At 67.4% G+C, this 57,671-nt stretch carries 51 protein-coding genes (1 of these 51 running past the window's edge); 32 read left to right on the forward strand and 19 right to left on the reverse strand.

Going from position 1 to position 57,671, the window contains the following annotated elements:
- Positions 1–795 precede the first annotated feature (795 nt).
- Positions 796–2,760 carry a gamma-glutamyltransferase family protein gene (locus NA11_RS28645; RefSeq protein ID WP_069165139.1) on the reverse strand — a complete coding sequence of 655 codons (1,965 nt, stop codon included), beginning with the start codon at positions 2,758–2,760 and terminating at the stop codon, positions 796–798.
- A 207-nt stretch (positions 2,761–2,967) separates the two neighbouring features.
- Between NA11_RS28645 and NA11_RS28650 the strand changes: the two genes are divergently transcribed.
- From NA11_RS28650 to tpiA, 9 genes are all read left to right on the forward strand, one after another.
- Positions 2,968–3,663 (forward strand): HAD family hydrolase, encoded by a 696-nt coding sequence (locus NA11_RS28650; RefSeq protein ID WP_069165140.1) that lies wholly within the window; start codon positions 2,968–2,970, stop codon positions 3,661–3,663.
- A gap of 204 nt (positions 3,664–3,867) precedes the next feature.
- A complete protein-coding gene (locus NA11_RS28655) occupies positions 3,868–4,305 on the forward strand; it encodes a hypothetical protein (RefSeq protein ID WP_141717896.1) in 438 nt (145 codons plus the stop codon).
- A gap of 140 nt (positions 4,306–4,445) precedes the next feature.
- Positions 4,446–6,539 carry an excinuclease ABC subunit UvrC gene (uvrC, locus tag NA11_RS28660; RefSeq protein WP_069165142.1) on the forward strand — a complete coding sequence of 698 codons (2,094 nt, stop codon included), beginning with the start codon at positions 4,446–4,448 and terminating at the stop codon, positions 6,537–6,539.
- A 115-nt stretch (positions 6,540–6,654) separates the two neighbouring features.
- The gene (rapZ, locus tag NA11_RS28665; RefSeq protein WP_084655150.1) at positions 6,655–7,635 is read left to right on the forward strand and encodes an RNase adapter RapZ; all 981 of its coding nucleotides are present in this window, start codon (positions 6,655–6,657) and stop codon (positions 7,633–7,635) included.
- The gene (locus NA11_RS28670) at positions 7,632–8,678 is read left to right on the forward strand and encodes a gluconeogenesis factor YvcK family protein (RefSeq protein WP_069165143.1); all 1,047 of its coding nucleotides are present in this window, start codon (positions 7,632–7,634) and stop codon (positions 8,676–8,678) included. The genes rapZ and NA11_RS28670 overlap by 4 nt, the downstream gene beginning before the upstream one ends.
- Positions 8,669–9,652, forward strand: coding sequence for a DNA-binding protein WhiA (whiA, locus tag NA11_RS28675; protein ID WP_069165144.1), 984 nt, complete (start codon positions 8,669–8,671; stop codon positions 9,650–9,652). Before NA11_RS28670 ends, whiA begins: the two co-directional genes overlap by 10 nt.
- Positions 9,653–10,401: 749 nt before the next feature.
- Positions 10,402–11,421 carry a type I glyceraldehyde-3-phosphate dehydrogenase gene (gap, locus tag NA11_RS28680; RefSeq protein WP_069165145.1) on the forward strand — a complete coding sequence of 340 codons (1,020 nt, stop codon included), beginning with the start codon at positions 10,402–10,404 and terminating at the stop codon, positions 11,419–11,421.
- Between the two features lie 4 nt (positions 11,422–11,425).
- Positions 11,426–12,640, forward strand: a complete 1,215-nt coding sequence (locus NA11_RS28685; RefSeq protein ID WP_069165146.1) for a phosphoglycerate kinase — start codon at positions 11,426–11,428, stop codon at positions 12,638–12,640.
- 14 nt (positions 12,641–12,654) lie between these two features.
- Complete coding sequence (gene tpiA, locus NA11_RS28690) at positions 12,655–13,440, forward strand: triose-phosphate isomerase (protein WP_069165147.1); 786 nt, start codon at positions 12,655–12,657, stop codon at positions 13,438–13,440.
- Between the two features lie 512 nt (positions 13,441–13,952).
- Here tpiA and NA11_RS28695 read toward each other — a convergent pair.
- Positions 13,953–14,777: an META domain-containing protein gene (locus NA11_RS28695; protein ID WP_069165148.1), complete on the reverse strand. Its 825-nt coding sequence runs from the start codon at positions 14,775–14,777 to the stop codon at positions 13,953–13,955.
- Between the two features lie 48 nt (positions 14,778–14,825).
- A complete protein-coding gene (locus NA11_RS28700) occupies positions 14,826–16,247 on the reverse strand; it encodes a lipase family protein (RefSeq protein WP_084655151.1) in 1,422 nt (473 codons plus the stop codon).
- Between the two features lie 191 nt (positions 16,248–16,438).
- Here NA11_RS28700 and NA11_RS28705 point away from each other — a divergent pair, with 191 nt between their 5' ends.
- The 5 genes from NA11_RS28705 to secG all read left to right on the forward strand — a co-directional run bounded on the left by NA11_RS28705 (position 16,439) and on the right by secG (position 21,456).
- Positions 16,439–17,068: a TetR/AcrR family transcriptional regulator gene (locus NA11_RS28705; protein WP_069165150.1), complete on the forward strand. Its 630-nt coding sequence runs from the start codon at positions 16,439–16,441 to the stop codon at positions 17,066–17,068.
- 9 nt (positions 17,069–17,077) lie between these two features.
- Positions 17,078–17,626: a DUF3841 domain-containing protein gene (locus tag NA11_RS28710; protein ID WP_141717897.1), complete on the forward strand. Its 549-nt coding sequence runs from the start codon at positions 17,078–17,080 to the stop codon at positions 17,624–17,626.
- A gap of 253 nt (positions 17,627–17,879) precedes the next feature.
- The gene (locus NA11_RS28715) at positions 17,880–18,788 is read left to right on the forward strand and encodes a DMT family transporter (protein ID WP_069165199.1); all 909 of its coding nucleotides are present in this window, start codon (positions 17,880–17,882) and stop codon (positions 18,786–18,788) included.
- 452 nt (positions 18,789–19,240) lie between these two features.
- Positions 19,241–20,836: an MFS transporter gene (locus tag NA11_RS28720; protein WP_069165151.1), complete on the forward strand. Its 1,596-nt coding sequence runs from the start codon at positions 19,241–19,243 to the stop codon at positions 20,834–20,836.
- 386 nt (positions 20,837–21,222) lie between these two features.
- Positions 21,223–21,456: a preprotein translocase subunit SecG gene (gene secG / locus NA11_RS28725; RefSeq protein ID WP_069165152.1), complete on the forward strand. Its 234-nt coding sequence runs from the start codon at positions 21,223–21,225 to the stop codon at positions 21,454–21,456.
- Here secG and NA11_RS28730 read toward each other — a convergent pair.
- Positions 21,443–22,576 (reverse strand): YbfB/YjiJ family MFS transporter, encoded by a 1,134-nt coding sequence (locus NA11_RS28730; RefSeq protein ID WP_069165153.1) that lies wholly within the window; start codon positions 22,574–22,576, stop codon positions 21,443–21,445. The genes secG and NA11_RS28730 overlap by 14 nt on opposite strands.
- Positions 22,577–22,644: 68 nt before the next feature.
- On the opposite strand from NA11_RS28730, the gene NA11_RS28735 reads away from it, so the two are divergent.
- A complete protein-coding gene (locus NA11_RS28735; protein WP_069165154.1) occupies positions 22,645–23,478 on the forward strand; it encodes a LysR family transcriptional regulator in 834 nt (277 codons plus the stop codon).
- 103 nt (positions 23,479–23,581) lie between these two features.
- Here the strand turns inward: NA11_RS28735 and NA11_RS28740 are convergent, their stop codons facing one another.
- Positions 23,582–24,430: an SDR family NAD(P)-dependent oxidoreductase gene (locus NA11_RS28740; RefSeq protein ID WP_069165155.1), complete on the reverse strand. Its 849-nt coding sequence runs from the start codon at positions 24,428–24,430 to the stop codon at positions 23,582–23,584.
- 120 nt (positions 24,431–24,550) lie between these two features.
- On the opposite strand from NA11_RS28740, the gene NA11_RS28745 reads away from it, so the two are divergent.
- Positions 24,551–25,519: an alpha/beta hydrolase gene (locus NA11_RS28745; RefSeq protein ID WP_439957106.1), complete on the forward strand. Its 969-nt coding sequence runs from the start codon at positions 24,551–24,553 to the stop codon at positions 25,517–25,519.
- Positions 25,520–25,579: 60 nt separating this feature from the next.
- Positions 25,580–26,182, forward strand: a complete 603-nt coding sequence (locus NA11_RS28750; protein ID WP_069165157.1) for a DUF7691 family protein — start codon at positions 25,580–25,582, stop codon at positions 26,180–26,182.
- 126 nt (positions 26,183–26,308) lie between these two features.
- Here NA11_RS28750 and NA11_RS28755 read toward each other — a convergent pair whose 3' ends face one another.
- Complete coding sequence (locus NA11_RS28755; protein WP_069165158.1) at positions 26,309–26,779, reverse strand: SRPBCC family protein; 471 nt, start codon at positions 26,777–26,779, stop codon at positions 26,309–26,311.
- A 399-nt stretch (positions 26,780–27,178) separates the two neighbouring features.
- Between NA11_RS28755 and NA11_RS28760 the strand changes: the two genes are divergently transcribed.
- The 6 genes from NA11_RS28760 to NA11_RS28785 are packed head-to-tail and all read left to right on the forward strand — an operon-like array spanning position 27,179 to position 32,377.
- Positions 27,179–28,507, forward strand: coding sequence for a sensor histidine kinase (locus tag NA11_RS28760; RefSeq protein ID WP_069165159.1), 1,329 nt, complete (start codon positions 27,179–27,181; stop codon positions 28,505–28,507).
- Positions 28,504–28,920 (forward strand): roadblock/LC7 domain-containing protein, encoded by a 417-nt coding sequence (locus NA11_RS28765; protein WP_069165160.1) that lies wholly within the window; start codon positions 28,504–28,506, stop codon positions 28,918–28,920. The genes NA11_RS28760 and NA11_RS28765 overlap by 4 nt, the downstream gene beginning before the upstream one ends.
- The gene (locus NA11_RS28770; RefSeq protein WP_069165161.1) at positions 28,917–29,288 is read left to right on the forward strand and encodes a DUF742 domain-containing protein; all 372 of its coding nucleotides are present in this window, start codon (positions 28,917–28,919) and stop codon (positions 29,286–29,288) included. The genes NA11_RS28765 and NA11_RS28770 overlap by 4 nt, the downstream gene beginning before the upstream one ends.
- A complete protein-coding gene (locus tag NA11_RS28775; RefSeq protein ID WP_069165162.1) occupies positions 29,269–29,880 on the forward strand; it encodes a GTP-binding protein in 612 nt (203 codons plus the stop codon). Before NA11_RS28770 ends, NA11_RS28775 begins: the two co-directional genes overlap by 20 nt.
- The gene (locus NA11_RS28780) at positions 29,877–31,160 is read left to right on the forward strand and encodes a cytochrome P450 family protein (RefSeq protein WP_069165163.1); all 1,284 of its coding nucleotides are present in this window, start codon (positions 29,877–29,879) and stop codon (positions 31,158–31,160) included. Before NA11_RS28775 ends, NA11_RS28780 begins: the two co-directional genes overlap by 4 nt.
- Complete coding sequence (locus tag NA11_RS28785) at positions 31,157–32,377, forward strand: cytochrome P450 family protein (protein WP_069165164.1); 1,221 nt, start codon at positions 31,157–31,159, stop codon at positions 32,375–32,377. The genes NA11_RS28780 and NA11_RS28785 overlap by 4 nt, the downstream gene beginning before the upstream one ends.
- Positions 32,378–32,436: 59 nt before the next feature.
- On the opposite strand, the gene NA11_RS28790 is transcribed toward NA11_RS28785, so the two are convergent.
- The 6 genes from NA11_RS28790 to tkt form a co-directional block, all read right to left on the reverse strand.
- The gene (locus NA11_RS28790) at positions 32,437–34,761 is read right to left on the reverse strand and encodes a transketolase C-terminal domain-containing protein (RefSeq protein ID WP_069165200.1); all 2,325 of its coding nucleotides are present in this window, start codon (positions 34,759–34,761) and stop codon (positions 32,437–32,439) included.
- 292 nt (positions 34,762–35,053) lie between these two features.
- On the reverse strand, positions 35,054–35,803 hold the full coding sequence (pgl, locus tag NA11_RS28795) for a 6-phosphogluconolactonase (protein ID WP_069165165.1): 750 nt from the start codon (positions 35,801–35,803) through the stop codon (positions 35,054–35,056).
- Positions 35,796–36,704, reverse strand: a complete 909-nt coding sequence (gene opcA, locus NA11_RS28800) for a glucose-6-phosphate dehydrogenase assembly protein OpcA (protein WP_084655159.1) — start codon at positions 36,702–36,704, stop codon at positions 35,796–35,798. Before opcA ends, pgl begins: the two co-directional genes overlap by 8 nt.
- The gene (gene zwf, locus NA11_RS28805) at positions 36,701–38,260 is read right to left on the reverse strand and encodes a glucose-6-phosphate dehydrogenase (RefSeq protein ID WP_069165167.1); all 1,560 of its coding nucleotides are present in this window, start codon (positions 38,258–38,260) and stop codon (positions 36,701–36,703) included. The genes opcA and zwf overlap by 4 nt, the downstream gene beginning before the upstream one ends.
- Positions 38,261–38,264: 4 nt before the next feature.
- Positions 38,265–39,467 (reverse strand): transaldolase, encoded by a 1,203-nt coding sequence (gene tal, locus NA11_RS28810; RefSeq protein ID WP_084655152.1) that lies wholly within the window; start codon positions 39,465–39,467, stop codon positions 38,265–38,267.
- Positions 39,468–39,472: 5 nt separating this feature from the next.
- Positions 39,473–41,614: a transketolase gene (tkt, locus tag NA11_RS28815; protein ID WP_069165201.1), complete on the reverse strand. Its 2,142-nt coding sequence runs from the start codon at positions 41,612–41,614 to the stop codon at positions 39,473–39,475.
- A gap of 395 nt (positions 41,615–42,009) precedes the next feature.
- Between tkt and NA11_RS28820 the strand changes: the two genes are divergently transcribed.
- On the forward strand, positions 42,010–42,996 hold the full coding sequence (locus tag NA11_RS28820; protein ID WP_069165202.1) for a heme o synthase: 987 nt from the start codon (positions 42,010–42,012) through the stop codon (positions 42,994–42,996).
- Here the strand turns inward: NA11_RS28820 and NA11_RS28825 are convergent.
- The gene (locus NA11_RS28825) at positions 42,987–44,423 is read right to left on the reverse strand and encodes an FAD-dependent monooxygenase (RefSeq protein ID WP_069165168.1); all 1,437 of its coding nucleotides are present in this window, start codon (positions 44,421–44,423) and stop codon (positions 42,987–42,989) included. The two genes, NA11_RS28820 and NA11_RS28825, sit on opposite strands and share 10 nt — an antisense overlap.
- A 90-nt stretch (positions 44,424–44,513) precedes the next feature.
- Here NA11_RS28825 and NA11_RS28830 point away from each other — a divergent pair, with 90 nt between their 5' ends.
- The gene (locus tag NA11_RS28830; protein WP_069165203.1) at positions 44,514–45,110 is read left to right on the forward strand and encodes a TetR/AcrR family transcriptional regulator; all 597 of its coding nucleotides are present in this window, start codon (positions 44,514–44,516) and stop codon (positions 45,108–45,110) included.
- A gap of 96 nt (positions 45,111–45,206) precedes the next feature.
- Here the strand turns inward: NA11_RS28830 and NA11_RS28835 are convergent, their stop codons facing one another.
- On the reverse strand, positions 45,207–46,169 hold the full coding sequence (locus tag NA11_RS28835; protein WP_069165169.1) for a quinone oxidoreductase family protein: 963 nt from the start codon (positions 46,167–46,169) through the stop codon (positions 45,207–45,209).
- A gap of 60 nt (positions 46,170–46,229) precedes the next feature.
- Here NA11_RS28835 and NA11_RS28840 point away from each other — a divergent pair, with 60 nt between their 5' ends.
- Positions 46,230–46,580: a hypothetical protein gene (locus NA11_RS28840; protein WP_069165170.1), complete on the forward strand. Its 351-nt coding sequence runs from the start codon at positions 46,230–46,232 to the stop codon at positions 46,578–46,580.
- Position 46,581: 1 nt separating this feature from the next.
- Positions 46,582–47,391, forward strand: coding sequence for a transporter substrate-binding domain-containing protein (locus NA11_RS28845; protein ID WP_069165171.1), 810 nt, complete (start codon positions 46,582–46,584; stop codon positions 47,389–47,391).
- A 6-nt stretch (positions 47,392–47,397) separates the two neighbouring features.
- Here NA11_RS28845 and NA11_RS28850 read toward each other — a convergent pair whose 3' ends face one another.
- The 5 genes from NA11_RS28850 to NA11_RS28865 all read right to left on the reverse strand — a co-directional run bounded on the left by NA11_RS28850 (position 47,398) and on the right by NA11_RS28865 (position 52,854).
- Complete coding sequence (locus NA11_RS28850; RefSeq protein ID WP_069165172.1) at positions 47,398–48,471, reverse strand: PLP-dependent cysteine synthase family protein; 1,074 nt, start codon at positions 48,469–48,471, stop codon at positions 47,398–47,400.
- Positions 48,468–49,748 carry an MFS transporter gene (locus tag NA11_RS28855; RefSeq protein WP_218023394.1) on the reverse strand — a complete coding sequence of 427 codons (1,281 nt, stop codon included), beginning with the start codon at positions 49,746–49,748 and terminating at the stop codon, positions 48,468–48,470. The genes NA11_RS28850 and NA11_RS28855 overlap by 4 nt, the downstream gene beginning before the upstream one ends.
- The gene (locus NA11_RS28860; protein WP_084655154.1) at positions 49,742–50,878 is read right to left on the reverse strand and encodes a PLP-dependent cysteine synthase family protein; all 1,137 of its coding nucleotides are present in this window, start codon (positions 50,876–50,878) and stop codon (positions 49,742–49,744) included. Before NA11_RS28860 ends, NA11_RS28855 begins: the two co-directional genes overlap by 7 nt.
- 99 nt (positions 50,879–50,977) lie before the next feature.
- On the reverse strand, positions 50,978–51,400 hold the full coding sequence (locus NA11_RS45050) for a hypothetical protein (RefSeq protein WP_141717898.1): 423 nt from the start codon (positions 51,398–51,400) through the stop codon (positions 50,978–50,980).
- A gap of 542 nt (positions 51,401–51,942) precedes the next feature.
- A complete protein-coding gene (locus tag NA11_RS28865) occupies positions 51,943–52,854 on the reverse strand; it encodes a 2-hydroxyacid dehydrogenase (protein WP_069165173.1) in 912 nt (303 codons plus the stop codon).
- A gap of 208 nt (positions 52,855–53,062) precedes the next feature.
- Between NA11_RS28865 and NA11_RS28870 the strand changes: the two genes are divergently transcribed.
- The 5 genes in view from NA11_RS28870 to NA11_RS28890 are tightly spaced (at most 3 nt apart) and all read left to right on the forward strand, a layout consistent with a single transcriptional unit that may run on beyond the window.
- A complete protein-coding gene (locus tag NA11_RS28870) occupies positions 53,063–53,896 on the forward strand; it encodes an MlaE family ABC transporter permease (RefSeq protein ID WP_084655155.1) in 834 nt (277 codons plus the stop codon).
- A complete protein-coding gene (locus tag NA11_RS28875; protein WP_069165175.1) occupies positions 53,896–54,765 on the forward strand; it encodes an MlaE family ABC transporter permease in 870 nt (289 codons plus the stop codon). Before NA11_RS28870 ends, NA11_RS28875 begins: the two co-directional genes overlap by 1 nt.
- A 3-nt stretch (positions 54,766–54,768) precedes the next feature.
- Positions 54,769–55,809, forward strand: a complete 1,041-nt coding sequence (locus NA11_RS28880; protein ID WP_069165176.1) for an MlaD family protein — start codon at positions 54,769–54,771, stop codon at positions 55,807–55,809.
- Complete coding sequence (locus tag NA11_RS28885; protein ID WP_069165177.1) at positions 55,806–56,813, forward strand: MlaD family protein; 1,008 nt, start codon at positions 55,806–55,808, stop codon at positions 56,811–56,813. The genes NA11_RS28880 and NA11_RS28885 overlap by 4 nt, the downstream gene beginning before the upstream one ends.
- A protein-coding gene (locus NA11_RS28890; protein ID WP_069165178.1) for an MlaD family protein crosses the window boundary here: on the forward strand, positions 56,810–57,671 show its 5' portion. 185 nt of this gene lie beyond the right edge of the window; only the first 862 of its 1,047 coding nucleotides appear in the window; its start codon is at positions 56,810–56,812; its stop codon lies beyond the right edge, outside the window. Before NA11_RS28885 ends, NA11_RS28890 begins: the two co-directional genes overlap by 4 nt.

Genomic DNA, 57,671 nt, shown 5'->3' on the forward strand with positions numbered 1-57,671 from the left:
TCTGGTTCCAGCCGGGTTACTTGGCTGTGGTCCAGTCTCGAGAGCCTTCAAGAAGACCTCGAATATTCGTGCCCATCGGCGGTAGTCGCATGGTTGCCGTGCTTGATCGACGGGAGAGAAATGGTTGCTGATCCTCGTTGAGCGGAGTCATATGGTTGCAACACGCCGCGCGACACGCACCATTTCTCTCCCGTCAACATCCCCCGAGATCACTTCCCGAGGACCTTCGGCCCGGACCGCAGCCCGATGCAGCGGCTGGGTCGTGTCGAGGTGAGAATTGCGGTGGCTTCCCTCGTTGGCGTGAGAGAAGTGGTTGCCGACCATGTTGGCGTGAGAGAAGTAGTTGCTGAACCTGATTGGCGTGAGAGAAGTGGTTGCGACGCGTGTCGCGACACGCACCTTTTCTCCCACGCCAACGCTTCAAGATCGCTTTGGAGGTCTCTGAGTCGAACCCCCGGCCGATGACCGGGGACTGTTGCCGACCCCATCGACGGTAGTCAAACGGTTGGGCCTCGTTGACGGTAGTTGAATGGTTGCTGACCTCCGTTGACGGGAGTCAAATGGTGGCAAGACGAGTCGAGACGCCCACCATATGACTCCCGTCAACCTCCCTCAGGATCACTTCCCCGGAGGATCTTTGAACCGGACCACTCGACCCACGCCGCAGCGTGCGCCACAAGCACATTCGTACGTCAAGCGCTACTACGGCACATGCCTATGGCACATCGCCAACTCACGATTCCGACGGCAGGCAGTGTCTTCTGTTACCTACCTTCCCCTTCGGAACCCCAGCCCTTACCGAGTATCGCCGAGCACCGCTCCCTCGCGGCGAGGGTCGGCGCCGCCGGTCCAGCCGTCGGGTGCGCGTTGCAACGCGCTGAGGCCGCTGGACTGGGGAGCCACCGAGACCTGGTGGCCTAGTTCGCGGAGGCGGAGGACGAGGGCGTCGTGGTCGCCGTTGTCGGCGGCGTTGATGGACGGGTGTTCGCCGCCGAGGCCGGTGGTGGGGGTGTTGCCTGCGCCGAAGGAGAGGGCGGAGACGGCTTGCTGCGGGTCCAGGCCCCAATCCAGCATGCTGATCAGGGTTTTCACGACGAACTGGATGATCACCGAGCCGCCGGGGGAGCCTGCGACATGGGTGAGGGCGCCGCGGGTGCCGTCGGGGCCCTTGTCGAAGACGAGGGTGGGGGCCATCGAGCTGCGGGGGCGCTTGTTGGGTTGGATGCGGTTGGCGACGGGGGCGCCGTCGGTGCCGAGCGGGTCGGCGGAGAAGTCGGTGAGCTGGTTGTTCAGCACGAATCCGTCGACGAGGTGGAATGCCCCGAACTCGGATTCCACGGTGGTGGTCATCGCGGCCGCGTTGCCGTACTGGTCGACGACCGAGATGTGGCTGGTGCCGTGCTCCGGCGGCTGCGGGCCGACGCCGAGCGGAACCGGCCCGAAATCGCCGGGCTGGGCGGTGCCCATGCTGCGGTTGCGGTCGATCAGGCCGGACCGCTGCTTCAGGTAGTCCTTGTTCACCAGGGTCTGCGGCGAATTACCTGGCAGCGGAATGAAATCGGTGTCGGCCACGTACTTGTTGCGGTCGGCGTAGGCGAGGCGCTCGGCCTCCGAGATGAGGTGCACCGCCTCGGCTTTCGGTTTGCCGCCGTTGCGTGCGCTGTCGCCGCCGTCTGCGAGGTTGTCCGGTCGCAGCGCGGCCAAGTCGAAGTTCTCGAGGATGCCGAGGGTCGCCGCGACGGTGCTGCCGCCGGACGACGGATTCGGCATGCCGCAGATCTGGTGGTTGCGGTAGTCGGTGCACAGAGCGGTGCGCTTCTTCGCCTGGTAGTTGGCCAGGTCGGCGGTCGTGATGAGGCCGGGGGTGCGGCCGCCGGAGCCTGCGGTCACGGCGGCGACGATGTCCTGCGCGATGGCGCCGGTGTAGAAGGCCTGCGCACCATCGGTGGCGACGGCGCCGAGCACCTTCGCCATCGCGGGGTTGGTGAGCACGGTGTCGGTGGCTTTCGGGGTGCCATCGGGGTTGAGGAAGTACGCCTTCGCCGCGTCGTCGACGGCGAGATTCTTGGCCTGTTCCGCGATCTGCGCCGCGAGCCGCGGACCGATCGGGAACCCCTTGTCGGCGAGTCCGATGGCCGGGTCGAACAGTTCGCGCCAGCTCGTCTTGCCGTGATCGCGGTGCGCCATCTCCAGCATCCGCAGCACGCCTGGGACGCCGATGGACCGGCCGCTGGCCCGCGCGTTCGGCTTCGGCGCGGACTGATCGGTGTCGCTGACCCAGCGCAGATAGTTCTCGGTCGCCGCGGCGGGGGCAACTTCGCGCCCGTCGTAGGCCTCCACCGACTTGGTCGCTGCGTCGTAGTACATCAGGAACGCGCCGCCGCCGATGCCGGAGGACTGCGGCTCCACCAGCCCGAGCATGGTCTGCGCCGTGATGAGCGCGTCGGCTGCGGTGCCGCCGTCGCGCAGCACCTCGCACGCGGCCTTGCTGGCCACCGTGTTCGCGGTGGCGACCGCGAAGGTCTTGGTGCTGGCCTTCGTCATCCCGGACCGATAGCCGGTGGACAGCTCCGGATTGGTGCTGATGTCCTTGGTCTTGCCGCTCGCCTCGGACTGCGTGGCCGCCATCAGCGTCCCGTTCGGCGTCGCCTCGCAGACGCCGACTGCCTTGTCCGCCTCCGACGAACAGGCGGTTGCCATCCCCGCGGTGAGCAGCACGGCCGCCACAACGCTGGTCCAGGTTCCTCGCGAGCGCCTCATGCCAGGGACTCTAACGGTCGGTACCGACAACGGGGGACGGTTTAGCGGACGAGCCGTGCGGCGGGTTTTGTCCGGATCGGCGATGAACGCTCTTGCGCGCCACCGCTTGTCGTCGACCCGCCGGAAAACCCGGGCCGGACCTGGCCGGATGGGGTGCCTGCGCGGCGCGAATTCCGACCGGTGCGCATCCGTCGGTAGGCTGGTCCGGTGACGATCGAGGCGGTGCTGTTCGACTATTCCGGGACCTTGTTTCGACTGGGCGAGAGCCAGGCTTGGGGTGATGGGCTCGTCGCGGCCGACGGCCGCGCCTTCGACTTGGACGAGAAGACCGAGATCCTGCGCAGGATGACCGCGCCGGTCGGCCAGCTCGTCGAGTTCGACGCCGAGGGCCAGCATGCGTGGGAGAACCGTGATCTGGACCCGAAGCTGCATCGGCACGCCTATCTCGAGGTGCTGCGCAAATCCGGCGTGCCCACCGACGACCAGGCCGCCCTCCTCTATGACCACATGGTCGATCCCACCAGCTGGACGCCCTACCCCGACGTCGAAGCGGTGCTGACTTCCCTTGCGGCTCAGGGCTTGCAGATCGCGCTCGTGAGCAACATCGCCTTCGACGTGCGCGCGGCGTTCACCGCCCGCAACTGGGACAGGTACATCGATGCCTTCGCCCTCTCCTTCGAGATCGGCGCGATGAAACCCGACCAACGCATCTTCGCGGCCACCCTCGACAAGCTCGGCGTCGACCCGGAGTCGGCCCTCATGGTGGGCGACAGCGCGGAGGCGGACGGCGGCGCGACTGCCCTCGGCTGCCGATTCGCACTGGTCGACCCGCTACCCACTTGGGAACGCCCCACGGGTTTGATCGACGCGCTACAGGAGCACGGTTTCACGATCGACCGCTGAAACGCAGGGACGAAGTCGCCGCTGGCCGGCCGAACGATGCGGCGGATCCGCCTGATATCCAAGGTCATCCGGCGGCCGTCGGCAAACTCCAGCTCAGCCAGTGGACAGATTCGCTGAATCATCCGATGAGTGCGCCGGTTTCGCGGCACCATGGATTCGCGGCGCGGTGGCGCCATGGATCTGGCCGTGCGATCGGGAGACGTCGTGACAGCGGAGTTATCGGATTGGGATCGGGCACTGGTCACCGAGTTGCTCGGGCGAGCGGCGCTACCTGGACCGGTCCGCGATGCGCGGGATATGGGATTCGGGCTCGGCGCGGTCGGTCTCGCGTATCCGCTGATCATGTGGCTGACGATCGGCGACGCTGCAGGCCTCACCGCGGCGACGCAGTATCTGTTCGGTGTCCCGCTCGGCCTCATTGCGCTGCGTTTCACCCGCCACAGCAGCCGGGTACGCACTGCGGCGCTGGCCGCGGCGCTCGCCCAGGGCGCGATGGGCGTGCTCAGTGGCACGGGTCCGGTTCCGTTCCCACTGTGGGTTGTCGCCTCCCTCTATTCACTGGTCACCTCGTGCGCCATCCTCTACCAGCTGAACCGGTCCGAAGCCATGGCGTGGTTCGACCAACCACGCCTCGCCCACTGAGCAGGCGCACGGGCGGCGATCTTCCTGCGGTGCAGCGTGTTTCGTCGATCCGATGTCGGCCGGGCGCGCTGAACCGGCGAAATCCGACAGGCCCCCAACACCTCGGCGGACCTGTCGGACCTGCTCGTTAGGCTGGATGGGTGGCAGATCCAGCGACGTACCGGCCGAAGCCGGGCACGATTCCCGTAGAACCAGGGGTGTACAAGTTCCGGGACGCGCACCGGCAGGTCATCTATGTCGGGAAGGCGAAGAGCCTGCGCAGCAGGCTGAACTCGTACTTCGCCGACGTCGCTTCGCTGCATCCGCGGACGCGGCAGATGGTCACCACGGCGGCGAGCGTCGAGTGGACGGTGGTGTCCACCGAGGTCGAGGCGCTGCAGCTCGAATACAACTGGATCAAGGAATTCGATCCGCGGTTCAATGTCCGCTACCGCGACGACAAGTCGTACCCGGTGCTCGCGGTGACGTTGAACGAGGAGTTCCCCCGCCTGTTCGTCTACCGCGGCGCGCGCAAGAAGGGCGTGCGGTACTTCGGCCCGTACGCGCACGCCTGGGCGATCCGGGAAACCCTGGACCTGCTGCTGCGCGTGTTCCCCGCTCGCACTTGCTCGAACGGAGTGTTCAAGCGGCACAACCAGATCGGGCGCCCCTGCCTGCTCGGCTACATCGACAAGTGTTCGGCGCCGTGCATCGGCAGGGTCAGCGCCGCGGAGCACCGCAGGATCGTCGAGGACTTCTGCGACTTCCTGGCAGGCCGCACCGACCGCATGGTGCGGCAGCTGGAACGCAGGATGCAGGACGCCGCCGAGGACCTGGACTTCGAGAACGCCGCCAGGTTGCGCGACGACGTGCAGGCGTTGCGTCGCGCGCTGGAGAAGCAGGCGGTGGTGCTCGGTACCGGCACAGACGCCGACGTGATCGCCTTCGCCACCGACGAGCTGGAGGCCGCGGTGCAGATCTTCCACGTGCGCGACGGCCGGGTCCGCGGCCAGCGCGGCTGGGTGGTGGACAAGTCGGGTGACGCCCTCGACCTGGTTCGGTCGAGCCGGGAGGAGGCAGCTGGCGGCGCCTCGGAGGGCGCCGAGCCGGATCGCGACACGCCCGAGGCGGGCAGCGAACTGGCCGTACTCGTCGAGCAGTTCCTCACCCAGTTCTACGGCGAGCAGGTGGCCGCCGCCGAGTTGGGCGAGGGCGAACAGCCCGCCACCGTGGTGCCGAGGGAGGTGCTCGTTCCCGCGCTGCCCGCCAACGTCGAGCAGATCCAGGAGTGGCTGTCGAATCTGCGCGGTTCGACGGTGCACCTGCGAGTACCGCAGCGCGGCGACAAGAAGGCGCTGGCCGAAACCGTGCAACGCAACGCGATGGAGGCACTGCAGCAGCACAAACTCAAGCGCGCGGGCGACCTCACCTCCAGATCGGCTGCGCTGCAAGCCATTCAGGACGCACTCGACCTCGACTCGGCCCCGCTGCGGATCGAATGCGTCGACATCAGCCACGTGCAGGGCACCGACGTGGTCGCCTCGCTGGTTGTCTTCGAGGACGGTCTGCCGCGCAAATCCGAGTACCGCCACTACGCGATCAAGGAGGCCGCGGGCGACGGCCGCTCCGACGACGTCGGCAGCATTCGCGAGGTCACCCGGCGACGGTTCTACAAGCTGCAAAAAGAACGCGACCTCATGGCGAGCGCGGATCAAGCCGAGAACGACAGCGCCGATGTTGTCGAAATCGGCGATACCGCACTGGAACTCAACACCCGCCCCGGCATCGACCCGCAGACCGGTCGCCCGCGCAAGTTCTCCTACCCGCCGAACCTGTACGTCGTCGACGGCGGCGCACCTCAGGTCGCGGCCGCCGCCGAGGTGCTCGACGAGCTCGGCATCACCGATGTCGCGGTGATCGGCCTCGCCAAACGGCTCGAAGAGGTGTGGGTGCCGGGGGAGAGCGACCCGGTGATCATGCCCCGCAACAGCGAGGCGCTGTTCCTGCTGCAACGGGTGCGCGACGAGGCGCACCGATTCGCGATCACCTTCCATCGCAGCAAACGGTCGCGCCGGATGACCGCGTCCGCGCTGGACTCGGTGCCCGGCCTCGGGGCGGCGCGCCGGACCGCGTTGGTGACTCACTTCGGTTCGGTGGCCAAACTCAAGCAGGCAACGGTGGAGGAAATCACCGAGGTCCCCGGCATCGGGCTGGCGACCGCCAAGGCGGTGCTCGCCGCGCTGCAATCGGAATAGTCGCTCGACCACCACACCGGAAGTTTCGGTTTCGCGTACGTTGTGTGTCTGCGCCCGATACCGGAACCGGTGCGGGATGATTCGAGAGGTACCCAAGAGACGGATCCGGTAGGACATGACACGCGTCGAATCGAACAACACTGCGGGCACACCGCGACAGACCGCGGAGCAGGCCAGCCCCGCGAGCGCTGTCCCAGCGGTGAACCCGCAGGTAGAAGTCGTGATCGTGACCGGGCTATCCGGCGCGGGCCGCGGCACCGCCGCCCGCGTACTCGAAGATCTCGGCTGGTATGTCACCGACAACCTGCCGCCGGAGCTGATCGGCAGGATGGTCGAACTCGGCGCCTCCGCCGAACCGCCGATCCGCAGCCTCGCCCTGGTGATGGACGTGCGCAGCCGGTTCTTCACCGGCGATCTCTCGGTGGTCACCGAACAGTTGCGGAAGCTCGGCATCCAGACCAGGGTGCTGTTTCTCGAAGCATCCGACGAGGTACTGATCCGTCGGTTCGGCTTCGCCAGGCGCCGTCATCCGCTGCAGAGCGAGAGCAGGGACGGCACGCTCTCGGCGGGTATCGCCGCCGAACGGATTCGGCTCTCCGCTGTGAAGAGCGCCGCCGACCTGGTCATCGACACCACCGAACTGTCCATCCACCAGCTGCACCGCAAGCTGGAGGAGGCGTATGGTGGCGGCGCGCCGAGCGCGCTGCAGCTGACCGTGCAGTCTTTCGGCTTCAAGCACGGGGTTCCACTGGACGCCGACATGGTGTTGGATGTGCGTTTTCTACCTAATCCACATTGGATTCCAGAATTGCGGGACCACACTGGTCAGGAACCAGTGGTGAGCGAGTATGTGCTGTCGCGCCCCGGCGCAGGCGATTATCTACGTACCTGCCACCACCTGGTCGATCTGACGATGAACGGTTACCGCCAAGAGGGGAAGCGATACATGACGGTCGCAGTGGGCTGCACCGGAGGCAGGCACCGCAGCGTGGCGATAGCCGAGGCTCTTGGCGAGCTGATGAGCGAGATCACCGGCGGCGCCGAAGGATCCGCCGACGTGGTGCGGGTCGTCCATCGGGATCTGGGGCGCGAATGACGGGTTGGGAAACCGATCCCAGCATTGTCGCGCTGGGTGGCGGGCATGGTCTCTACGCGACGCTGACCGCGATCCGGCGACTGACCAGAAAGATCAGTGCGGTCGTCACCGTCGCCGACGACGGCGGATCGTCCGGTCGGCTACGTGCCGAACTCGGCGTGCTACCGCCCGGTGATCTACGCATGGCGCTGGCCGCACTGGCCGCCGACGCCGACGGCGTCTGGACGAAGACCGTGCAGCACCGCTTCGGCGGCACCGGCGCGCTGGCCGGTCATTCGGTCGGCAACCTCATCCTGGCCGGGCTCACCGAGGTCCTCGGCGATCCGGTGGCCGCGCTGGACGAGGTCGCGAAAATGCTGAACATCACCGGCCGGGTACTCCCGATGTCGCCCATCGCGCTCGATATCGAAGCGGATGTGGCTGGGCTGGAAGCAGATCCGCGAGTGAGCCGGTGCATTCGCGGACAGGTCGCCATTGCGACAACACCCGGCAAGGTGCGGCGCGTGCGGTTGATTCCGTCCGATCCGCCCGCGGGCCAGGAGGCCACCTCGGCCATCGAACACGCCGACGTCGTCGTGCTCGGTCCTGGTTCTTGGTTCACCAGCGTCATCCCCCATGTGCTCGTCCCCGAACTCCGAGAGGCGCTCGTGTACACCCGAGCCAGAAAAGTCCTGGTGCTGAACCTAGCCGCCGAACCTGGCGAAACGGCGGGTTTCTCCGCCGAACGGCACCTGCATGTATTGTCCCAGCACGCACCGGAATTCGTGGTCGACGAAGTACTTGTCGATTCCGGGTCCGTGCCCGAAGGTCGCGAGCGAGAACATGTGGCCAGAGCTGCGGAACAGTTGCGGGCGCGAGTAACCTTCTCCGATGTCGCCGAAGCGGGAACGGACCGGCATCACCCCGGAAAGCTTGCCGCCGCACTGGATCAATTGATCCGGCAACCTCGGTCGCAAATGGCAGGGCTTCGAGTCGAGGGACGGCACATGGGTCAGGATGTGCGTTCCGGGTTGGGTGGAAAGGAGCGCGTCTCGTGGCGATGACAGCCGATGTGAAGGACGAGCTGAGCAGGCTCACCGTGTCGCAAGTCAGTTCCCGCAAGGCGGAACTGTCGGCGTTGCTGCGGTTCGCCGGTGGCCTGCACATCGTCGGCGGGCGGGTGATCGTCGAGGCCGAGGTGGACATGGGTTCCATCGCGCGCAGGCTGCGCAGGGAGATCTTCGAGCTATACGGCTATGGCTCCGATGTGCACGTGCTCGGTGCCGGCGGTCTGCGCAAGACCTCCCGGTATGTGGTGCGCGTGTCCAAGGAGGGCGAGGCGCTGGCCCGGCAGACCGGGCTGCTCGATGTGCGTGGTCGTCCGGTGCGCGGGCTGCCTGCACAGGTGGTCGGCGGCAGCATCGCGGACGCCGAAGCCGCTTGGCGCGGAGCATTTCTCGCGCACGGGTCGCTCACCGAGCCGGGCCGTTCCTCCGCGCTCGAGGTGAGCTGCCCGGGTCCGGAGGCGGCGCTCGCGCTGGTCGGCGCGGCCCGCAGGCTCGGCATCACGGCGAAGGCACGTGAGGTGCGCGGCACCGACCGCGTCGTCGTCCGCGACGGCGAGGCGATCGGCGCGCTGCTCACCAGGATGGGCGCGCACGGCACCCGCATCGTCTGGGAGGAGCGCAGGCTGCGCCGCGAAGTGCGGGCCACCGCGAACCGGCTCGCCAACTTCGACGACGCCAACCTGCGCCGTTCGGCCAGGGCCGCAGTCGCCGCGGCCGCCAGGGTGGAGCGCGCGCTGGAGATCCTCAGCGACGATGTGCCCGACCATTTGGCCGCGGCAGGCAAGCTGCGCGTGCAGCATCGCCAGGCCTCGCTGGAGGAGCTCGGCCAGCTCGCCGATCCGCCGATGACGAAAGACGCTGTGGCGGGGCGGATTCGACGGCTGCTTTCGATGGCAGACCGTCGCGCCAAGGAACTCGGTGTCCCTGACACCGAATCCGCAGTCACCGCCGAACTCCTCGACGAGGCGTAGGTACGACCCACCCCCTTCCCGCCAACCGGAAGGGGGAACGATCGAAGTACCGGTAACCCATGCCGGTTGGCTGGATTCGCACTCTTTCCGTGGATCCGCGCTCACTCGGGGTGCCCCAAGGGGGTGCGGATCCACAGAACGGGTGCGGATCCAGACCGGTGCCGAGCGTGGCCTCGAGGTGCCACGCCTGGTCCTGAAGGATTCGTACCCCTTCCGCGGATCCGCACTCCTTCTGGGCCTCCAGAAGGAGTGCGAATCCACCAAAGAGTGCGGATTTCCAGAACCGTGCGAACTGTGCGGGCCGGTGTGGCCGTGGGGCCTGCTGTCGGAGGTGCGCCGCACGAGGGCGGTTGGCAGGATCCGCACCGTTCTGGAGTTGGTCGCCCGATCACTGGGTACTGGTGTAGGTATCGCCCGAGAAGCCACCTGCACCAGTACCCCCTCGACACCAAACCATCGGCGGATGGTGTTCGGCGGGTGGACGGTTCGGACAAATCGGATTGCCAGTAGGGTTGACGCCGGTTCTGTGCTGGTCGGCGGGCCGGGTTGTGAGGAAAGAGACCGGTCGGTGATCAACTTCCCTGGTTACGGTGGTGGAGTGTCACTCGGACGGTTCGCACCCTGGGAACCGGATAACCGCAGCGAGAGCATCAGTTCACAACGGACAGGTGCATGTCGGTGCGGTTACGGTCGGGCACTACTGTTACAAGACATCGGAATGATCCGCTTGAAAGCTGAGGAGCGATAACGTGACTGTCCGGGTTGGTATCAACGGCTTCGGTCGTATCGGACGTAACTTCTTCCGGGCGGTGGAGGCGCTGAAGGCGCAGGGCACCACCGACATCGAGATCGTCGCGGTCAACGACCTCACCGACAACGCGACTCTCGCGACCCTGCTGAAGTACGACTCGATCCTGGGCCGCCTGCCGCAGGATGTCTCGCTGGACGGCGACGACACCATCGTGGTCGGCGACCAGCGCATCAAGGCACTGGCCATCAAGGAGGGCCCGGCGGCCCTGCCGTGGGGTGACCTCGGTGTCGACGTGGTCGTCGAGTCCACCGGCATCTTCACCGACGCGACCAAGGCGAAGGGCCACCTCGCGGCCGGCGCCAAGAAGGTCATCATCTCCGCGCCCGCCAAGGGCGAGGACCTGACCGTCGTCATGGGCGTCAACGACGACAAGTACGACGGCAGCCAGAACATCATCTCCAACGCCTCGTGCACCACCAACTGCCTCGGCCCGCTGGCGAAGGTGCTGAACGACAGCTTCGGCATCGAGCGTGGTCTGATGACCACCATCCACGCCTACACCCAGGACCAGAACCTGCAGGATGCGCCGCACCCCGACCTGCGTCGTGCCCGCGCCGCCGCGCTGAACATCGTGCCGACCGGCACCGGTGCCGCGAAGGCGATCGGCCTCGTGCTCCCCGAACTGCAGGGCAAGCTGGACGGTTACGCGCTGCGCGTTCCGGTCCCGACGGGCTCGGTCACCGACCTCACCGCGACCCTGCGCACCTCGGCCTCGATCGACGAGATCAACGCCGCGTACAAGGCCGCCGCCGAGGGCCCGCTGAAGGGCATCCTCAAGTACAACGTCGACCCGATCGTGTCGAGCGACATCGTCACCGACCCGCACTCGTCGATCTACGACGCGCCGCTGACCAAGGTCATCGACAACCAGGTGAAGGTCGTGTCCTGGTACGACAACGAGTGGGGCTACTCCAACCGTCTCGCCGACCTCATCGGCCTCGTCGGCAAGTCGCTCTGAGGCCATGGCAGTCAAGACACTTCAAGATCTGCTGACCGAGGGTGTCGAAGGTCGGGGCGTGCTCGTGCGCTCCGACCTGAACGTCCCCCTCGACGACAGCGGCCAGATCACCGATCCCGGTCGGATCATCGCGTCGGTGCCTACCATCAAAGCGCTGGTCGAGGCCGGCGCGAAGGTGGTCGTCACGGCGCACCTCGGTCGCCCGAAAGGCGAGCCGGACCCCAAGCTTTCGCTGGCGCCGGTCGCCGCGAAGCTGGCCGAGGAGCTCGGCCGCAACGTGCAGCTCGCCGGTGACGTGGTCGGCCAGGACGCGCTCGCGCGCTCCGAGGGGCTGACCGACGGCGATGTGCTCCTGCTGGAGAACATCCGCTTCGACGCGCGCGAGACCAGCAAGGACGACGCGGACCGGGCCAAGCTCGCGGCCGCGCTGGTCGAGCTGGTCGGCGACGACGGCGCGTTCGTCTCCGACGGTTTCGGTGTAGTGCACCGCAAGCAGGCGTCGGTGTACGACGTGGCCAAGCTGCTGCCGCACTATGCGGGCACGCTGGTCGCCGCCGAGGTCGAGGTGCTCGCGACGTTGACGCAGGATCCCGAGCGGCCGTACGCGGTCGTGCTCGGTGGTTCCAAGGTCTCCGACAAGCTCGCGGTCATCGAGGCGCTCGCCCCGAAGGTCGACACGCTGGTCATCGGTGGCGGAATGTGCTTCACCTTCCTTGCCGCACAGGGCCTTTCGGTCGGCACCTCGCTGCTGCAGGAAGAGATGATCGACACCTGCAAGGACCTGCTCGACCGGTTCGCCGACGTCATCCACCTGCCGCGCGACATCGTGGTGGCCAGCGCCTTCGCCGCCGACGCGGATTCGAAGGTGGTGCCAGCACACGAGATCCCGGACGGCTGGATGGGTCTCGACATCGGCCCCGAGTCGGCCGCCCGCTTCGCGGCGCTGCTCACCGAGGCGAAGACGGTGTTCTGGAACGGCCCGATGGGTGTGTTCGAGTTCGAGAACTTCGCCGCAGGCACTCGAGCGGTGGCCGAGGCCATCGGCACCGCGACCGGTAAGGGCGCGTTCACCGTCGTCGGCGGCGGCGACTCGGCCGCGGCCGTGCGCGCGCTCGGGTTGCCCGAGGACGGTTTCTCGCATATCTCCACCGGCGGCGGCGCGTCGCTGGAATACCTGGAGGGCAAGGAACTTCCGGGCATCGCAGTGCTGGACGATTGAGGAGTGCTACGGCAGTGACTAGGAAGCCGCTCATCGCGGGCAACTGGAAGATGAACCTCAACCATCTCGAGGCCATCGCCCTGGTGCAGAAGATCGCGTTCGCGTTGCCGGAGAAGTACTTCGCCAGGGTCGACGTGTCGGTGTTGCCGCCGTTCACCGATCTGCGCAGTGTGCAGACGCTGGTGGAAGGCGACAAGCTGCTGCTCACCTATGGGGCGCAGGATGTTTCGATGTACGACTCGGGTGCCTACACGGGCGAGATCAGCGGCGCCATGCTGGCCAAGCTCGGTGTCACCTTCGTGACGGTCGGGCATTCGGAGCGGCGCCAGTACCACCACGAGGACGACGCCACCGTGCTCGGCAAGGCCAAGCAGGCGCTCAAGCACGGGATCACGCCGATCGTGTGCATCGGCGAGGGTCTCAACGTCCGCGAGGCGAAGACCCACGTCGAGTACAACATCGAGCAGCTGCGCGGATCGTTGAAAGGCCTGACGGCGGAGGAGATCTCGAAGGTCGTCATCGCCTACGAGCCGGTCTGGGCGATCGGCACCGGCAAGGTCGCGACCCCCGCGGACGCGCAGGAAGTCTGCGGCGCCATCCGCAAAGAGCTGGTCGAGCTGGCCTCGGCGGAGGTCGCGGCGGGTGTCCGCGTGCTCTACGGCGGTTCGGTCAACGCCAAGAACGTCGGTGAGCTCGTCGCGCAGCCGGACATCGACGGTGCGCTGGTCGGCGGCGCCTCGCTGAAGGGTGACGAGTTCGCCACCCTGTCCGCGATCGCTGCGGGCGGCCCACTGCCGTAACAGTTTTCACGCGAAAGGGCCGGGCCTCGCACTAGCGATGCCCGGCCCTTTCGCGTTGGCTGCCGCTTGCTGCACTGTCGTGAGTTCACGTATGAGTCGGGTGCCGCAGTAGCGGTGCCTGGGTCTATTGTGTCTGCACATCGTTCGCCGAGCCGGTATTGCGCGTCTTGTCGTCGATACGCACTTGTGCCGCGAGCGTTACCCGCGTGTGGGGATCTGGCAGTCCCTCGCCCTCGGGGCGCGCGCCGAGTTGTTTTCCGCGCACAGGGATTCGGCACGTTTGTCGACGGGGATGCGCTGGAAGTGTTACTCCGCGCGCGGGATCTGCCTCGTCCTCGGGGCGCGCGTGCCAAGTTGTTCTTCGCGCACAGGGATTCGGCACCGTTTGTCGACGGGATGTGCTGGAAGTGCTACTCCGTGCGGAGGGGGATCTGGCGCTGCCTCGGTGCGGTGCCGAATTTTCTTCGCGCGCGGGGGATTCGGCACATTGTCGACGGGATGGGCTGGGAGTGTTACTCCGCGCGCAGGGTGAGGCCGCTTCCGTTGGCGTTGCGCAGGGTGAGGACGTTGGCGTCGACGGTGGCGGTTACCTTGCCGTCCAAGGCTTTCAGGACCGCCTGCTCGACTTCCATCACTTCGGGGCCGCAGAGCATCTTGGTGGTGCCGATCTGGAAGGTGAGGTCGGCGCCAGCGCCGGTGGCGGTGCCGATCATCCGGTTGCAGCCCGCACTGCCGGAGACCGCGCCGTCTTCGGCGATGGTGAGGGTGGGTTTCACGTCATCGATGGCCTGCGAACGGATTTGGGCGTCCGGGGTGATGAGGCCGGTGACGATCCAGGTGGTGCCCTTGATCGGCTTGTCGGGTTGGGCGACCTTCTTGTCCTGCAGCGTCACCGTCACGTTGTTGCCCTGCAGCGTCAGCATGTCGCCGTCGACCTGCCACGTCGGCTTCGCATCCAGCAGGCCGCTGAGCCACCCGTCGGCGCCCTGCCGGTCGTCGGCACAGGCCATGAGGGTGCTCGACAAGCCGGACACGGTGAGCTTGTTGTTGTCGAAAGTAACTGCGCCGCCGTGAGAATTGCAGCCGGCGTCCGCGCCGATGCGGCCGTCCTTGAAAGTGATGGTCAGCGGTCCGCCGCCGGGGATCGGCGTGCCGTCGACCTTGGTCGAAATGAAGGTGCGGCCCATCGGGACCGGTCCACCACCGGGTATCGGCATGCCGGAGACGGTAGTCGAGGTGGTGGTCGATTTCGAGCCCGAGTCCCCGTCCGAGCAGGCGGCGACGCCGAGAAGTGCGAGGAGAACGACCGGACCGAACCACACCAGTTTGACCGACATGGGGCCGATGCTACCGACGCTGAGCGATCCGGTCCGGTCTCCGGCCGGTCAGACCGGCATGCCGAGCAGGGAGGCCAGGGTCTGCCCGACCGCGTTGGCGAACGCGGCGGCCGCACCGGGATCGAGGATCTGCAACGGCACATCCCGGTTGGTGCAGCCCGGCTTGGCCGGCACGCCGTTGAGTCGGTCGTTGAGCCACAGCGCGGCCGAACCTGCGCCTGACACGGCGGCGATGCCGTGCTCGCTGATGATCTCGCGGGTGTAGTAGACGCTGGCGTTCGGATCCTTGCAGTAGGCGTCGTAGAGGTTGTTGACCGCGTTGATCGGCATCGCCTCGTCCAGTGGCGCCTCGTAGATGTACACCGGGAACTGCGGAGTGCCGCGCCGACCCAGGGTCATCTCGTCCAACAGCGGTTGCAGTTCGGGCGCGGTCATCGGGTCGCCGCCGGGGTAGTTGAACAGTCCTTTGATGTTCACGAACGGGAACGCGGCGAATTGCAGTGCGACGCACTGACCTTCGTGAACCACCCGGACCGCCTTGCCGAGCGGATTCATGTACTGGTCGATGAAGGTGTTGAGTACCGGATATTCCCGTGCCACACCGAACAATCCGCCGAGCACCGCGCCGCCGAAGGTCGAGGTGCCGTTGTTGTAGTCGAGCGACATGCGCAAATCGGCAAGCAGGCCGCCGACCGCGGAGCCGACGATGTTCAGTTCCGGCGCGTAGGTGCGCTGCAGTTCGGCGGCGTGTGCGGTCGGAATGGCGCCGCCGGAGTAGCCCCACAGCGCGGTCCGGGTGGCGGGGCCGTTCAATCCGGCCTGTTCGAAGTTCTCGGCGGCCCGGATGGCGTCCAACGTGATCCTGGCGCCGAGCGGTCCGGCCGCGTACGCCGCGTTCGGGCCTTGATGGTCGGGGACGACCACCGCGTGGCCGAGTTGCAGCATGGCCTGGACCTCGATGAACTCGGCCGAGATCACCGGGTTGGTCGGGTTCGGCAGCGAACCCATCTGCAGGACATAGGACGGCGCGCAGTTCACCGACAACGAGTCCTCGGCGAATTGGAAGGCGACCAGGTTCCGCTCGGGGGTCGGGGAAGGCCGATGCGGGACGATCACGGTGGCGACCGCGGGGATGGCCTCGCCGCGAGTGTTGGTGCTACGGAAGGACACTTGCCATGCCCGCACGTTCAGCGGGATCACGAAGAAGTTGGCGAGGTTGACCTGGCGTGCCGAAAGGATCTCGCCCGGTTCGGCCGCAGCGACTCGGGCCGGGTCGGGGTTGTAGAACCCGGGATCGAGATAGGGCGGGGCTGGCGGCACCGGGAAGGGGAGGGGCGGCGCGACCGGCACCGGCTCCGCATGCGCCGTGGCGACCAGCGCCGGGCACAGTGCCACGGTCAATCCCGCGGCCAGGGTGAGGCATGCCTGCGCGACCAGCTTTCTGGTGCTCCCGGTGGTGCCCATCGTCATCTGGAACTCCTCGACATCTCCGCATCGGCGCGGCTCACGAAAAGAAAGAGAACATTTGCTTCTTAACAGCGGATTGAATGTAGGGCCCGCCTCTTGCTGTGTCAACGGTCACGCAGGCCCGAGTGCTGTGGCGACGGTCACGCCCACCCGATGGGCGGCGGCACCGACCGCACGGGGCAGGATGGTTCGTCATGACCAGGAGCGCAGAACCGGCACGGCCGCGCCGCACCCAACAGGAGCGCCGCGAAGCCACCGTGACCAAGCTGGTCGACGCGACCATCGCCGCGATCGGCGAAGTCGGTTACCAGCGCACCACCGTGCAGGAGATCTGCGGGCGGGCGGGATTGTCCGTCGGCGCGATGTTCCGGCAGTTCGACAGCAGGCTCGACCTGATCGTGCGGACCGCCGAAGAAATCGTCGCGCGGCAGCGCATCGCCTTCACCGCGGTGATGGAACAGCTTGGCGCGCAAGCGAATCCGCTCGACACCGCCCTGCGTTTCCTGCGTGCCGCGCAGTCGGACAACATCACCCACGCGCTGCGCGAGATCTACCTGGCGGCCCGCTCCGACGCCGACCTGCGGGAGCGGATCGCGCCGACGGTCGAAACCTACTACGACGAGATCGTCGCCGCCGTCGAGGACACCGGCATCCTGAATCGGTACCCGCAGCGCCTGCGCGAGCCGATGTTCTTCCTTGTGCTGCATCTGTTTTCGGGACAGGCAGTGGTGCGCGGGGTCTATCAGCGCCCCGAACTGGACGACGCGGTGCTCGCGCTCATCGAGGACATGCTGCAGACCTACGCCGACGCGGTCGACAAGTAGGCCGCGCCCGTGCGGGTATGGACACTGCAGGCGGCGGAGGTGGTCGCCACGGTGCGGTCGACGGGTGTCTACCGGGCCGGCTGGGATCGTGTGCCGCTGAACCTGCGCCCCGCCTACGCGGCGTTGGTGGCCGAGATGGCACGCCGCGGCATCGACTGCGGTTCGGCGCCGCCGGTGTGGTGCTGGCCGGGCCGCGGCCGTCGCCGGTCTGTTGTTCGGCAGACGGCGAATGAACTACTCAGCCTGTACGAATGGGCACAGGGGCGGTGGTTGCTGACGCTCGACGTGCCCGACGATCGCACGCTCACCACGTCGTACTCGCTCTGGAACGATTACCTCGCCTACCAGCTGGGTTCCGATGGTTCGTCGGAGATGGACTGGACTTGTCGAATAGCAGACAAGTGGGACCAATCACAGGTGACAGTGCCTGAGCTGCGCCAGGATTGGATCCTGCGCGCCAGGCTGTACCCACCCGACGCCGACACCGCGGCCCGCATCGAGGCAGACCCGATACTGCTGGCGCGGGCCCGCGCGACAGACCCCGGCGGCGGGCATTAGTATCGTCCGCGTGCACCGGTGCTTTCCGATAACCCCGCCGCCCGCCTCCTGAGCGAGGTGTAGGACTCCGCGCGCCACCTGATCGGTGAGTGCGCCGGTTCGGCATTCCGGAGATCAATATCGGCCCGCGTCCGCGTTCGGTATCAAGGCTTTCCGCAACTCCGGCGTTTCGGTGTGTTCCAGCGTTTCTGGACAACCCATGCACCTCGCTTCCGCGACCCCAACCCTTCTGTCGCAGGAGCGCGAACCCATCATGTCTGTATCCCTGTCCACGGCAGGCCGTTCCGGCCTCGTCTACCTCGTCGGCGCCGGAATGCTCTGGGGCACCGGCGGTTTGCTCGGTACCCTGCTCGGCCGCTCCACCGGCCTCTCACCTGTCGCGGTGGCCGCCTGCCGCCTCGCGGTCGGCGGCTTGTTGCTTGTCGCGCTGTTGGCCGTGACCCGACGGCCGTGGCCGCGAAACCCCGTGGCCTGGCGCAGAATCGGCGCGGTCGCCGGTCTGGCCGCGGCCTTCCAAGCGAGCTATTTCGGTGCGGTCGCCGCGTCCTCGGTCAGCGTCGCGACGTTGATCACGATCGGCGCGTCACCCGTCCTCGTCGCGCTGCTCGAACAAGTCACCGGCCGCCGCGCACTGGACCGGCGCCGAGCCGTGACCATCGGGATCGCCCTCGCCGGTCTGGCTCTCCTGGTCGGCGTGCCCTCCGACGACATGAGCGCCGCCGGACTGCTCGGCGGCGCCGCACTGGCCGTTGCCGCGGCCGCCGCGTTCGCCACGGTCACCGTGCTCAGCGCCCGCCCAGTAGTAGGCCTCGACGCGATGACCACCACCGGCCTCGGCTTCACTGGCGGCGGACTCTTGCTCGCACCACTGGCCGTAACCACCGGGGTGACATTCCACCTGACCGCAGGCGGCATCGCCTTGATCCTGGTGCTCGGCCTGGTCCCGACGGCGATCGCCTACACCCTCTACTTCCGCGGCCTCCCCGACGCAGGCCCAGGCACCGCCGCTGTCCTCGCTCTCCTCGAACCCCTCACCGGCGCAGTGCTCGCCGCCCTCATCCTCGGCGAACGGCTGACCACAACGGGTTTGCTCGGCGGCGGTCTCCTCGTACTCGCCCTGATCCTGACGAGCGCCCAATCGCGCGAGAAGGACACCCTCTAGCCCACGCCACGCACCGTGACCGCTCCGCGCGAAGCCTGTTGTCAGTGAATCGGTTCCGCGCGGACCACCGATCATTCGGCGGCGCGCGAGCGGGACATGGCGGAGCCGTCCGCGGCGTGTCGCTTCCACCGTGTCCCACTCGCGGGAGCGCGTCACGCCGAGAGGGACATCATCGCGGAATCCGCGTGTTGTCAGCGAATCAGTTCCGCGCGGACCAACGATCGGCCCCACCGGCGCCGCACCGGTTCCGGACGCGCCATCGCCGTGCGGTGGTGCATCGGGCGTTCGGGATCACCCGGCCGTTTCAAGATCATGAGGCACTGGTGGCGGCATCGTGCGAGAGGCCACCTGCACCAGTACCTCATGATCTTGAAGTCGTGGCTGGACGACACAAGGGGGGCCCGAGCAGGCGGTCGGCAGGGTGGTGGGGCGGGAAAGCTAAGCTTCGGTAAGTGATTACTGCCGCCCCTGCCGCCGTCTCCACCTGGGCTCCGTTGCGGTCGAAGGTGTATCGCGCCCTGTGGATCGCGCAGCTGGTATCCCAGCTCGGGACGTGGATGCAGACCGTCGGAGCGCAGTGGATTCTGGTCGATGAGCCGAATGCCGCGGTGTTGGTGTCGTTCGTGCAGACCGCGATCACGCTGCCGGTGATGCTGCTGGCGATCCCGTCGGGGGTGATCGCGGATCTGGTCGACCGGCGGTGGCTGCTGCTCTGTGCGCAGTCGTCGATGGCGATCCTCGCCGCGGTGCTCGCGGTGTCGACCGCGACCGGGCACACCACGCCTGCCGTGCTGTTGACGCTGCTGTTCCTGCTCGGCTGCGGGCAGGCGCTCACCGGGCCTGCCTGGCAGGCGATTCAGCCGGAACTCGTTCCGCGCGAACAGATTCCGTCGGCGGCCGCGCTGGGCAGCATGAGCATCAACGTGGGGCGGGCGGTAGGCCCTGCCATCGCGGGCGTGCTGGTCTCGCTGTCGGGGCCGACGCTGGTGTTCACGCTCAACGCGGTGTCGTTCGTCGGCATCGTGGTGGTACTCGCGCTGTGGCGCAGGCCCGCGAAGGATCGGCGGTTGCCAAGCGAACGCCCGTTGGCGGCGTTGCAGGCCGGGACCCGTTTCATCCGCGCGGCGCCCGCGATCCGCCGGGTGCTGCTGCGCTCGATCCTGTTCATCGCGCCGGCCAGCGCGCTGTGGGCGCTGCTCCCGGTGATCGCGCGGGACGAACTCGGACTGTCCTCGTCCGGCTACGGACTGATGCTCGGCGCGCTCGGCCTCGGCGCGGTGCTCGGCGCGATCGGGTTGTCGCGGCTGCGTACGCTGCTGACCCCGACCCAGCGATTGAGCACGGCCGCAGTGCTGTTCGGGGTCGCGACGGCCGCCGCCGCGGTATTGCATGTCGTGCCGATCGTGCTGGTGCTGCTGGTTTTTGCCGGTTTCGCCTGGCTGCTCGCCATGTCGACGATGAACTCGACTATGCAGTTGTTGCTGCCTGCCTGGGTGCGGGCGCGCGGGCTCTCGGTATATCTGCTCGTGTTCATGGGTGGGCAGGCGATCGGCTCGCTGCTGTGGGGACTGGTCGCCGGCGCGGCCGGACCAGTGTTCGCGCTCCTGTGCGCCGCGGCGCTGCTCGCGTGCTGCGCGGTGAGCACGGTGTGGCTGCCGATCAGCCACAACGCGGAGAACCTCGACCAGACACCTTCGGCGTTCTGGCCGGAACCGCAGCTGGCGGTCGAACCCGATCCGGCCGACGGGCCGGTGCTGGTGCTGCGCACTTACGACGTGCCGCCGGAGCATCTCGACGAGTTCACCAGCGCGATGGCGTTCGTCGGCCGGTCGCGGCAACGCACCGGCGCGATGGAGTGGCGGCTGTACCGCGACGTCGGTGTGCTCGACCGCTATGTGGAGGCGTTCGTCGTCCGGTCGTGGGCCGAGCACATGCATCAACACCAGGTTCGGCTCACCGCGCAGGATCAGATCCGCGAGCAGGCGGTGGCGGAGTACACCAACGGCGCGGACCGGATCACCCATCTCGTGGCGATCTCACCGCACTGAATTGTCTGCACCACGGGGCAGGATCGTCTGCACCACGGGGCAGGATCGTCTGCACCACGGGGCAGGATCGTCTGCACCACGGGGCAGGATCGTCTGCTGCACGGGGCAGGATCGTCTGCTGCACGGGGCAGGATCGTCTGCTGCACAGGGGCGGGGTGGTGTGTCGCACCGGGGCCGGGTCGGCGGTTGCACCGGGGCCGGGTCGGCGGTTGCACCGGGGCCGGGTCGGCGGTTGCACCGGGGCCGGGTCGGCGGTTGCACCGGGGCTGAGTTGTCCGTCGCGCAGGGCAGAGTTGTCTGTCGCACAGCGCGCGGTTCGGTTGCCCAGTGACAGTTACCGAGTGCCTGATTCGGTGGGATTCGATCGACCGCATACACTGTCCCGCATGCGGATGTTCCTGGATATCCTCCTGATCGTCACCAGCGTGCTGCTGGTGCTGCTGGTGCTGCTGCACCGCGCCAAGGGTGGAGGTTTGTCCAGCCTTTTTGGTGGTGGTGTGCAGTCGAGCCTGTCCGGCTCGACCGTCGTGGAAAAGAACCTCGACCGTCTCACCATCTTCACCGGCGTCGTCTGGCTGATTGCCATCCTCGGCATTGGTCTGGAGATCAAGTTCGCCTGATCAGGCGGGTCACTACACCGGCCGCGATCGTCGCAGCCGCCAGTACCAGGGCGGCGATGACGAACGCGGCCGGATAACTGTTGCCGATCACCGGCGCCACCACCAACGGACCGAGCATCTGTCCCGCGCCGTAGACGGCGGTGAGCGGTGCCGCCGCGGTGTCATCCGAGAGCTCGCCACCGATCCGCATGGCCAGCATGACGATGCCGAGGAACGTCGCGCCGAATAGCGCCGCCGAAATCACGGCGGGCACCACCGCGGCGGAGACGGCCGGCAGCAATGCCGAAACACATTGCGCCACTAGCGCTATCGGCATGGCCACGGCGGGGGACCAGCGTCGAGCGGCGACGCCCCACAGCACCGTTGCCGGCACGGCGGCCGCACCGACCACCACCCAGATCGCGGAGCCGACCACCGGTCCGCGTTCGTCGCTGACCGCGGCGACCAGGAACGTGCCGATCACGATGTAGCCGAGGCCCTCGAGGAAGTAGGCGACGAGCAGTGCGCGCCACGCACCGGTCGATCGGATGGTGGCCTTCCCGGCGCGCAGGCCCGGCCTGATGTCGAGCCGCCACGCGGGCAGCAGCAACACGGCGGTCAGCACGGCCGACACCAGCCACATGCTCTGCCAGCCGAGAAACGGCCGCACCGCGAGGACGAGCACTCCGGTCAGCGCGATGCCGAAGCCGACGCCGCCGAACGCGATGCCCGCCGCCTCCCGGCTGCTGCCCGGCCTGGCGGCGACGCCCGCGCAGGCGACGAAGATGACGGCACTGGTGACGCCGGCGATCAGGCGCAGCGCGGCCGGGAACAGCGCAGGGGCAGGCACGGCCATCAACAGCTCGCTGAGCACCAGCAGACCGGCGGCGATGCGGAAAGTGTTGCGGCTGTTCAATTCCGGCCAGCGGGTGAGCAGGATGGCGCCGAGCAGGTAGCCCGCGTAGTTGGCGGTCGCGATCATGGCGCCGTCGTGTGCGCTGATCCGGTGCGCGTCCACCATGATGGGCAGCAGCGGTGTGTAGACGAAACGGCCGACGCCCATCGCGGCGGCCAGCCCGGCGGCGGCCGCGAAGGCCGGTGCGAGGCTCTTGCGGGGAGCGGGCGCGAGAGTAGCGGTCACCCCGCGAACGTACGGCCCGTTTCGACGTCTGTTAAATGCTTTCTACGCACCATGTATACGCTTGATGCATGGATATCGAGCTGCGGCATCTGCGGGCGTATGTCGCGCTGTGTGAGGAGGGGAGCTATACCAAGGCCGCGGCCAGCCTGCATCTGAGCCAGCCCGCGCTGACCAGGACCATCCAGCAGTTGGAGCGGATCGTGGAGGGCAGGCTCATCGAGCGCACCTCGCGGCGCTTCGACCTGACGGACGACGGCGCCGAGTTGCTCACCCACGCCCGGCGGATCGTCGCCGACGTGGATGGCGTTGTCGCGCAGCTGCGGTCGCGGGCCACCATCGAAATCGGGTTCGCATGGCTGTTGCCGACTACCTGGCTGGCGGCGACGCGACGTCGTTACGAGGCGCTCGGTGGCCGCATCACGCTGCGTCGAGTCGACGATCCGTTGGCCGCGCTCGAGGCCAGATCGCTCGATATCGCCATCTACCGCAGGGAAACTCGGCTACCGAATCACCTGGCGTCGCGGGTGATCGCGACCGAGCGCCGGGTGCTCGCCGTCGCCGCGAGCTCGCCGTTGGCTGAGGCGACCGGGCTGCGCTGGGCCGACCTGGCAGGCTATCCGCTGGTGGTGAACGTGGTGTCCGGCACCACCGATGCCGGGTCGTGGGATCCGGCGGACCCGCATCGGCCGATCATCACCTGCCAGAATTTCGACGAATGGATCGAACTCGTTGCGGCGGACCGGGGTATCGGGGGCGTGCCCGCATTGGCGCGCAGCCGGGCACCGCATCCCGGTGTGGTGTACGTGGACATTCCGGATGCGCCGCCGTCGCATGTGTACCTGGCGTGGCACGCCAAGCCGACGACTTCGCCTGCGGTGGCACGGTTTCTCGGGGTTGCCTAGGCGTTCATGGAAAGTCGGGACCTCCTGGCCTGCATGGCAATCCGGCTCTTCTGGCTGCGTGGCGATGCGACTCTTCTGGCCCGCGCGCGGTGATGCGGTTCTGCTAGTCCGCGCGCGGGATGCGGCCGTCTACGTCGGTGAACCCGTACTCGTCGGCGAGATCGGCTACCCGCCAGGCGGTTCCGGTGCGGGAGCGGCGGTCGGGGTCGGTGGCCAAGGCGACAACGGCGCGGCCGGGGAAGCGGGGGGATTCGGCGGCGGCGAGGTCGAAGGTGCCTTCGCCGGGCAGCGTGACCAGTCGTTGGCCGCGAGCGTCGGCCGGAACCAGTTGCAGCAGTTCGGTATCCACGATGCCGGGCCAGAGGGAGACCGCGGTGACTGCGGTGTCGGCCAGATTGTGTGCCATGTCCGCGGTGAGGCGATCCACTGCGGTCTTGGCGACGCCGTACACCGCGTTGTGCATATAGCGCTGCGCGCCGGGTGAGGAGATGTTGACGATCAGCCCGCCCGCTTCGATCAGCAGCGGCGCCGCGAAAACGCTTGCCACGTAGTGGGATCGAACGCCGATGTCGAAGGTCTCGTCCCACGCGTCCGGCGGTACCTCCCAGAACGGCTTGCCGAGCCAGCGGGCCGCAGCGGGGGAGTTGTAGACATTGTTCACTAGCACGTCGAGCTTGCCGTGCTCGGCTTTGATCAGCTCGAACAGTCGCCGAACCGCGTCGTCGTCGCGATGGTCGCAGACGAACGGGATGCCGGTGCCGCCCGCGGCGTCGATGGCGGCGGCCGTCTCGTGCACCGTTCCAGGCAGTCGGCCTGGCGTGGCTGAGCGGCCGGTTACGTACACCGTCGCGCCTGCCGCGCCGAGTTCCATGGCGATGCCCTTGCCGATGCCGCGGCTCGCGCCGGTGACCACGGCGATCCGGCCGCCGAGTGCGCTGGGTATTCCGTTCACGACTACGGGACACTACCTTGAAATAGGAACACGTTCTAGATTTTGCGCAGGCCCGGTCGCAGGCGGCCTGGTTACGGACCCCGTGTTGTGGAGGACGCAGTGGAGTTGACCCATCGATTCGTGACGACCAACGGAGTCCGCATGCACGTGGCCGAACAGGGCGCCGGGTACCCGGTGATCTTCTGTCACGGCTTCCCGCACACCTGGTACATCTGGCACCACCAGCTGGCCGCAGTCGCCGCCGCCGGATACCGCGCGATCGCGCCGGATCTGCGCGGCTACGGGCAGACCGATCGGCCGGACGAGGTCGAGGCGTACACGAACCGGGCGGTGATCGGCGATCTGCTCGGCCTGCTCGACGACATCGGCGCCGAGCAGGCGGTGTTCGTCGGCCTCGACTTCGGTGCGGCACTGGTGTGGGAGTTGGCATTACGCGCACCGGAGCGGGTGCGCGGTGTCATCGTGCTGAACAACCCGTACGCGCCGCGCCCGCCGCGCTCCCCGTCGCAGCTGTGGGCCAAGGCCGCCGCGCGACATTTCCTGCACCTGCACTACTTTCAGCAACCCGGCGTCGCCGACGCGGAATTAGGTGCGCGCACAAGGGAGTTCCTGGCCCGGGTGTACTTCTCGCTGAGCGCCGACTACCACTACCTCGACACCTGGCAGTTCCCCGCGGAGGGCACCGGCTACCTCGACGTGCTGCCCGAGGCGCCGCCGCTGCCGTGGCGGTGGCTGACCGAGGACGAATTCGACACCCTGGCGCGGGATTTCGAACGCACCGGGTTCACCGGCGGCCTGAACTGGTATCGCGCGCTCGACCGCAACTGGGAATTGACGGCGGACTACGCCGACGCACTGGTCACCGTGCCCGCCTACTTCATGTACGGCGAGCGCGATCCCGACATGGAGGGCTTCAGCGGCCGCGACCCGCTGACGACGTTGCGCAACTCCGTGCCCGAGCTGCGGGAGGTGACCAAGATCGCGGGCGCCGGGCACCTGGTGCAGCTCGAGCGTGCGGCCGAGGTCGACGCATTGCTCACCGCGCACCTGCGTCACCTCGTGCCGAACCCGTCGGACGTGCCCGCATAGCGCCAAACGCCTTCCGTCGGCGTGCCGTTCGGTGTCGGTGGGTGCCGCTAGTGTTCGATCATGAGTTACAGCCTGAGCATCTACGTCGCCGAACTGGACAGGGTCAGAAGCGCTATCGGCTCGCGGGACGACAAGCTCCGGCGGATGATCGGCGGTCGCTTCAAGGCCCAACTCGCGCACGCCGACGACTGGTTCGCCGACGAGATCGACGCGGGGGCCCCGTCGCGCTTCGACGCGGTGCGCGCCGTGATCGACGGCGGCCCGTTCCAGTCCGAGTACGGCTTCCAATACGCGTACGCCTACCAAACGATCTGCCAGTTCTATGGCCGATTCCTGGACAACCGCTACTTCTCCCCGTTCCGCGGCAGCTGGCTGGAGCAGGTCGACGAGGGTCTCGCCGAGCTCGGCATCAAAGCGATCAGCGTCGCCGACTTCAGGTACCACGCGCTGCCCGCGGCGCTCCCCGCGCCGGACGACTTACCCGGCTACGGCGAGTGGACGCCGGAGCAGTGCGCGGAAGCCTTGGTGCAGTGGGAATCCGCGACCCCGAAGCAGCGGGAGGGCATCGATCACGAGGTCCTCGCGGCCATCGAATCCTGCGTGGAATGGATCCGCGAGGCGCAGGCCAGACCGGGCTGGGGCATCGCGGGCTTCTTCTTCTGAACGCCTAGTTCGGTGGGTTCACAGAGGCCTCGGACTATTCACAGAGGTTGCAGCCCATGTGAATAGTGTGTTGGGTTTGTGGAACCCCGATGGCGGGTGGGGTAGGGGCGCAACCACCGAGCTGGGCTAGCGGTACTCGTTGGGTCGCTTCGGGTAGTCGGTCCAGCGCGGTAGGGGTTGTTGGGAGAGGTGGGCGGTGAGTCGGTCGAGCAGGTACTGCCAGCGCGGGCCGACTGCGCCCGCGTCGGCAGGGCAGAGGTGGCGGCGGATCAGCTCGACGGTGGTGACCACGCCGACCTGGGTCAACCGCAGCTCCAGCACGCAGTCGTCGATGCGGACCGTCAATTGGTGTGGGGCCAGGCAGTGTTCGACGCGCACCGCGACGGGACCGGCGACCGGCCCGTCGAGCGGCGTGATCGTCAGCGCGCCGTCGTCCGCGTCGGCGACCGTGCCGAGCCACGCGGCCAGCTGCTCGCGTTCGGTCGTCGCCGACCACACCGCGAGCAGCGGCTGGTGGAACGAACGCAGGTAGTGCAGGAGAACCAGGTCGTCGCTGGAATCGTGCTCCGGTCGGACCTCGCCGAGCATGGACATCATCGCCGTGTCCCTTCGCCGCTGGATACCGTCACCCTCACTGTATTTCCAGTATTCCGGCGGCGAATTCGAATCACGGGATCCCGGTGCGGGGTGTCGGACGCCGCGCTTCCCCGGAATCCGGGGCGACGGCGGCGACGGCACCGCGGAGTTGTTGAAAACAAAAGTAACGCAATAGGATCCGCCTATCGTGCGACCTAGTGACCCTTCCCAGCCTTGGCATGTCCGGCCGAGATGCGAAACCGATTTGTGATCTGTACATTTGGTGCAGCCCGAACGGGCAGAAGGGGTCGGGGGAACGACGTCACACCTTCTCGGCGAAACGTGAAAGTACGGAACTTGTCACAGTCATTGAACGCGCCGGAAGGCGAACATCGCGAGTCTGTCGTTCAGCGTCTGAGTATGCCGCTCCTAACGTCGATCTACGCGGCCGTGCTCTCGGTTCTCATCGTGGTCGCCGCGGTTCTCCTTGCGCTCACCGACTTTCGCCTCCCGCTGACCGTCGCCGTCGTCGCCGCGATCGTGCTGTTCATCGCGCTGTGTGCCGCGGTCACCGTGGCTGTGCACTATCGCACCGAGACCGTGCGGGCCAGGCAGGATGCGGCCGCGCTGACCGCCGAGGCGAGCGCGCGGATGGCGGCCGCCGCCGAGGCGACGAACGCGCATGTGTGGGAAGCGAAGAACAGCGAGAACCGCAGGTCCGCGGCGATGGCCGCGTTCGCGGGCGCGGCGGGTCGCATGCAGGCGATGACCACAAGCATGCTCGCCGAACTGCGCGAGATGGAACACCGGCACGCGGACCCGAAGGTGCTCGCCGACCTGCTGCAGCTCGACCATCGCACCGCCCAGGCGGGCAGGCTCGCCGACAGCATCGCGGTGCTCAGCGGCGCCCGCTCCGGTCGACGCTGGGCCAAACCGATTGCGATGGAATCGATTCTGCGCGGCGCCATGGGCCGGGTGGCCGGCTATCAGCGGGTGCGGTTGCGAGCCATCGCCGAGATCGCCATCGCAGGGCACGCGGCCGAAGGCGTGATGCACACGCTCGCCGAGCTGCTCGACAACGCGTGCAACTTCTCCCCGCCGACCACCGAGGTGCACGTCTACGCCGCCGAGGTGCCGGCAGGCGTCGTGCTCACCATCGAGGACAGCGGTCTGGTCATGAGCGAGTCGGCGCTGCGGCGGGCCGAGCAGGCCGTGTCGAGCACCGGCCCGAACGGGCGCGGCCAACACTCGTCGGACCTGTCGTCGTTGAGCGGGACCCGGCTCGGCCTCGCCGTCGTCGGGCACCTCGCGCGCAAGCACGGGCTCACCGTGTCCTACCGGCCGTCGGCCATCGGCGGCACCGCGGTGGTCGTGGTGGTGCCGCGGGATCTCACTGCGCGCCTGGATCGTTCGCAGCCGACCGCGCTGTCCACCGCACCCTCGTTGCCCGTCGCGGCCACACCGCCTGTCGTCACCCCGCAGCCGGAGGCCGTTGCCGAACCCGAACCCGAACCCGAGCTCACCAGCATGGGGTTGCCGAAGCGGCGGCGGGGCAGCACCTTGGCCGCGGTCCACCCCGCAGGCCTTTCCATTCCGAAGCCCGACGACCCGCCCGCGGCCACCCCGCCCGCGTCGACGCCTGCGTCCTTCGGTGCCTTCCAGCGCGCAGTGTCCGGTCGTGATACCGAAAGCTCTGCTGTCGCAACACCTTCCCCGTCCCCTTCCGTTGCCGTGGAGAATGATCGATGACAACGTCTGCGCCGTCACAGCTCAGCTGGCTGCTGGAGCAACTACTCGCCCGTACCCCGCGCACCAGGCACGCATTGCTGCTCTCCGGCGACGGGTTGAAGATCTGCCACACTCCCGAATTGGGCATGGACAAGGCCGATCAGCTCGCGGCCATCGCGGCGGGCATCCAAAGTCTCTCGCACGGTGCGTCTGTCGAGTTCGGTGACGGCAGAGGCGGTGTGCGCCAATCGATGACCGAGTTCTACGGCGGCATCCTGTTCATCGTCGAGGCGGGGCTGGCCGCGCACATCGCGGTGGTCGCCGCCGAGGACGCCGACGCGGGCCTCGTCGGCCACAACATGCGAGAACTGGTGGAGCAGTTGGGCCATTACCTCGCATCCGCGCCGCGTGTCGGGGGAGCGAGCGTGTCGTGAGAAGGCCAGGCCGCGACGACGACCCCGACCGGCTCTACACGCTGACCGGCGGGCGCAGCAAACCGGACTCCGACAGTTTCGACCTGGTCACGCTCGTGGTCAGTGAAAGTGCGCCGACACCAGGCATGCAGTCCGAGCACGTGGCGATCCTCGACATGTGCCGTGCGCCAACGGCCGTCGTCGAGATCGCGGCCGAATTACGGCTCCCGGTCGGCATCGCGACCATCCTGCTGTCGGACCTGCTGCACGCAGGCAAAATCACTGTCCGGCATCCGAATACCGGCCCCACCGTACCGGGCGCGCCGTGGAACGCGGTGCCCGATTCCGCCACCCTCGAGAAGGTGCTCGTTGGACTCCGCAGTCTTTGATCCTCGGCCCGCCCGCGCCGACGCACCGCTCAACAGTGCGAGCAAGCACGGGCTGAAGATCGTCATCGTCGGCGGCTTCGGCGTCGGCAAGACCACCATGGTCCGGGCGGTCAGCGAGATCCGTCCGCTCGACACCGAGGCGACCATGACCAACGCGGGCGTCGGCATCGACGACCCCACCGGTGCGCCGGGCAAGTCGACGACCACGGTCGCCTTCGACTTCGGCCGGATCTCCATCGACGCCGAACACGTGCTCTATCTGTTCGGTGCGCCTGGGCAGGAACGGTTTTGGTTCCTCTGGGATCGGCTGTTCGCCGGTGCGCTCGGCGCGATCGTGCTCGTCGACCAGCGCCGCATCGCCGACTCCTGGTACGCCATCGATCGACTGGAAGCCCAGCGCACCCGGTTCATCGTGGCGTGCAACAACTTCGGCGGCGCCTTCCGGCCGGACGAGGTGCGCGACGCGCTGGACCTGGAACCGCATGTGCCGCTGATCGAATGCGATGCCAGGTCGCGCGAATCCTGCAAGAGCGTCCTGATCAGCCTCGTCGAGCACATCTACGCCGACGCACCGCGAGTGGAGACCGCATGACCAGCTCGAGCGCCACCTCGGCCGCCACCGGCGGCTGCCCGGTCCACCCGGAATCCGCCGCCGTGCCGTTGAGCGGCCCGCGCTTCCACACCGATCCGGAACATCTCTACCGCGAGATGCGCCGCGAGCAGGGGCCGGTCGTCTCCGTCGAGCTGCCAGGAGGCGTCCCGGCCTGGCTGATCATCGGCTATCGCGAGCTGCATCAGGTCACCAGCGATCCCGAACTGTTCCCGCGCGATGTCAGCCTGTGGAACCAGTGGCCGAACATTCCCGAGGATTGGCCGCTGCTGCCGATGATCGGGCAACCGCGGCCCTCGATCTATTTCACCGCGGGCGCCGAACATCGCAGGCATCTGGCGATGGTCGAGCCTGCGCTCGAATCGGTGGACCCGTTCGAATTGCGGCGCACCTGTGAGGATGTCGCCGACCGGCTGATCGACGGCTTCTGCGGCCGTGGCACGGCCGACCTGGTCGCCGAGTTCGCCGTGCCGATGCCGGTGCTCGCACTGGCCTGGGCGCTCGGCTTTCCCGACGAGGACGGGCCGCAGCTGGCCTGGAACATGAAGCAGCTCGCCGACGGTGGCGCCGATGCCCAGGCCGCCTACGGGCGGTACTACGAACAGATGTCTCAGGTGCTTGCCGCCAAGAAGGCAAGGCCCGGTGGCGATTTGGTGTCGCAGATGCTGGCCTACCCGGCCCCGTTCACCGACGAGGAGTACGTGCAGGACCTGATGGCGGTCACCGCCGCCGGGCACCTGCCGACCGCCGACTGGATCGGAAACTCGGTGCGGCTCATGCTCGTCGACGACCGGTTCGCCGCGGCGCTCGGCGGCGGACGGCGCAGTGTCGGCGAGGCGATGAACGAGGTGCTGTGGGAGGACTCCCCGAACCAGATCCTGGCCGGCCGCTGGGCTGCTCGCGATACCAGGTTGAGCGACAAGATCATTCGCTCCGGTGACATGCTGCTGCTCGGGTTGGCGGCGGCCAACCTCGATCCGCATGTGCGCCAGCATCTCGCCGAGGGCGCCGAACCGGCGCACACCGGCAACAGCGCGCACTTCGCCTTCAGCTACGGCGAATACCGTTGTCCCTTCCCGGCTCAGCAGCTCGCCGAGATCATCGCGCGGACCAGCATCGAGGTCCTGCTGGACCGGCTGCCCGATATCGATCTCGCCGTGCCTGCGCAGAACCTCGTCCGGCGGCCGTCACCGTTCTTGCGCGGAATGTCCTCGCTGCCGGTTCGTTTCACACCAGTTCGTGCAGTTGGAGGTACCCCATGAGTGAGACGTGTCCGTTCGCCGTCGCGATCGATCCGATGGTCGGCGACCTGGCCGGGGAGACCGCCCGATTGCGTGCCGCTGGCCCGCTCGCCAGGATCGAACTGCTCGGCGTGCCCGCATGGACCGTCACCGAGCATGCGGTGGCGCGGCAGCTGCTCGTCGATCCTCGGCTGATCAAGGACATCAACGGCTGGTCGCTGTGGAACTCCGGTGTGGTGACGCGGCAGTGGCCGTTGATCGGCATGATCGACGCGGGGCGTTCGATGTTCACCGTCGACGGCGCCGAGCATCGGCGGCTGCGGATCAAGACCACGCAGGCGTTGTCGCCGCGGCGGCTCGACGAGATCCGGCCGACCATCGAACGGCTGACCGTGGAACTGCTCGACGCTATCGCCGCATCCGGCGAGGACGTCGTCGACCTCAAAGAGGTGTTCGCCTACCCGCTGCCGATGCGGGTGGTCGGCGAGCTGATGGGCGTCGACCGCGCCGATCACCCGATGCTGCTCACCTGGTACAAGGCGTTCTTCTCGCTGATGACCCCGCAGGACGAGCGACTACGGGTGATCGACGAAATGGACGTCTATTACACCGAATTGGTGCGCAAGAAGACTGCCGACCCGACCGACGATCTCACCAGCGCGCTCATCTTCGCCGCCGACGGCGGCGATCCGCTCACCGAGGAAGAGGTCGTCGGCAATCTGAAGGCGCTGGTCGCCGCCGGCCACGAAACCACCGTCGGCCTCGTCCTCAACACCGTCCGCGCCCTGCTCACCAGGCCGGAACAGCTCGACAAGATCCGCGCGGGCGAATTCGAGTGGAAGAACGCCGTCGAGGAAACCCTGCGCTGGGACAGCCCGGTCACCCACCTGCTCATGCGTTTCGCCACCGAAGACATCACCGTCGGCGACACCGTCATCGAGAAGGGGGAGGGTGTCGTCATGTCCTACCGCGCCATCGGCCGCGACACCGCCATCCACGGCGACGACTCCGACGCCTTCGACATCACCCGCGCAACGTCGCACCGCCACATGACTTTCGGGTACGGCCCGCACATCTGCCCAGGCGCCGCCCTCTCCCGCCTGGAAGCCACCATCGCCCTGCCCGCCCTCTTCGACCGCTTCCCCGACCTCCAGCTCGCGGTCCCCGTCGAAGAGATCCGCAACCTCCCCGTCCTCACCCAAAACGACCTCGCGTCGTTCCCGGTCCGCCTCGGCTGACTCTCGCCTGGTGCAGCAGGTCCGTGCCGTGCGGGTGCACGACACGGACCCCCTGACGACTACTCGGCCAGGAGTTTTCCGGCGGCGGTTTCGATCTTGGTTTCGTCGAGGAGGACGGTGTCGGCGGCGGGGCCGAGGGGGATGAAGGTGTCGTCGCTGGTGACTCGGGCGATGCGGCCTTCGAAGCCTGCGTCGATGAGGGCGGTGCAGACGGATTCGGAGACGCCGCCGCTGTGGCGGGTTTCGTCGGCGATGAGGACTCGGCCGGTGGCGCGGGCGTGGTGGAGGATGTCGTCGTGGGGGAGGGGGGAGAGCCAGCGCAGGTCGAGGACGCGGGCTTGGATGCCGCGGTCGGCTAGACGGCGGGCGACGCGGAGGCTCATGGGGACGCCGTTGGCGAAGCTGACGATGGTGAGGTCGGCGCCGTCGCCGTAGACGCGGGCGCGGCCGATGTCGACGTGTGTGTCGGAAGGTGTTGCGAGCCAGGCGTTGTCGCCGGGTTCGTGGAGGTCGCGGGTGTGGTAGAGGGCGATGGGTTCGAGGTAGAGACAGACTCGGCCGTCGATCCGCGCGGCGGAGACGCAGGTGCGCAGGAGGGCGGCGGCGTCGTCGGCGCGGGAAGGGGAGGCGATGACGAGGCCGGGGATGTCGCGGAGGGCGGCGATCGAGTTGTCGTTGTGGAAGTGGCCGCCGAAACCCTTCTGGTAGGCGTAGCCGGCGATGCGCACGACCATCGGATTGCGGTACAGGCCATGGGAAAAGAACTGGAGGGTCGCCGCCTCGCCGCGGAGTTGGTCGATCGCGTTGTGGACGTAGGCGAGGTATTGGATCTCCGGAATCGGCACGAAACCAGCGAGTGCACTGCCGAGTGCGGTGCCGAGGACGCTCTGCTCGTCGAGCAAGGTGTCGAAGACGCGGCGGCGGCCGAATTGTTTTTGCAGGCCCTTGGTTACGCCGTAGACGCCGCCCTTGCGGCCGACGTCCTCGCCGAAGACCAGGACGTCGGTGTCGCGGGTGAGCAGGTGGGCGAGGGTGCTGTTGATCGACTGCGCGAGCGTCATCGGATCGCCGGTCACCGAATTCAGCGCTGGGGCACCGCTTCGCCGTGCGTCGGCCTCAGGGAGGCTCGCTGTCGAGGCTGTCCCTGCGTCTCGGCTCGATGCGTTGTTCGTCGCACCGGTCTGAGTTGTGCTGGCGGACAACGGGGATCCGGCTCGCTCGGGCTCGCGGGTCTGGCTCGGTAGCGGGGCGGCGCGGAGAACGTCTGCGCGCACCTGCTCGGGGTGCGCGGGTGCGAGCGGAGCAAGCACAGCGGACGCCGAGGTCAATTTCGGCTCGCCCGCAACGAGTTCGGCCATCGTGGTGACGCGGTGGGTGATGTCGGCGTAGCGGTCGAGTACCTCGGCGGGGGTGGCGATGCCCGCGGTGACCAGCAGCCGTGCGGTCGCGGTGACGGGGTCGCGGAGCAGGTCGGCGGCGATATCGGCGGGCTTGCGGTACGCGGCTTCGACATCGGAGCCCGCATGCCCCATCAGGCGGACGGTGCGCAGCCGGAGGAAGGCGGGCCTGCGGTGCTCGCGCACCCACGCGGCGGCGGCGGTCGCCGTGGTCAGCGCGTCGAGGAGATCGGAGCCGTCGGCATCGAAATACTCCAAGCCAGGGCGGCTTCCATAGGCTTGGCGGATCCAATCCGTCGGGGTCGGCACGCTGATGCCGATGCCGTTGTCCTCGCAGAGGAACAGGATCGGCATCGGAACCCCTTGGCGGGCCGTGTGAATCGCCGAGTTGATGGCACCCGTTGCGGTCGAGTGATTCGCCGACGCGTCACCGAAACTGCACAGCACCACCGCGTCCGACGGCCACTCGCTCGGAACTCCCAGGCGCGCAGCGCGATCGATGGCGAACCCGAGCCCGACGGCGCGCGGCAGATGGGACGCGATGGTCGAGGTCTGCGGGATGATCCCGGCCTGCTTGCTGCCGAAAACCTTGTGCCGCCCACCGGAAATCGGATCCGCGGCCGCCGCGACCACGCCGAGCAACACGTTCCTGATCGGATCGAGCCCCGGCACCTGTCGCGTGCGTTGCACGAAGAACGCGCCCGAACGGTAGTGCAGCAGTGCGGGATCGGTGGTCCGCAGCGCGACGCCCAACGCCGCGTTCCCCTCATGCCCCGACGAGCCGATGCTGTAATACCCGCGCCGCGCGGCACCGAGCCGCCGCGCCGCCAGATCCAGTTGCCTGCTCGTCGCCTGTGACTCGAACACCTCGAGGCAGACCGCGCCGGTGATCGCGCTCCCCGGCACGACCGGTTCCTCGACAGCCCGTTTCGTCCCCGTCGTCAGCGCGGCAACTTCGGCTCTAAACCGCTCGTCCAGATCAACCATGTGCTCAGCCACCGCACGATTCTCCCGGAAAGCGGCCACCTAGTCGACCTATTCGGCGGCATTTTTCCTGATTTGACCCGCAACCGACGGATTAGTTCGCAACGCATGAGTGATCGACCCGTGCGGCTCGGGGCGACGGATCAGCGGTATGGAACGCGGTAAGTATGCCGAAAACACCACTGTAGGCGACCGCAGGGCAGCCGCCACAGTGGTGGCGTGAAACCTCAGCTCAGTGCCGAGGCGACGTTCTGATCAGCAGCCGGGTGGCGGACTCGAGGCAGCGGCGAACGACTCAGTCCGGCAGTTGCAGGGCCGACGCCGCGTCCTGGTCCAGCAGCCAGGTGGTGGATTCGAGCCCGACAGCGCCGGCCGAGGGGATGTCGACCGGATCCGCGCCCGCGATGGCGGCGGCAACGGCCTCGGCCTTGGCGGCACCTCCGACGACCAGCACCACATGGCGGGCACGGCGGATGGCCGGGACGGTGAGGGTGACCCGGACCGGCGGCAGCTTCGGTGAATTCGTCACGGCGACAACGAGTTCGTGTGCCTCGCGGACCGCATCGGTGTGCGGGAACAGCGAATTGACGTGCCCTTCGCCGCCCATGCCGAGCAGGTGCAAGTCGAAGGAGCCGTGTTCGGCGAGGTAGGCGTGCACGGCCGCGGAGTATTCGGCGGCGGCCTCGACCGGGTCGGGGTATTCGCCATCGGAGGCGGCGACCCGATGCACTCGGGCCGGGTCCACCGGTACATGGTCGAGCAGAGCCTGGCAGGCCTGCAGATCGTTGCGCTCCGCGTCGCCCGCGGGCACGAAGCGCTCATCGCCCCAGAAGAAGTCGACGGTGGACCAGTCGATATCGCCGGGAGATTTGCGGACCAGCTCGAGCAGCGCGATGCCGGTGCCACCGCCGGTCAGCACGACCGACGCGGTGCCGCGTGCGGCCTGGGCGGCGACCACAACGTCGACGAACCGCGCCGCCGCCCCCGCGACGAGCGATTCGGTATCGATGTGGACTTCGACTGTGTCGTTCGCAGAGTCACTCATAGGTCACCTTCTCCAGTCCGGCCAGCGCCTCTGCGTAGATTTCGTCGGCGTCGAGCCTGCGCAGTTCCTCGGCGAGACAGTCGCGGGTTTCCCTGCGGGCCAAGGCGATGCGCTGATCCGGATCGCCGGTGCGGGTCAGCGTCGCGGTGCGGCCGGTTTGCGGGCGTTCGATCGAGACCGACACCGAGGGGCGATGGATCTCCACCCGCAACGCGCCGGTGCGGCGGCGAACCGGGCAGTCGAGGCGGGCGGCGAGCCACCCGGCCAGGATGTCCAGGGCCGGTTCCTCGCGGAGACCGGACACCAGCACCGAATCGACCGGTTCGAACGGCGGCTCGTCCAGCGCGGCGGCGAGCAGCGCACGCCAGTAGGTGATGCGGCTCCACGCCAGGTCGGTGTCGCCGGACGCGTAGGAGCCGAGGCGCTTCTTGATGGTGGCCTGCGGGTCGGCGGCGAAGGTGGCGTCGGTGATGCGGCGAGTCGCCAAGCGGCCCACCGAATCCTTGGACGGGAACTCCGGGGCTCCCCGTGGCCACCAGGCGACCACCGGGGTGTCGGGCAGCAGAAATGGGATGACGACGCTGCTTTCGTGGTTCACCAGCTCGCCTTGCAGCCGAAGCACGATCACTTCGGCCGCGCCCGCATCGCCGCCGACGCGGATCTGGGCGTCGAGCCTGGTCGCCGCTTCCCGATCACCGCGCGCCAGCACGACCACCCGGCACGGGTGTTCCCTGCTGGCGTCGTTGGCGGCGTCGATCGCGTCTTCGGCCTCGGAGCTGTCCAGCGTGCACACCACCAGGGTGAGCACCCGCCCCATGGTGATCACGCCGTTGCTTTCGCGCAGCTGCACAATGCGTTTGGTGACTTCGCCGGTCGTGGTCGCCGGCATGTCGATGATCATGGCCGCCGCCATTCGCGCCCGGTGCGGGCCAGCATCTCGTCGGCCGAGGACGGGCCCCAGGTGCCTGCCTCGTACGATTGCGGCTTGCCGTCCTCGGCCCAGTGCTCGATCACCGGATCCAGGATGCTCCAGGACAATTCGACCTCCGCGTTCACCGGGAACAGCGACGGCACCCCGAGCAGTACGTCGAGGATCAGGCGTTCGTAGGCCTCGGGGGAGGACTCGGTGAACGCCTCGCCGTAGCTGAAATCCATGTTGACGTCGCGTACTTCCATGCTGGAGCCCGGCACCTTCGACCCGAAGCGGGTGGTGATGCCCTCGTCCGGCTGCACCCGGATGACCAGCGCGTTCTGCCCGAGATCCTCGGTCATGGTCTGGTCGAACGGCAGGTGCGGCGCCCGTTTGAAAATCACCGCGATCTCGGTGACCCTGCGGCCCAACCGTTTTCCGGTGCGCAGGTAGAACGGCACGCCCGCCCAGCGGCGGGTGTCGACCTCCAGCGTGATCGCGGCATAGGTCTCGGTGCGCGACTGCGGGTCGAAGCCCTCCTCGTCGAGCAACCCGACGACGTGCTCGCCGCCCTGCCAGCCTTCGGCGTACTGGCCGCGCGCCGTCGTCTGGTCCAGTGGCTCAACGAGTTTCGTCGCCGAGAGCACCTTGATCTTCTCGGCCTGCAACTGCTTGGGCTGGAAGCTGATCGGCTCCTCCATTGCGGTGAGCGCGAGCAGCTGCAGCAGATGGTTCTGGATGACGTCGCGGGCGGCGCCGATGCCGTCGTAATAGCCTGCGCGCCCACCCAATCCGATGTCCTCGGCCATGGTGATCTGCACATGGTCGACGTAGTTGGCGTTCCAGATGGGGTCGTACAGCTGGTTGGCGAAGCGCAGCGCCAGGATGTTCTGCACCGTCTCCTTGCCGAGATAGTGGTCGATGCGGAACACCGTCTCCTCCGGGAACACCCGGTTCACCAGCGCGTTGAGCTCCTGGGCGCTTTCCAGATCGTGCCCGAACGGCTTCTCGATCACCACCCGGCGCCACGGCTTACGGCCCGCGGCGTCGGTGGTGGTCGGCTGGGCCAGTGCGTGCTCGGAGAGCTGATCGAGCACCACCGGGAACATGTTCGGCGGAATCGACAGGTAGAAGGCGTGATTGCTGCCGGTGCCGCGTTCCTTGTCCAGCTTCGCCAGGGTGTCGGCGAGCGTCGAGAACGCGGCGTCGTCGTCGAAACTGCCCTGCACGAACCGGATGCCCTCGGCCAGGTGATCCCAGACCTCCTGCCGAAAGGGCGTGCGCGCGTGCGCCTTCACCGAGTCGAGCACGACCTTGGCGAAATCCTCGTCCGCGTAGTCGCGCCGAGCGAAGCCGACGAGCGCGAAGCCTGGGGGCAGCAGCCCCCGGTTCGCCAGGTCGTAGATGGCCGGCATCAACTTCTTCCGGGACAGGTCACCGGTGACACCGAAGATCACCATGCTGCACGGGCCCGCGATGCGCGGGACCCGCTTGTCCCGCTCATCGCGCAGCGGGTTCTGCCAGGGCTTGGGTTTGGGGCCGGCCATCTGCTCAGTTGTTCCCGGCCCCGGCAGGAGCGTCAGGCCCGGAGGAGGTAGCTTGCGTAACCACGGAGGGACCCGCTCCTGCCGAATCGGCACGAGCAAGCTCTTCCGTGGTCGCGGAAAGCAGTTCCGCCCAGGACTTTTCGAACTTCTCCACGCCCTCGCGCTCCAGCAGGTCGAACACGTCGTCGAGGTCGATGCCGACGGCGGTGAGCTGGTCGAAGACCTCCTGCGCCGCCGCCTCGGTGCCGGTGACGGTGTCGCCGCGGATCTCGGCGTGATCGGCGACCGCCTCGAGGGTCTTCTCCGGCAGCGTGTTCACCGTGTTGCCCGCCACCAGCTCGGTGACGTACATGACATCGGAGTACTCCGGGTTCTTCACGCCGGTCGAAGCCCACAGCGGCCGTTGCCGATTCGCGCCCGCCGCACCGAGGTGCGCGTAGGTGGAGGTGTGCTTGCCGCCGTCGAACACATCCAGGTACTCGGCGTAGGCCAGTCGCGCGTTGGCGATGCCCGCCTTGCCGCGCAACGCGAGCGCCGCGTCGGTGCCGATCGCCTCGAGTCGCTTATCGATCTCGGTGTCGACCCGGGACACGAAGAACGACGCGACCGAGTGGATCTTGCCGATGTCGTGGCCCGCGGTCTTGGCGCTGCGCAGCCCGTCCAGGTATGCGCCCATCACCGAGCGGTAGCGCGCGACGGAGAAGATCAGCGTCACGTTCACGCTGATGCCCTCGGCGATCACCCTGGTGATCGCGGGCAGGCCCGCCTCGGTGGCCGGGATCTTGATGAACAGGTTCGGCCGGTCGACGGTCTTCCACAGGTCGATGGCCTGCGCGACGGTCTTGTCCACGTCGAACGCCAGACGCGGATCGACCTCGATGGAGACGCGGCCGTCGACGCCGTTGCTCGCCTCGAACGCGGCAGCGAACACGTCACAGGCGGCGCGCACGTCGTCGGTGGTGATCGTGCGGATCGCGGCATCGGCGTCCGCGCCCTGGGCGGCAAGCTCTTTCAGCTGTCCGTCGTAGGCGTGGCCCTTGCTGAGCGCACCCTGGAAGATCGTCGGGTTGGTGGTGACACCGACGACGTTGCGGGTGTCGATCAGCTCGGCCAGGTTGCCGGACTGGATCCGGTCCCTGGACAGGTCGTCGAGCCAAACCGACACGCCTGCCGCGGAGAGGGCGGCGGTGTTCTCGTTCTGTGCCATTAGCGCTATCCCTTCACGTTCTCGAGTGTGCGCTGCGCGGCGGCAACGACGTTTTCGGCAGTGAATCCGAACTCGCGGAACAGGGTCTTGAAGTCGGCGGAAGCACCGAAGTGCTCGATCGAGACGACCTCGCCCGCGTCACCGACGAACCGGTGCCACGGCATCGCGATGCCCGCCTCGACGGCGACGCGTGCGGCCACCGAGGGCGGCAGCACCTCGTCGCGGTAGGCCTTGTCCTGCGCGTCGAACCACTCCACACACGGCATCGACACCACGCGGGTTCCGATGCCATGCGACTCCAGCGTAGTGCGGGCCTCGACGGCGAGCTGGAGCTCCGATCCAGTGGCGAGAAGGATCACCTGCGGAGTGCCGGTGGAGGATTCGGCGAGGATGTAGCCGCCCTTCGCGACACCCTCGTAGCTGGTGCCCTCCTGGATCGGCAGATCCTGGCGGGTCAGCGCGAGCGCCGAAGGGCCGTCCTGGTGCGCTGGCTCGGAGACCGAGAAGTGCGAGGTGTGCTCGGCGCTGTCGCGCTCGAGGATGGTCCGCCACGCGTAGGTGGTCTCGTTGGCGTCGCCGGGGCGAACCACATTGAGGCCCGGGATGGCGCGCAGCGCGGCGAGGTGCTCGATCGGCTGGTGCGTCGGGCCGTCCTCGCCGAGGCCGATGGAGTCGTGCGTCCACACGTAGATCGCGGGCACCCGCATCAGCGCGGCGAGCCGGACCGCGGGGCGCATGTAGTCGCTGAACACCAGGAACGTGCCGCCGTACGGGCGGGTCGGGCCGTGCAGTGCGATGCCGTTGAGGATCGCGCCCATCGCGTGCTCGCGGACGCCGAAGTGCAGCGTGCGGCCGTACGGGTTGGCCTTCCACATGCCGGTCGAGATCGACTCGGGGCCGAAGCTCGGCTCGTTCGGCATGGTGGTGTTGTTGGATTCGGCGAGGTCGGCCGAGCCGCCCCACAGTTCGGGCAGCACGGGCGCGAGCGCGGCAAGCACCTTGCCGGACGCCTTGCGGGTCGCCATGCCCTTCGGATCCGCCTCGTAGGTGGGCAGATTCGCGGCCCAGCCCTGCGGCAGCTCGCGCTTGGCGAGCCGATCGAAGAGCGCCTTGTTGTCCGGGTTGGCCTGCGCCCACGCGTCGAACTGCGCCTGCCACTCCTGGTGCGCCTGCTTGCCGCGGTTGACGGTCTCGCGGGTGTGCGCGATGACCTCGGGGGCGACCTCGAAGCTCTGCTCCGGATCGAAGCCGAGGATCTTCTTGGTGGCGGCCACCTCGTCGGCGCCGAGCGCGGCACCGTGCGCGGCGCCGGTGTTCATCTTGGTCGGGGCCGGGTAGCCGATGATGGTGCGCAACACGATGAGCGAGGGCCGCGAGAGGTCTTCCTTCGCCGCGCGCAGTGCCGACTCGAGGGCGACGACGTCCTCACCACCCTCGACCACCTGGACCTGCCAGCCGTACGCCTCGTAGCGCTTGGCGACGTCCTCGGTGAACGCGATGGTGGTGTCGTCCTCGATGGAGATCTTGTTGTCGTCGTAGATCACCACGAGATTGCCGAGCTGCTGGGTGCCTGCGAGCGACGACGCCTCGGAGGTGACGCCCTCCTCCATGTCACCGTCGGAGGCGATCACGTAGATGAAGTGGTCGAACGGGCTGGCGCCTGCCGCGGCATTCGGATCGAACAGCCCGCGCTCGCGGCGCGCCCCCATCGCCATGCCGACCGCGGAAGCCAGGCCCTGACCCAGCGGGCCGGTGGTGATCTCGACGCCGTCGGTGTGCCGGAACTCGGGGTGGCCAGGAGTGAGAGAACCCCACTTGCGCAACGTCTTCAGATCATCCAGCTCCAGACCGAAGCCGGCCAGATACAGCTGGATGTACTGGGTCACGCTGGAGTGTCCGCAGGACAGCACGAAACGGTCCCGGCCGACCCAGCTCGGATCGCTCGGGTCGATCCGCATCGTCCGGTGGTAGAGCGAATACGCCAACGGCGCCAGGCTCATCGCAGTGCCGGGGTGACCGTTGCCCGCGTTCTGCACCGCGTCGGCGGCCAGCACCCGGATCGTGTCGACGGCCTTGGTGTCCAGATCCGTCCAGTCGTCCGGGTAGTTCGGCTGAGTGAGGGCGCGGATGTCATCTGTGACTGACACGACCGAGGTTCTCCTGACATTGGTTTCGTCGACGGCGATGGTGTGGCGGCGATGAACGCGCGGCGGCGACGGCGTGCACACCGAGTCTGTACCCAACACCCTAGATGCGCGCCATGACCGGCACGCGAGGAACCCTGTGTTTATGGGCCGCTCGGGCATCGCCCGCCCGACCCGCGCACAGGGTGGGGTGGGCCACATCTTGGAAGGTGTTGTGCGGGGCTCGGGATGGGCACGGTGGGCGGGGGTCTACCATCCTCTGTAGTAGTAGCCGCGCCGCAACGGCTGAAGGGGCGCCGAGGCGGGCGAAGGTCCAGCTCTCGCGCATCCAGCACAGCGGGACCGAGCGCGCTGCTTGGTCCATGCCGGATGCGATGCACAGCGTGCGAGGAGAAACAGTGCGGATTGGGCAACAGCCGGGTGGCAATGGCGCGCACGGCTCCTCTCCGACGGCGCTGGACGACCGGTTCACGGGTCCCGGCTTGCCGTCGCGGCTGGTGCGAAGGGTGCTCGCGTACATCGCGCTGACCAAGCCGCGGGTCATCGAACTGCTGCTCGTCGCGACGATTCCGACGATGCTGCTCGCCGACCGCGGCCACATCGACATCAAGCTCATCCTGGCGACGCTGCTCGGCGGCTGGATGGGTGCGGCCAGCGCGAACACGCTGAACTGCGTGGCCGACGCCGACATCGACAAGTTGATGAAGCGCACCGCCAAGCGGCCGCTGGCCAGGGAAGCGGTGCCGACCTCGCACGCCTTCGTGTTCGGTGTTGTACTCGGCCTCGCGTCCTTCGCCTGGTTGTGGTGGACGGCGAATCTGCTCAGCGGTGTGCTCGTCGTCGCCACCATCCTCTTCTATGTTTTCGTCTACACCCTCGGCCTCAAGCGCCGCACCTCACAGAACGTGGTGTGGGGCGGCGCCGCAGGCTGCATGCCCGCGCTGGTCGGCTGGTCCGCGGTGACCGGCGGCATCGGCTGGCCCGCGATCGCGCTGTTCGGCGTCATCTTCTTCTGGACACCGCCGCACACCTGGGCGCTGGCGATGCGCTACAAGGAGGACTACCGCGCGGCGGGCGTGCCGATGCTTCCGGTGGTGGCCACCGAGCAGGTGGTGACCAAGCAGATCGTCATCTATACGTGGCTCACCGTGCTCACCACGTTGGCACTGGCGCCCGCGACCGGCGTCGTCTATACCGCCGTTGCGCTGGTGGCCGGAGCGTGGTTCCTGCTGATGGCACACCAGCTGTACGCGGGTGTGCGGCGCGGTGAATCGGTGAAGCCGCTGCGGTTGTTCCTGCAGTCCAACAACTATCTGGCCGTGGTGTTCTGCGGTCTCGCGGTGGACTCGGTGCTCGGCTGGAACACCATCGGCAGTTACTTCTGAGTGCTGCGTCGAGCGACGTAGCCATCAGGCCTGACCAATACCCGGGTGCCTTCGGTGGCGTCGTATGCCGCGAAGGCGTGGCCGTCGACGTCGACGAGGTGCGGTCCGTCGACTGAGGTGCCCGGCCGGACGATCACGTAGGCGGCGGTGCCGGATTCGGTCGGCAGCTCGCGGGTTGCGCCGAAGTGCAGCAGTGTCGCGTGCGGGCCGCGGAACACGTCGAACAGCCGGATCGGTTGACCGGTAGCGTCTTTCAGCGGTGCGTCGGGGGCGCGATCGCCCGCGACGAGCTGTCCCGACGCGGCGGGTTCGCGGTAGCTGATGTCCAGCTGCTGGGTTTCCGGGCCGCGTTTCATCGCGTCTTCGTCACCGTCGATCAGCTTGTCGAGCAGCGCCGAGCTCAGCCCGAGTACCCGGGCGGCGACCGTCCTTCGCTCGGATTCGTAACTGTCCAAGAGTGATTCGTCGCCGTTGACGGCGGCGGCCAGCTTCCAGCCGAGGTTGTACGCGTCCTGGATGCCGGTGTTCATGCCCTGGCCGCCGGTGGGCGGGTGCACGTGCGCGGCGTCGCCTGCCAGGAAGACGCGCTCGTCCCGGAACCGTTCGGCCAAGCGGACATTCGGCCGCCACACGGTGGACCAGGCGAGGTCGGTCAGGGTGATGTCGGTGCGCCCGGAATAGCGGTCGACGTACTCCTGCAACACCGCGAGGCTCGGTTCGGCATCGCCGGTCAACGGCGCGCCGAACTGGAAGTGGCGTCCGCCGGACAGCGGAGTCAGTGCGATGCCCTCCATCGGCTGCTCGGCCGAGGCGAACCAGTAGCCGAAATCGTGATCGAGTGCGTCGGCGCGGACGTCGCCGAGCAGCATGCGCAGCGACTCGTCGGTGCTGCCCTCGAACGCGATGCCGAGCGTCTTGCGCACCGTGCTGCGGCCGCCGTCGGCGCCGATCAGGTACACCGCGCGCACCGTCTCTGTGTCGCCGTCGCGAGTGAGGGTGGCGGTGACGCCGGTGGCGTCCTGCGTGAATGTGGCAAGGGCGGTGCCGAGTTCGACCCGCACCCCGAATTCCGCGAGCCGGTCGCGCAGGATCGCCTCGGTCCTGGACTGCCCGAGGAACCAGAGGTTGGGGTAGGGGACGGTCGGCGTCGGCTCGACTGGCTCGCTCACCCGATGTTCCCCGGCGAACTCGCCGCCGAGGTAGGCGCGCAGCACCGGGGCCGGCATGCCTGCGGTGCGTACCGCGTCGAGCACGCCGAGGTCGTCGAACACCTCCATGGTGCGCGGCTGGATGCCGTCGCCGCGCGAGCCTGCGAAGAACTCGGTGGCCTGGTCGATGATGCGCACCGGGATGTTGCGGCGTGCCAGTTCCAGCGCGAGCGTCAGGCCGGTGGGTCCGGCGCCTGCGACGAGTACCTGGTCCTGCATGATTCCTCCATCAGTGAATTATAATTCAGTGAATACGCATTCAGTATCGGAGTTGGTACCTTGCCTGTCAAGGAGGTGGGTGCGGTGTCGATGAGTCGTAAGGAGAAGTCGGCCGAGACCGAGCACGCGCTGAAAGCGGCGGCCCTGCGGCTGTTCGCCGAGCGTGGGTACCTGAACACCAAGATCGCCGACATCACGACCGAGGCCGGACGCGCGGCCGGGTCGTTCTACAACCATTTCGCGGGCAAGGAAGAACTACTCCAGGCGCTGCTGAACGACATCGAGGCGCAGGCCGACGTGGTGGTCGAGGGGCCGGACCACAACGCGGACTTCACCGACCCGGACGCGGTGCGCTTCCACATCGAGCAGTACTGGCTGTCCTACCGCAAGCATTGGGCCGTCTACCGCTCGATGCAGCAGGCCGCGCTCGTCAACGACGATTTCGCCAGGCAGCTAGGCGAATTCGCGAAGCAGCAGCTCCGCGACATCGCCGATCATCTCGACGGGTTCGCCGCGAAGGGCTTGACGCTCCCCAGCACGCCGAATGCCAGCCTGGCCATGATGTTCCAGCTCACCACCGCGATGGTGCAGGGCATCGAGGACGGCACGGTGGAGCTCACGGACAAGCAAGCCGTCGACGGGCTCACCCGATTCATCTACCGGGGACTAACCGGTCGCGACTGCTGAACGTTCTTGTCTGGCAGGAGTCATCGTCACGTCGACACCGGAAGTCCTTGCCGCGCAGGAGCACCGGCGGGCGGCTAGGCCCGCCGGTGCGCTGGGTCATGGGATGAGGACGATGGAGCCGGTGGTCTGGCGACCGGCCAGATCACGGTGCGCCTGTTCGGCCTCGGCGAGCGGATAGCTGGCCCCGACCCGGATCTGCAGGGTGCCTTCGGCGATGGCGTTGAGGACATCGGTTGCGCGCCAGAGGAGTTCGGCGCGGTCGCGGGTGTAGGCGCCGAGCGAAGGGCGGGTGACGAACAGCGAGCCGCTGGTGTTGAGACGCTGCAGATCGAACGGCGGCACCGGTCCGCTCGCGCCGCCGAACAGCGCGAGCATGCCGCGCACGCGCAGCGAGGCGAGGCTGCCCTCGAAGGTGGCCGCGCCGACGCCGTCGTAGACCGCCGCAACGCCGACACCGTCAGTCAGCGCGCGCACCCGCGCCGGGACATCGTCGTAGCGCAGCACCTCGGCCGCACCCGCCTCCCGCGACAGTTTCTCCTTCGCGTCCGAGGACACCGTGGTGATCACCCTGGCGCCCTTGGCCGTCGCGAGTTGGGTCAGGATCAGGCCGACACCGCCCGCGCCCGCATGCACGAGCACGGTCTCGCCTTGCTTCGGCGTGTAGATCGATTCGAGCAGGTAGTGCGCGGTCATGCCCTGCAGCAGCGCCGACGCCGCGACCGCGGGTTCGACACCGTCGGGCACCGCGATCGCGACGGCGGCGTCCACCGCGACCCGCTCGGCGTAGCTGGCGGGGGCGCCGGCCCAGGCGACCCGGTCGCCGACCGCGAACTCGGTGACATTCGCGCCGACCTGTGCGACCACACCCGATGCCTCGGAACCGGGGATATAGGGCACCTCGCGCGGGTACTGGCCGATGCGGAAGTAGATATCGATGTAGTTGACGCCGACCGCCTGGACGTCGACGAGCAGCTGATCGGGGCCGATGACCGGGTCGGGCACCTCGGCATATCGCAGGACTTCGGGACCGCCGAGCTCGGAAACCTGGATGGCGCGCATGAGATCTGTTCTACACCGCAAAGGCTGGACCGTTTCCTACTGGTCGGTAGACTCCCTGTCATGAGTGCTCACGCCGCCACGGCCCCGGTGAAGTTGTCGGGCGCCCTCGTTGAGTCCGTCAAGGGATTCGTCGCCGACCACGGCGAGACCGCAACGGCCGTCCTGCAGCCGATCGGCCGGATGGGTGTCCGGGTCACGCTGGTCGGCGCCGACGGCATCCTCGGTGATCGGGTCGTCGACACCATGGACATCGCCAAGGAACTCGTCGCGACCATCGATGGCCTCACCGAGGCCGACGAGTGGGACCGCGAGCTCACCTCGATCGTTACGCCGCGCTCGGGACACTGGGCGCAGATGGCGGGCTGGGTCGCCCGTCAGCGCCGGTTCCCCAAGGCGCGCAACGAGAGCTGACGTGGGCGGGCGCGCGCGACTCGGTGCCGGGTGGCAAGGCCGCCTCGGCGTCGTGCTGCTCGCCGGGTGGACAGTCCTTGCGGCGCAAGCCGTTCCGGCCGCTGCTCAGGAGCCGGCGAACGCGCTGCGCGTCTGCACGCCGGGGGACTACCCGCCGTACTCGGTCACCGACGGCACGGGTGCTTACCGCGGCGTCGATATCGACTTGGCTCGCGGCTTCGCCGACGTACTGCGCCGCCCCCTCGTTTTCGTGCCGCTGACCTGGGCAAGCCTGAAGACGGATTTCGGTGCGCTGCACTGTGATATCGCCGTAGGCGGCATCTCGGACCAGCCTGCCCGCCGCGCGTTCGCCGACTTCTCGATCGTCTACGGCACCGACGGGAAGACGCCGATCACCCGCCGCGAGAGCGGCACGGACTACTCGACGATCGAGCAGATCAACCGGCCGGAGGTGCGGGTGATCGCGAACCGCGGCGGCACCAATGAAGAGTTCGCGCGCAAGAACTTTCCGGACGCTCAGCTCACCCTGTGGCCGGAGAACCTGACGATCTTCGACGAGATCGAACACGGCCGCGCCGACGTGTTCGTCACCGACGCGGTCGAGGGCCGCTACCGGGTGCGCCAGCACCCCGGTCTGCAAGTTCTGCACCCGGACAAGCCTTTCGACTCGTTCGCCAAGGTGCTGCTGGTGCGCAAGGACGATCCGGTGCTCGCGATCGCCCTCGACGCGTGGTTGGCCACGCAACTCGCCACCGGCGCGGTGGACCGCCTGTTCGATCAGTGGATCGGACCCACCGCGTCGGCCGGCTGACGACCGCTACGCCAACGCTGGCGGCTTGGCTGTGCTGTCGGCCCGATAGTGTCGCCATGGTTCGAGCTGATCGCCGGGGAACGGGTTGTATTCCGTTAGGAGAGAGCGGAGTTCGTCGGTCGTGGTCGCGAGCTCCAGGCCGTGCGTGCTCACCCACGCGTCGTTGTAGATCGTCTCCAGATATCGATCGCCGCCGTCCGGTGCGACGGCAACCACGTTGTGTCCTGGTCCGAGCAACTGGGCGACGCGCAAGGCGATGAAGACGGCCGCTCCGGAGGACCCACCGAGGAGCAGGCCTTCGGTGCTGGCCAACAGTCGGCAGGTGCTGAACGCTTCGGCGTCGCCGCACCAGTAAGCGTGGTCGATGACGCTGCGGTCGAAGTTGCCAGGGGTGAATCCGGAGCCGAGGCCGATCAGCAGATGCTGTCCCATCGGTCCGCCGATGGCGGTAGAACCTCGACCGTCCACCGCCACAGTGAGACAACGACTTCCGGCTTGTTTGAGCGCTCGTCCGATTCCGGTGAGCTGGCCGCAACTGCTCGTGGTGCACACCACCGCATGCACATCGCCATCCAGGTCGGTGAGGATTTCCTGTGCGGTCGTCATGCTGTGTGCGGCCGGGTTGCTCGGGTTGTTCCACTGGTTGGGCATGTACGCGCCCGCTGTGTTGCGCGCGATCTCTTCGGCGGCGCGGATCCGTGGGATTTGATACTTGCCGTGCTCGTCGCTGGTGCTGACGAGCGTGGGTTGCGCCCCGTACGCGGCGATGCTGCGCACGCTGAACGGTGGGGTGCGTGGGTCGACCATGATCTCGGTGCGGATTCCGAGGGCGGCGCCGATCATGGCCAGCGCGATGCCCAGGTTTCCGGACGTGGCCTCGACGATCGCGCCGTCGGTGTCGAGTTCGCCGGAGCGGATGGCTTCGCGCACCATGGCGGCGGCGGGGCGTGCCTTGACGCTGCCGCTGGGGTTGAGGCATTCGAGTTTGACCCATACGGTCGCCTCCGTTGCTCGGGTGAGCCGGTTGAGCCGGACGAGCGGAGTGCCGCCGATGGCCTCAATAATGTTGTTGTACTTCATCGTTCTGTCCTCTGGTGCGCAGTGCTGTGTGGTTGGAGGGGTGGAAAGAGGGAGCGAGCACGCATCACGGCGATCAGCACGGCGGCACCGATCCCGTGGCCGATCAGCAGCAGCCACGGCAGCCATGGCATGTGCATCCGAGCACCGAGGTCGACGGTGTAACCGACAACGATGTTGCTCACGACCGCCGCCAATCCGGACGCGGTCGCGAACACGCCGAGATAGGTGCCGGTCAGTGCGGGGCGGGCGAACTCGGATGTGAGATCAAGCGCCACCGGCTGCGCGATCGCGACGCCGAGCGTCAACACGATCGTGGCCAGCATCGTCGGCAGCAGAGCGGGGATGGCCGCCCACAGTCCAGTCGCGCCGGTCGCCGCGGTCGCCCCGCTGCCGAGGGCGGTCGGCGCGAAGGCCAGTCCGCACAGCGCGATCCCGACGCCGACGGACATCGGGGAGGTCCACCGTTGTCGACACCATTCGGTGATCCGCATCTGCAGGCCGAGGGTGACGAGCGTGGACACGAGGAACAGGACCGCGACAGACCCCGCGAAACCCGAAGTGCGGGCGGCTTCTAGGGGCAGTGTCAGGTAAAGCTGGTTGTACAGCACGAAGATCGCGGACGTGGCACACACATACAGCAGGAACCGACGATCTCGGAACAGTTCCCGCCAGTCGGCCAGCACCGACTGTTCCGGGAGCGCCACCGGACGCGGCGGGAGCAGCGCGAGCTGCGCGATGGTCAGCGCGGCGAACACCAGCGCCGCCACGGTCGCCACCACCCGGAAGTCGACCATGAGCAGCAGTCCGCCGAGTAGCGGGCCGATCAGGGTCCCGCATTCACCCGCGATATTCAAGAGTGAAAACGCTTGCAGCCGTTGCGTTCCCGACTCGTGTGCGAGATAAGCACGGGCCGCCGGACTGAATATCGCCCCTGCCACCCCGGTCACTATCGCGGCCGCGATCAACCCGACGACGCTGTCCACCACCGCGAAGGCGCCGAATCCCACTGCGCGGAGCAGACATCCGGCAATGATCATCGGTCGGCACCCGATCCGGTCGGCGGCCGAGCCGCCGAACAGGGTCAAGCCCTGCTGGCTGAGGCTGCGGATGCCGATGATCGCACCCACCACCCCCGTCGCCAGGTGCAGGTTGTCCCGCAGATGCGTGGCGAGAAACGGAATCAGCAGATAGAAGCCGAGATAGACGCCGAACTGATTGACCAACAGCAACTGCACGGTGGGCGGGAGGGTGCGGGCGGCACGGTATGCGGTCAGCACGGCGCCCGATCCTTGCCGTCACGGTCGGCTCGGCGGCACGGATCGATGATGCGGGTGCAGCGCGTCCAGCGGCGGACCACCTGTTCGGTCGGGTGCGCGATCGTGTCCGGTTCGATCGGCGGATCGGCGTCGAGCAAGCCGTGCTGCTCGCAGAAGGCGTCGTGGTAGATCGTGTCGAAGTAGCGGCCAGGCCCATCGGGAAACACCGCGGCGATGCGAGTTCCGAGGTCGCTCGTGCGGGCCAGCCACCCCGCGACCAGAGCGACGGCGCCGACGCTCCAACCGCCGGTGGCATGGTGTGTCGCGGCAAGTGTGCGGCAGGCCCAGACCGCCTCCGACGGTGCGACCCAATGGATTTCGTTGAACGCGGGATAGTCGACATTGCGCGGATAGATGCTGGAGCCGAGGCCGCGCATCAGCCGAGGTCCGGCCGGTTGGCCGAAGATCGTCGACGCCACGGTGTCGACGCCGACCAGTCGCAGCTCGGGGTTGAACCGGCGCAGTACCCGCGCCACCCCGGCCGAGTGGCCGCCGGTGCCGACCGAGCACACCAGCACATCTATCCGGCCCACCTGCTGAACCAGTTCGAGTGCCAGCGCTTCGTAGCCGTCGACGTTGTCCGGGTTGTGGTATTGATCCGGGCACCAGGCGTCCGGATCATCCGCGAGCAGTTCGACCACTCGGTCGCGCCGCGCCTGCTGCCAGCCGCCGCTCGGATGCGGTGTGCTCACCAATTCGACCCGAGCCCCGTAGGCCGCAAGCATGTGTGCGACGAACGGTTCCATCCCCGGATCGGTCACCACCGTGATCGGGTGACGATGCAGTATTCCGGCCAGGGCTAGTCCCAAACCCAAAGTGCCACTGCTTGATTCGACGATCCGCGCGCCTTGGCGGAGATCGCCGCGCTGCTGCGCGCAGCGCACCATGTGGAGGGCGGGGCGGTCCTTGATGCCACCGGGGTTGAACCCCTCCAGCTTGGCCCAGAAACCGCGGCCGGTCGGCGCCAGCGGCGCACCGACCCACAGCACCGGTGTGTTGCCGACGAGGGCCCTCGGACCTCGCGCCGCCATCGGCGCGCGAACCAGCGTCGTCGCTATTTCGTCTTGTCGGGCCAGCACGATCTTTTCCATGCTGTCGCTTTCTCATTCGAGGCCGCCGAACGGGCGGCAGATCCGAGTGGGCAGCGGACACCGGCCGACCATGAACTATGTCGGCCTGGCGCTGACCCCTCAGTTCCGAGCGACACACAGACGCGTAGTGATACCTCGGCCGCTCACGGCCGGCAGGGCGCTGATCGCAGGCGCGCGAGCCCCGGGGCGGCCGGATGGCGAAATGCCAAGAACTCCAACGATTATCAGGCCGAGAGCCATAAGCAACAGTGAGACGATTGGTTTACTGACCACGCTCGGCGCGATCAGCTTCGGCACGCAGTGCGTCAGATGGCCTCGGCACTCGCGGTCGCTCGGTGCGTCGACCAACTGAGACGGCTCACCGGGCATGGGACCGGCGAGGTGGTCGACAACCGAAACAGTCGCGGGGTGGGCATGAATCTCTTCGGTCAGCAGGCAGTCGAGCATCGGCAGTGCGAGCATTACTGCCGTCAGTAATGCCAGCAACGAGTTACCGAGCCGCAACCGGCCGAAGAGTCTCACGATGCCTCCAGGTGGAGCAATCGGGGTCGTGGTACACCTCACCTGTCCGCATAACGAAAGGTGAGGGGTCGGCGACTCTCCTCGGCGGCTTTGCCGGTATCCAAGCCATTGGCGTCACGGTATGGAATCGCAGACCGAAAACGCTTTTGCCTTGGCAGATGCTAGTGAAACTTGTTGACAGTGAACCGATTTGGAGATACCTATGCGCGCTCACTATACGTGATCGCAATGCTTCCACCAAGAACTGTCATTCCCACTCGAATACGGCTCGGCATCAAACCTATGAATGGGAACGAGGCGGAATGGCTGGATGGGCGAATGCAGGGACTCGTGCGCGTTGCCCCATCACGCCTGACAGGTCTTACGTTGCCAGCGCCACGCTGCCACGCTCAACTGTCAGTTCACGCACAGCAATTGATTCTAGAATTTCTCGGCAATTCAGTGCCCCAAGGGATTCGGCACGTGAATTCGAGACAAGTTTCGATGCACATTGTGCAGTCTGCCGCAGCCGGGTCTCCGTTTTTCGGGCATTGTGACTGGCTTCAATATTCGCCGAGCACCAGGTTTTTCGGGGTTTCGCCGTTGACGAAGCGGAGGATCTCGGCGCGCGCAACCGCCCAGCCGCGTTCGTAGCTGCCGGTGCTGTTGCCTGCGACGTGCGGGGTGAGCAGTAGGCCGGGGGCGGTCCACAGGGGGTGGTCCGGAGGGAGCGGCTCGGGATCGGTGACGTCGAGGGCGGCGCGGAGCCGACCCGAACTCAGTTCGGCCAGCAGCGCATCGGTGTCGACGATCGGTCCGCGGGCGACGTTCACCAGGATGGCGTTGTCGGGCATCGCGGCGAGAAAGTTCGCGTCGACCATGCGAAGGGTGCGGCTGGTGACCGGGACAGTCAGCACAACGACATCGTGTGCGCCGAGCAGCACGGGCAATTCGGCGACACCGCGCACCCCGTCGCGGGCCGTGGTGCCGACGAGGGTCGCCGTCGCGTCGAACCCGGCCAGCCTGCGCACGAGCTCGCCGGCCAGGTCGCCTGCGCCGACGATGAGAATCCGCTTGCCGACCAGGGTTTCGGTCTGATGGGAAGTCCACGCCTTGGCCCGCTTGGCATCGGCGAAGCTGCCGAGGTCGCGGTAGATGTGCAGTAGTGCGGCCAGCACCCATTCGGCCGAGCTGCCGCCGTGCGCGCCGCGTCCGGTGGCGACGCGCACCCCGTCGGGGAGATTGTCGACCCAGCCCTCGGCGCCCGCGGTAAGCATCTGCACCAGGCGAAGTTTCGGCAGTTGGGTCAAATCGACCGTGTCGGCACGACTGAGGAAACGGGGGACAAGCACTTCCGCTCGCTCGGCGCCGTCCGGGAAAGGCTCGCCGTGGTCGTATCGCATCGGTTGAACTCCGTCGATTCCGGAGAGCGCCGCGACTCCGTGGTCGTCCGGCACCAGAACAATAACCGCCATGCTCGTGAGATTAGTGGCCTTGCCAACGGGCGCAACGGGTTCCGTCGGACATTTTCCGGCGAATCGGACTCTCCGGACGCATTTGTCGATTCCCACCACAGCTGTCTCAGTCAGTGCGATGATTTACTTCGGTTCTGCCGCAGAGTGACGTATCAGTCGGCTAAATTGTGCCCCAGCCGGGGGTGGAGCCGGTGGAAACGAGGTTGCGGTGGTCGTCGACAGGGTCGCTCGGGTGTCCGAGCCGGTGGCGCGGTGGGGATTCGATCTGGTCCTCAACAGCCTGCGAACCTTCGGGCGAACCCTGCAGCTCGCGATCGCCGCGTTCGGCTACCTGGTCACCGACATCGTCAAGCTGCGCCATCCCTGGCGCGACACGGTGCAGCAGGGCTGGTTCATCGTCAGCGTCACCGCGATTCCCGCTGTGCTGGTGGCGATTCCGTTCGGCGTCATCGTGTCCGTCCAGGTCGGCAGCCTGACCCAGCAGGTCGGCGCGACCTCGGTGGCGGGCGCGGCGGGCGGGCTCGGTGTCATCCGGCAGGGCGCGCCGATGGTGACCGCGCTGCTGCTCGGCGGCGCGGCAGGCTCGGCGATCGCCTCCGACCTGGGGGCGCGCACCATCCGCGAGGAAGTGGATGCGCTGCGCACCATGGGCATTGATCCGGTGCGGCGACTGGTCGCGCCGCGGCTCGCGGCCATGCTCGTGCTGACGCCGCTGCTGTGCCTGCTCGTCATTTTCATGGGGGTCTTCACCGGTTATGTGGTCGCGGTCGGCTTCCAAGGGGTGACGCCGGGCAGCTATCTGTCCTCGTTCGCGGCCTTCGCGACGATGGCCGATCTCGGGGTGGCGATCGTGAAGTCGGTCATCTTCGGGGTGATCGTGCTGATCGTCGCCTGCCAGCGCGGACTGGAGGCGGCGCACGGACCGAAGGGTGTCGCGAACGCGGTGAACGCGGCCGTGGTGATCGGGGTGATCGCGGCGTTCGGCGTGAATCTGGTCATCACCCAGCTGGTTTCGATGTTCCTGCCGCAAAAGGTGGGCTGATGACCGAGGTTCCCGCCAAGTACCACGCGTTCGGCAAGGCAGGCCGGGTCGCCGAGCGCGGCGCGAGTGGCCCGCTGACACTCTTCGAATCACTCGGTCACCAGCTGACTTTCGTCATTCAGGTGCTCGCCGCAGTGCCGCACACCCTGCGCTCCTATCGCCGCCAGACCATGCTCACGCTCACCGATATCACCTGGGGTAGTGGCAATCTCATCGTCGGCGGCGGCACGGTGGCGGTGCTGATCTTCCTCGGCGTCGCGGTCGGCGGCTCGATCGGCGTCGAAGGATTCACCGCGCTGAACATGGTCGGCATGGGCCCGCTCACCGGGTTCGTCTCCGCCTACGCGAACACCAGGGAGATGGCGCCGATGGTCGCCGCGATCGGCTTCGCGGCCCAGGCAGGCTGCCGGATGACCGCGGAGATCGGGGCGATGCGCATCTCCGAGGAGATCGACGCGCTGGAAGCCATCGGCATCCGCCCGGTCCCGTTCGTGGTGACCACCAGGGTGATTGCGGGGCTGATCACCATCGTCCCGCTCTACCTGCTCACGCTGATCCTCAGCTATCTCTCCTGCGCGGTGGTCGTGAATGTGCTGCACGGCCAGTCCTCGGGCACCTACTACCACTACTTCGATGCCTTCCTGCAACCCGGCGACGTGCTCGCCTCGCTGCTCAAGGCGACGGTCTTCGTGGTCATGATCATCCTGATCCACGGCTACCAAGGCTTTTACGCGACCGGCGGGCCGGAGGGGGTCGGCAGGGCGTCGGGGCGGGCGATCCGCGCGAGCCTGGTCCTGGTGGTGATCGCGGACATGATCATGACGATCGTCTTCTGGGGCCTCGATGTCGGAATCAAGATCTCGGGGTGACGTGTGCCGCTTTTCGTTGATCATTCAGGGCGTTCGGCCGGGCAGTGGATGCTGCGACTCCGCGGGCTGATCGTGGCCATCGTCATCCTGGTGGTTGCGGTGTTCACCACGCAGTACGCGCAGGGGAGGTTCGCGGACCGGTTCCGCCTCACCATCGACGCGGCCACCCTCGGCGAGGGTCTCACGCCGGGCGCCGAGGTGAAGTTCCGTGGCTTCGCGATCGGCACCGTGCGCAAGGTCGACACGGTCGGCTACGGGCATCAGCGCATCGAACTGGAATTGGACCGCACGCAGGCCGGCGCGCTCACCGACGATGTGTCGGCGCGATTCACCTCGTCGAACATCTTCGGTTCCAGCGCCATCGAATTGGTGAACACCGGCAAGGGTGATCGGCTGCCGGAGAACTCCACCCTGTTCATCGGCGCCAATGCGAGCAATGCCACGGTGTCGAGCGTGTTCCGCCGGGCGGCGCGGTTGACCCAGGTGCTCGATTCGGAGACCGTGCGCGCGCTGTTCGACTTGCTACTCGACAACACCGCGGCGCTGGGGCCTGCCGTGCAGTCGTTTTTCGCCACCGCGCGGGTGCTCGCCACGAATCAGCGTGCGTCACTTGGCCATTACCTGGATATCGGGGCCGACGTCAGCACCGGCGTCGCACAGACGACGCCGCCGGTGGTCGATGTGATCCTCGGCGTGCTGGACAACAGCGCATACTTCGGCACCGCCGAGAATCGGGAGCGGACAAAGCATTCGCTGTCCACCCTGGACACCGCGCTGCTGCTGCCGGTCGCCGATCTGCTGCGCAGGGACAACCCGGATCTGGCCGTGATCATCGGCGGCGTACTGGATCTGGTGGTGCCGATCAGCGCGTCGATCGGCACCGTGGCGCCCGCGTACAACCGGTTGCCCGCGTTGCTCGCCCGGATCGATAGTGCGTTTCCGGTGATCGACGGCCGGGTGCAACTCCAGCTCGAGGTGATCGTGAAGAACATGCCCTACCTTGCGGATTCGATCATCGCGTCCCGGCAGGGGATGCCGCGATGAACAGCGTGACCGCCGCAGGCGTCAAGCTCGCCGTCTTCGTCGCGATCGTCGCGGTGTGCTCCGCTTTCGTGGTGGCCGCGCTGAATACGCCGGTGCCGGAGGACAAGGTGTCCTATGACGCTGTCTTCACCGATGTTTCGGGGCTCTACCCGGGTGATGTGGTGCGGATGTCGGGCGTTGCGGTCGGGAAGGTCGACGCTGTCTCGCTGGACGGCACGCTTGCGCGGGTCCGGTTCACCGCCGATCGGCAGCGCCCGCTCTACGACACCACCGAAGCCGCAGTGCGGTACCAGGATCTGATCGGGCAGCGCTATATCGAGCTGATGACCGGACGGCCCGGCGGCGTCCGGCTCGCGGCGGGCGCCACCATTCCGGTGGCCCGCACCATCCCGAGTTTCGATGTGTCCAAACTGTTCAACGGCTTCAAGCCGCTGTTCGAGACGCTGGACACCGCGCAGCTCAACCAGTTCGGCACGAACATCCTGCGGGTGCTGCAAGGCGACGGCAGCGGCATCGCCCCCGCACTCGCCGATCTCGACCGGCTGACCAAGCACGCCAAGAGCAGCGAGGCGGTGGTGGTGCTGCTGATCCACAACCTCGGCGAGATATCTCGATCGATCAGCGGAAAGTCCGCGGCGGTCGGTGCGCTCGTCAAACAACTCAACGGGGTGCTCAGCGCGTTCGGCAGCCGGACCGCGACCATCATCACCGCCACCGAACAGGCCAATCGCACTATGGTGCCGCTCATTCCGCTGCTCGAGGAGCTGCGGGCGGCCTACGACGACAGCTACCTGCCGCTGGACGGCCTGCTGCGCAGGGTGCTGCCGCAGACCGATCAGCTGGTCGAAATCCTGGCGCTGGTGCCGTCATTGATCTCGGGGCTCAACCAGAACGTTCCGGCCAGCGGGGTGGCCACGACGTATTCGTGCGCGGACGGTGAGCTCGGGCTACCGGGCATCGGCACCGTCGTCCTCGGCAATCAGAAGCTGGTGGTGTGCAAATGACCGGCGCGACACAACAATTGATCGGGTTGCCCGGTCGGTTGTTCACCGAGCTCAAAGAGCTGCGGGCCGCACGAGCCGAGCCGTGGCGCCAATTGCGGTGGGGGATAGCCGGGGTGCTGGTGAGCGTGCTCGGTTTGCTTGCGGCCGCGGTGCTGTACGTGGTGCCGTTCGGGGAGCAGGCGTACACGGCCGACTTCCGCACATCCGGCGGAGCGAGGGTCGGCGACGAGGTGCGGATCGCGGGTATCAAAGTCGGCCAGGTTCGTTCGGTGGAGTTGGTCGGCGACCATGTCGAGGTGCGGTTCGGCGTGGCCAGGGACGTGCACGTCGGCGACGAGTCGGCGGTGGAGGTGAAGATGCTGACACCGATCGGCGGGCACTATCTGACGCTGCTGCCGCGCGGCGACAAGACGCTGGGCGGCAAGCACATTCCGCGCGAGCGCACCACCACACCCTTCGAGCTGACCGACATCATCGACCTCGCCACTCCGGTGTTGAGCAAGGTCGACGCGACCACACTGCGCGGCACGATCGCCCAGGTGAACGCCGCGCTTGCCGGGCAGCCCGACGCGGTGCGCTCGGTCATCGGCAACTTCAACGATCTGACCGGCGTGCTGGCCGAGCGTTCCGGACAACTGAATTCGGCGCTGCAGGTGACCGACGAATACATCGGCGCCATCGCGACCGATCGTGCGGTGCTTGCCGACTTCGTCCGCGAACTCGGCACGGTCGCCGTGGTGCTCGGCGAGCGGCGCGGGGAGATCGTCCAAGTCTTCGAGCTGCTGAAACGGCTGTTCGTGATCATCCACCGGCCGGTGCTGGCCTACGGCGATTCGATCGAGCCGTCGGTGGCCGAAT

The organism is Nocardia altamirensis NBRC 108246 (assembly GCF_001612685.1).
Classification (GTDB): Bacteria; Actinomycetota; Actinomycetes; order Mycobacteriales; family Mycobacteriaceae; genus Nocardia; species Nocardia altamirensis.

Coding starts and splice junctions, on each gene's coding strand:
- NA11_RS28875 (WP_069165175.1), top strand. CDS start 53,896: ATGACCGAGGTTCCCGCCAAGTACCACGCGTTCGGCAAGGCAGGCCGG.
- opcA (WP_084655159.1), bottom strand. CDS start 36,704: ATGATCATCGACATGCCGGCGACCACGACCGGCGAAGTCACCAAACGC.
- NA11_RS28735 (WP_069165154.1), top strand. CDS start 22,645: ATGGATATCGAGCTGCGGCATCTGCGGGCGTATGTCGCGCTGTGTGAG.
- NA11_RS28695 (WP_069165148.1), bottom strand. CDS start 14,777: ATGTCGGTCAAACTGGTGTGGTTCGGTCCGGTCGTTCTCCTCGCACTT.
- pgl (WP_069165165.1), bottom strand. CDS start 35,803: ATGAGTGACTCTGCGAACGACACAGTCGAAGTCCACATCGATACCGAA.
- NA11_RS28715 (WP_069165199.1), top strand. CDS start 17,880: ATGTCTGTATCCCTGTCCACGGCAGGCCGTTCCGGCCTCGTCTACCTC.
- NA11_RS28780 (WP_069165163.1), top strand. CDS start 29,877: ATGACCAGCTCGAGCGCCACCTCGGCCGCCACCGGCGGCTGCCCGGTC.
- NA11_RS28750 (WP_069165157.1), top strand. CDS start 25,580: ATGAGTTACAGCCTGAGCATCTACGTCGCCGAACTGGACAGGGTCAGA.
- secG (WP_069165152.1), top strand. CDS start 21,223: ATGCGGATGTTCCTGGATATCCTCCTGATCGTCACCAGCGTGCTGCTG.
- tal (WP_084655152.1), bottom strand. CDS start 39,467: ATGGCACAGAACGAGAACACCGCCGCCCTCTCCGCGGCAGGCGTGTCG.
- NA11_RS28670 (WP_069165143.1), top strand. CDS start 7,632: ATGACGGGTTGGGAAACCGATCCCAGCATTGTCGCGCTGGGTGGCGGG.
- NA11_RS28865 (WP_069165173.1), bottom strand. CDS start 52,854: ATGGCGGTTATTGTTCTGGTGCCGGACGACCACGGAGTCGCGGCGCTC.
- rapZ (WP_084655150.1), top strand. CDS start 6,655: ATGACACGCGTCGAATCGAACAACACTGCGGGCACACCGCGACAGACC.
- NA11_RS28765 (WP_069165160.1), top strand. CDS start 28,504: ATGACAACGTCTGCGCCGTCACAGCTCAGCTGGCTGCTGGAGCAACTA.
- NA11_RS28705 (WP_069165150.1), top strand. CDS start 16,439: ATGACCAGGAGCGCAGAACCGGCACGGCCGCGCCGCACCCAACAGGAG.
- NA11_RS28645 (WP_069165139.1), bottom strand. CDS start 2,760: ATGAGGCGCTCGCGAGGAACCTGGACCAGCGTTGTGGCGGCCGTGCTG.
- NA11_RS28860 (WP_084655154.1), bottom strand. CDS start 50,878: ATGGAAAAGATCGTGCTGGCCCGACAAGACGAAATAGCGACGACGCTG.
- NA11_RS28755 (WP_069165158.1), bottom strand. CDS start 26,779: ATGATGTCCATGCTCGGCGAGGTCCGACCGGAGCACGATTCCAGCGAC.
- zwf (WP_069165167.1), bottom strand. CDS start 38,260: ATGGCCGGCCCCAAACCCAAGCCCTGGCAGAACCCGCTGCGCGATGAG.
- NA11_RS28850 (WP_069165172.1), bottom strand. CDS start 48,471: ATGAAGTACAACAACATTATTGAGGCCATCGGCGGCACTCCGCTCGTC.
- NA11_RS28685 (WP_069165146.1), top strand. CDS start 11,426: ATGGCAGTCAAGACACTTCAAGATCTGCTGACCGAGGGTGTCGAAGGT.
- NA11_RS28840 (WP_069165170.1), top strand. CDS start 46,230: ATGAGTGCTCACGCCGCCACGGCCCCGGTGAAGTTGTCGGGCGCCCTC.
- NA11_RS28825 (WP_069165168.1), bottom strand. CDS start 44,423: ATGCAGGACCAGGTACTCGTCGCAGGCGCCGGACCCACCGGCCTGACG.
- NA11_RS28830 (WP_069165203.1), top strand. CDS start 44,514: ATGAGTCGTAAGGAGAAGTCGGCCGAGACCGAGCACGCGCTGAAAGCG.
- NA11_RS28700 (WP_084655151.1), bottom strand. CDS start 16,247: ATGACGATGGGCACCACCGGGAGCACCAGAAAGCTGGTCGCGCAGGCA.
- NA11_RS28760 (WP_069165159.1), top strand. CDS start 27,179: ATGCCGCTCCTAACGTCGATCTACGCGGCCGTGCTCTCGGTTCTCATC.
- NA11_RS28785 (WP_069165164.1), top strand. CDS start 31,157: ATGAGTGAGACGTGTCCGTTCGCCGTCGCGATCGATCCGATGGTCGGC.
- NA11_RS28885 (WP_069165177.1), top strand. CDS start 55,806: ATGAACAGCGTGACCGCCGCAGGCGTCAAGCTCGCCGTCTTCGTCGCG.
- NA11_RS28835 (WP_069165169.1), bottom strand. CDS start 46,169: ATGCGCGCCATCCAGGTTTCCGAGCTCGGCGGTCCCGAAGTCCTGCGA.
- NA11_RS28790 (WP_069165200.1), bottom strand. CDS start 34,761: ATGGTTGATCTGGACGAGCGGTTTAGAGCCGAAGTTGCCGCGCTGACG.